This window comes from Flavobacterium sp. FlaQc-52 (genome assembly GCF_044007495.1).
Classification (GTDB): domain Bacteria; phylum Bacteroidota; class Bacteroidia; order Flavobacteriales; family Flavobacteriaceae; genus Flavobacterium; species Flavobacterium cupriresistens.
The window spans coordinates 519,043-576,713 of record NZ_JBIPCV010000001.1 but is presented as its reverse complement, the minus strand read 5'-3'; the positions used below and the strand labels follow the sequence as shown (position 1 = coordinate 576,713).

The following is a 57,671-nucleotide window of genomic DNA, read 5'->3' as shown; positions in this document are numbered from 1 at the left end:
GGTATATCGGTAATATCAAATTCCAAATGACTTACGCTGTACTCCATATCTCCAAAAGCGAAACTACGACTTTCTGCAGCATCTTTGGCTTCAAACATATACGTCAACCAAGAGTCTCCATTGGCGGTCGGTACTTTGGCTGTTGACAAAGAGTACTCAGTAGACTTAAGAACAGTGTCAGATCCGGCAGTCGTAGGATCAAGCCCCAACATTTTTCCGTATAAGGCAGGAACGTATGGAGCCTTCGGTGGCACGTTGTTTGAATTGGCGTACTCGCTACCCGAATAGGCTGAATTTATACTGGCAGTTGTTTGTACAGAAGCAATATAACGATAAGCATTTGCTAATTGTATCAGGATTTGTTGTTTCCATTTGTCCTGCGCATTGCCAATATTTGAAGGCCCTTTTCCTGCGGTTGGTTCAATAATAAAGTCGATAGTACCTTCAATCGCTTCTGCCAGTTTTTGTTTGGCATCCAATATTAATTGTAAATAATCAGGATCTCCGGCAAAGACATCACTTGCAGTCAATAAAAAGGCAGGGACCGAATAAGACGGACTTAGGAATTTATCAACAGCCTGTAAGAACTGTAAGCCCCAGCTGTCCATGTCAATACTTGTGTAATTTTTGGTTACACCGCTATCAGCAGGATACGCTTTACCTTGTTGGTACGTTTGTATTTTAGCTGAGAAGGACTGTAAACTGGTTGCCAACGGAATAGGGGCAAAGTAGTAGACCTGCTCTTTATTGAAACCAAATTTAAGACCATTGGCACCTGTGCTGTCAAAACGCACCATCCAAAGCGGAGCATTTGCAGTGGTATCACTGTTTCCTTTGGTTAAATTGGCTCCGGTTGCGGCTTTAAGCACTATGCCTGCAGTAGGCTGATTGATAAAGGAAGCTTCAAATTGTTCCGCAAAATAAGAAAGTGCCAGCATACTGTTTACACCATTGTCTGATAAAGGTTGTATTACCGTATTGGATAAAGCCACTCCTGCAACAGTAGCAAAATTAGGATCCAAATTAGCAATACGTTTCATCGTTATACTGGTAGAAACCAATGAAATTTCGGGTAACGTTATGATGTTGCTTGTTGTTACTTCGGCATTTATCGTATACGTTGTCACTGCAGCCGGCTGTTGTCCGGCAATGATTGCTTTTAAATAAACAATAATCGGATTGATAAAATTAGTCAATAGATCAGTGGTTGTGATAACATGATCGGTTGAAGTAATTACTCCTTGTGCATTGGCCTGATCTTCTACGGTTGTAGTGTAATGAATAGCCATATCGTTACTACTAAGCTGATAGTAGATATTCATATAAGTGATCATATCGATCTGAGCGTTATTTTGCGCTCCTTCACCTACATAACGAACGGTATTGAAATTAAAATTAAGGTTGATGTTTGGTTTACTGTTTATCGGACTGAAAATGTACGATACCGATACAGATGGCCATTGGCTTATCGCTATAATTGCATCGGCATACAATAACTGCATTGATGCATTTAACGGAGTGGTTCCGTTAGGCGGCACATTCCCAAACATATCCTGCCAGTTCAATACCATTTGTACCGTTGTACCTATGCCCGCATACGGATTCGGATATAACGGATCTGTACCTGCAGGTTGGATGTATTTGTAGTAAGGCACCACCGCATTGTAGTTCCAATCTTCAACATCAACATTGGGTGAAGGGGTTCCGTTTTTGGTATTCGCAATGGCATCATCATCCATCGAATCTACCGGTCCTGCAGGTGTTGGATTGATATAAGCCGGTATGGCCGGAACTGTTAATCCGATCAGATTGAATTGCGTTTCCAGATAGACTTTGTCTTCTGCTATTGTTGGTACCGGTTGTGTCGGAACATAATCCCCTGGGTTTTTACGGGTCACTTCATAACCGACTGTTCCCGGTAATAAAGTGGCGACACGGGTAGTGTATTGTTGTGCAGCTGGCGCGGTATCCGGTGACTGTACATAAACAGAAGTATTGGAAGTATCAATAGAATCCCCTATTACAACACTGTTCACAAACGGACTTAGTATGAGGTCATCGTAAGTTACTACCAATGCCAGATTCGCTACTCCGTTACCTGCAAATAAGGTATCAGGTAATCCTTTATTTTCACTGTTATTGTAATAGAAGTTGAAGCCGCCACTGCGAACAATACTGCATTCCCATAAGAGTTTAATAAAGTCTCCGGCACCGTTTAGCGTATTGTAATCCCTCACAGGAGCCTCGACAAAAGCAGCACTGAAAAAGGCTTCTGCCGGATTGGTTTCTGTTGAAAGGTTGGCTTGTACGATAGCAGTTTTAAAACCACCATTGGCATCCGATATATAACCACCGTTTGAATCTGTTGTCGGATCAGGCTGATACAATATCTGAATCTGCTGTATGGTTTTGCTTCCATCTTTATCACCATGTGTATTGAGGTAAGTCAACAGTTCTTGTAAATAAACTGTTCCTGCATCATCGGCACCTACCAAATTGTACATGTTATTTGATAATGGCGTTACTTGTCCGTCGACTGCTGTAATTTTCTGTAATGAAAAATTAACAACGGTACCCCAAGTGTAATTATTGACTTTTGCCTTGGTAGTTCCTGTACTGGTTGTGGTCAGTGTTTTGACATCAAAAAGCCAGTCTTTTCCATCCGAAAAGATAGTGGTTAAGTTAGACGGTAATTTCCATAAGTAAGGTTTATTGTCTACGCCACTGTAATAATCTCCCGGATATTGCCATAACGCCGGAGCTCCCAATGAGAAAGTTTGCGGTGTATCATTATAATTGATAAGTGCAGCTGGTCCGTACGAAAGAGTAGGCGACAATGTAATCGCTGCCACATCATGTATGTGCTGAATCTCGCTGTCATTAATCGTTATGGTAAGCGTATTATTAGTACCGGATACCATAGTAATCCAGGCCACATTTGGATTTTGCAATAAAAGTGAATATTGATCACCCGCTTTCAACGTAGACGGAATCGCAATCTGCTGACCTGTCAATACATACAAAGGTTGTGTGATTCCTTTTGCTGCATCCGGTGGTTGCGGTAAGCGTAAACCATGAAGCATAAAACGAGACGCCATACCTCCAATTCCCTGTACACTATCAGCTACTGCGGCGGTAACTACATCACTTACTTTACCTTTAAGAGTATCTTGTTTGGTCAGATAATCGGAGGCAGCCTGAAGTGCTTGTTTCGCCAATAACGCTACAAAATCGGTAAAGATAAAGGTAGGGAAGGAAAGGTTATGCTGCTCCTCATAAGTTGGATCGGTTACATTACTGCAATCGGTCGAATCATAATATTCTGCTGTAATACCGGACTGGTAATCTACTCCGGCTGAAGCTAGTAATACTGTTATGTCACTGATATAATTTTGAGTACCGGTCATGTTTTGGGTAGCAAAATTTACAGGAGTACCACCAGTGCCGTTCAGATTTGTGTTCAGAATTAACTCCGGTACTACAGGGAAAACTGCAGCATCCATACTTCCGCTTTGTGTAGCATCAACTGCACGGATATTTAACTGGAAGTACGTACTGAAAAAAGTTTGTATATCATCATGCGCCGCATTTATATAATTGAATGGCGCTACATTATTAGGTCTTGTATTAAAATAGCAAAGCAAGATAGCAATTTGATCTGCTGTGATTTCTTGTGCTTTTAACCAATCCAGACCGGTATTTTCACTTGTATTACCAATTAGAGCATTAATTGCCCAGTATAACACACCTTCTGTCAACGAAGAAAGACTATTGCTGTTAACATCTGTATTGATATAAAGCATAGAAGCATATTGCGGTCCTGAAGCTCCCGTTTCTCCCGATACCGTAAGTTGCGGGAAGAATAGTAAATCCAAAGGGACTTTTGAAGCGGGTTGAATTGGTTGCCATTTCAGAACTATTGGCGTTGTGGTCAGGCTTAACAGTCTTGCATTTCTGCTACCCATGTCTAGTGCCGCTATAGCATTTGATCCTTTTACCGGACAATTAATCCATGGCGCATTATACGAGGTGTCGCTACCAATGATAAACGAGGCACTGATCGTAGCGCTAAAGTGTAAGGATACTTTAATAGAGAATAAACCTAAATTAATTTTAACGGTAAGTTTTACCGAAACACCTGCTTCAAAAGTAATTGGTATTGGTTTGTAACTTTCAATGACCATCGTGATATAGGCATAGGCCATGATATCTAATCTGGCCGATATAATGGCAAAATTAATTTCACCATAGATATGTCCTGTCAGACCAAAAGTTCCCGTGATTTTATAATAGGTTTCGTCATGGGTATCCCGAGAAGTATTAGCACTGAAAAAGCCTAATACACCCTGAAAAATACCAACAGCAGTAAGCGAAAGACCAGCCTTCATTATACCTGAATCAACCGTTTTACCAACTCCTAAAGAAAGTCCTAAACCGAATTCAATAACAGGATTGAAAACCCCGCAAGTAGTAGTCGGTACATTGCTCGATGTAGCTCCGCTCAGATAACCGAAATAGAATCCGCCGAATCCCAGAAAAGGGAATACCTGCACAGAGAAGGAGCGGGAGAAATCGGTGATACTGGCCGGGAAGCCAAAGTCCAGATAAAAATTACCATTGGTGTATACTTTTACTCCAATAATAGGAAGCGTAATCGATACTTCTCCAAATTCGAGATGTCTGAATTGATCTGGCAATTGCAGATCAATCTGATACATTCCGATCGAGTCGTTTATTTTTTTATAAAGAATTTCAAATTGAAGGTTTTTAAAAGCTCCCGCGTCTTTACTTACGCCAACTAACAATCCATACATGTTAGGGTCGTTAAAAACCGCAGCGATACGATAAAATTTAGCCACCGTAAAGTCAGCTCCAATGAGCCAGTTGCTGTTCTGATCAAATATCAACGTACCCGGTTTGGTACTTGCAGCGGGTACCGGTATAGCAGTCGAACTTTCGTCTGATGTGGTGGTGAATGCTGCTCCCAATGCTGTAATAGCCGCGTCTACGGAGTCGAGACTTGGTACATCATACATCGTAACATGCTGCCCCATAGCGAGTAATTTCAAATCAAAAAACTCACTACCCATTCCCGGTACTGCCGGCATTTTGGTAGCATCACTTCCTTTACCGTCTTTTTGTAATGGGGAATCGGGTAAGATTGGAAGACCTAAGAAAGTACCATCAATAAAGATGTAAACACCACTGCCGCCAATAGAATCGTCTTTGGTGATTTTAAGGGCTTTTATATTAATGAAGCCTAAGTCTACTTTTATCGGTATACTGGCTTCAATAGTGCTTTTTGCAGAAGTTTTGTATCGGGTGTATTTAAATTCAAAATCGGAGAGATCGATGCTGTTTAATATACTCCATGGTGAAGACAAACTGAAGCCCGGGCTGAAGGTGCCAACCAAAGTGCTGACAATTTCGCCCAATGAAATTTTATCAAATTTAATATCGATAATATCATTTTCTGTACCGCTTGTATAGGTAATGGTACTGGCAAATTCGGGTATTTTTAAATAGACTTCTGTGTCTGCTGTACCAAATTTATAACCAACTATAAAAGTCAGTCCAAGCATTTGTTTGGCATCTGCTATTCCTGTGATGGTTCCTGACGTTTTGCCATCCGTGTAAGTAATATCAACATTAGCACTCAGTTTCAAATCAAAAGAACTGTATTGTAAATGCCAGGCGACATCTCCTTTTACGTTGTAAGTGGATGATTTCGCTTTATCATTCGGCAAAATATCGGTAAAGTTTACGTTACTGATACTTGGCAGATTATCTTTTACCCAACTAGGAATGGTGTCATAACCCATACCAAAAGCTTGTAAAAAGGTAACAGCAATATCTCCTAATGAAATAACCTGATCGGTTCCGGTACTGGCGCCAAAGGTCCAGCCCTCACCGGTGTAAGCCGCGTAGATACTTAGATCAACTCCGGTATCAGGTGTTGAAGGCCCTATATGAAAGACACCATTTATCAGACCGGTAGCAGTTCCTTGCATACTGCTTATTTCAAAACCTAAGCCAGTCATGGTAAAACTTAAATTAGGGCTTTGCAAGGTAAAGAAGGTCCAATCCGCAAGAATGTTGCAGCTCAATGTATATTCTTTTGTATTTGGATCTATATCCATTACAAAGGCATCAATTTCCGAGTGTAAATCAATTTGCACTATCGGAAGGAACATCGTTAATAAATCCCCCAATTGAATGGTTCCTTCTATTAATCGCGCTCCCATTGTAAAGGGAGGATAGAAAGCAGATGCCGCAATGGTATTTGGATATTGGTTTGTTGCAGGGTCTTTGTCCCCTATATTAAAATAACCGGTTATTTGCACATCGGTATCCCGCAGTGCTGAGTCTCCGGGATAAGAAACAGTGAGACCAATCTCAAGATTGTTTAAAGTTAAGTTACTCAATAACAACCAAGGCTGACTCGTTTGCGCCGTTACTCCTATAGAAGATATGATACTTTCAGTTGCATCATAAACCATACTTATCTGACTGACACCGATGTCTGCAAATGCGTTTAAAGGTGCAGGTAGTGCATTAGAAATAGTAACCCCTCCAATGAGTTGGGAGAAATAGGAAATACTTGGATAAGTTGTTTCAAAATTAGCATTGAGCACCCACTCGTTCAATGTTATAGGTAAATCCATTGAAAGTTTTAGTGGAAGTCCAATGTTAATTTCTCCCCCTATACTTCCTGTCACGGGTGATTGATCGTTGGCAGCATTTACCAGTACAAAAGGTTTACCGATAGAAAACCAACTAACTCCGGCTATGTCCCATGTTCCATCTATTAACAATCCGTTCAATTCAGATACTAAAGTCGTGTTTGGCTGTATAAAGTCCATTTCAATCGGAAAATCTATGATGCCCAGAATGGAGGCCGATCCATTTTTTATAGAGACCGTTTTCCCGTCAGCTGACTTTTCGACGGTGCCATTATTGATTATGAAAGGTTCTTTGGAAGTAAGTTTTAAATAAAAATCAGCAATAGGACCACTAGAAAGCACTCCCGGTACCAAGTTAAGGTGTCCAGATGAATTGGCATTTACCAGTTCTGTATATAGTTCATCAAGTGTCATTAGTCTGATGTTAAGGGTTAATAATGTTGTTGTTCAGGTATATTAAAGCATCTAACAATTTGTCGTATTTTTCATCATGAAAATAAGTCCCTATTTTGGTAAAGTACTTAGTCTGTCTGTTTTTAGGATCAGCTTGTAAAGCGTCGTACGCATATTGACCAAGAACATAAGCCGGACTTAATTGACCGATTCTTGAAGGCCTGTTTTCTAATAGGTCTTGATCCTTATTAAGTTTGATTTTAGTATCTGCCCAAGTCCTCGGATAGACGCTCAGTCTTGAGGATATCATAGTTGCAATGTTTCCATTTAGGTTATTGTTCACGCTATTGCCGGTTGGTATAGCAGGAAACAAAGTTTTTTCATCGTAAGTTGAGGGTACCGTTAAATGCAGGTAGGGTCTACCGAAGTTCATGGCTAATGTTGCTGTATTCTGTCCTTCAAAAACAAAAGGCAAGTTAGCCATGTAATAGGTATAATTAAATATTGGAGCCGGTACAGGACCAATTTGCACAACCAGTATTTGCTGTTCTTCCAGTTGTTCTATTGCGGCAGTTAATTGTTCAGAAATTGTACCACTGTAATATTTTACTCTTGCTGCTAAATTAGAGGATTCACGGTATTTATTGCAAAAAGTTCCCGCGTCAAAAATGGGGCCTTTAGTACCATATTTACCGGTATCGATTAGAGTTTTTAAAAGACCTAAATCAACATCATTGTTTTGCCCTGTTTGCTTTGTAGGTGAGAAACTAACAATTACTGCTTTTCTTTTATCTCCTCCGCTTCCGCTTTGTTGGTAGGATACCCCACAACACATATTAAAAAGAGCAAGTATGGGATCTATTGATGCTGTATTGATTCCGTAAAGAGGGGTTAGTAAAAAATTTTTGTCGGGTCCATATAAATCTAATAAGGCTGTAGTGAGTTTTACAGTAGCTAGCCATGAAGGTAATGCTAGAGGGAATTTTGCCCAGAAAACATCGTCCCTGGTTGGATCTTCAATATAGAAAGCTTGTTTATTAAAGTTTGTAATTTCCTGGTCTAAATTTACTACTGAGTCCGTTTCTTTAATGTAAATGACATTTTGACTGCCCGGTTCGTACCAATTGTAGGGTTGCAGTTCTATAATGTATTTTGCATTTAAATTAGTCAATGTTCGAACTGAATTATCGTATCCTCCGGTTAAAGCCAAATCACTTTCTACAGGATCTTCATTAAAAAATTTAAAATTAACAGTGACATTTCCTGTATTAGTAGAATTAGGTAATGTAATTGACTGGACATTGTCAGGATTAATAGGGAGGAGTACTTTTAGTTTATTAAGGGCATTTCTATTCTCATAAACGACCGTGTACACAGCATTACAACCTAATCGAATGAGATTAAAAAGGATGTTGATCGAGGAGGATTGATGTCCGAAGTTACGACTGTCCGCAATAAAAATTTTTACAGTTTGCAATGTGCTCAGATACTCTTGTACTTGTGCTTTGGCTATAGGAAAACGCTCATCATTTTCGTCACCAATGGACGCTATTAGGTCATTAAGATTTAGTGCCATATTTATTTAACTTTTTACGTAAGATCCGTACCAGCCCAAACTCTCAGGTTTTGCATTGGCAGCTGGATTGCCAAATAGCATAAAACAAATGTTCCCTCCCGGAGGAAAGGATAAACTGAACAATTCCAAAGCAATATTATTTATTTTCATCAGATAGGCAGTCTCTGTAGTACCCGTTGCTTTTTGTAACAGTATAGAACCAATATTTAATTTTAATACGCCTTGTAAACTAAAGGAAGGTGCTTGCGGATTTACACCCGGTAGTTTTACTCCAGCCCATGCACCATTTGCACCCACACACCACGCCATCATGAAGGTAGAGGTAAATCCGGCTGAACTTGCCAGTGAACCCAGTGTACCCATATTCAAGTTAAACACCAAAGCAAACCATTGACCACTTACACTTTGCTGTTGTTGTAAAGAAGGTATAGCTACATTAAGATATCCTTGAGAAGTTGGACTGTTGGTCGCATCTCCATTGGTAATACCGGACAATTGCAAAGGAAAATGAGAATACAAACTGTCTTTTCGTGGTGTACTTTGCCCCACATCAAATGCCATCTGACTAATGTCAAATACAAATGTTTTTGTAGTAGGAGTTTCCAACTGAAAGGTCAGATCTACATACATATTGGAGTAGGATAATCCTCTGAAATTATTTACTGTACTGTCCGGTTCGGATCCAAATGAAAACAAATCAAAACCCGACAGATCGTTAAAATTGATAAATCCCCAAAAAGAAAATTTAGCATTAACCGTAGTACTGGTTTCATCGTTTTGAGGAACTACCGTGACAAAGGCAGATTTTATAATTTCTACCTCTGTAATGATGTTGTTGTTTACCGGATTCAGAAGATTATCAGCTGTATTGGTAAAGGTGTAAGAAGGTACACCATTGCTGTTTTCGTAGGTTCCGGTAAGTATAATGAGATTGGCTCTGTTGGCGGCGTCAATTTTTTCTCCGAACAATTTATTAACGGTTAAAGCCAAATAACTGTTGTAATTGTATATTTTACTATTCGTAAAGACTATTTTTAATTGTAAAACCACAAAGTCATAATCAACAGCACCATTTATAGGCGCTTTTTCTTTGTAAACTATCGGATCTGATCCAAAACCTTCAAATGTCGGATCTTCATAATCGATCAGCGCAAACATCGAACTGGAATGTTTCATGGCTACCACGCCAGCCTCGTTGTTTACGATACTGATATCAATTCCAAAATGATGGGCATAAAATTTATCTAAATCAATACCTGCCAACAACCCCTGTAATTCTTTAGGGAAATCCTGTACACTGATGTCAACGCCAAGTGAAATTACACCTTGCCAATTGGGATCTGTGGCTATTTTGTGAAAATTATAGTAGTCATTATCGTGTTGTACGGTGTATTTATCCATCCCGTTTTGTATGTATTGTTGTAACCACATACTAAGGTTGGGCAGTCCGTTACTGCTTGTATCGTTAAAGGTGTCCGGTGAATTCCATCCCTGAATATTCTGAACTTTGTCGGTTAGTTTTCCATTGCAGAATTTAAAAATGATGACGTTTTTATACTTCCCATTGGTTGGTTCTTTAGGTACATTTAAGATAAAAGGCCATTCCGTAATTTCCATTTCATTACTAAAATTATCCAGCACATAAGTACCGTCACTCAGTTTTTCATTATAAGAAATAACAAGAAACAACTGATTCGATTGTAAAGCGGTTTGGAGTACGGAACTTGGCGGAGTAAACTGTAAATCAAATATTTTTGAAAGCACCCCTTTTGAGGTCAAAAATTGATTACTGGCCAGTTGCAAAGTGTTCCATTTTCCGGTTGCGGGGTCTACATTAACATAAAATCCTTGCGGACTAGTAGAGGATATACCGTCATTAGTTGCTCTGGAATTTAATAATCTGGCTGATGCAGGAGGGATATTTTGCGTACTCATTGCATTGGCAATAATAGCTTTTCTGGTAGGATTAAGAATCTGTTTTTCAAACAATGAAAAATCAACTTTCCCCGATGGCGTTGCCGTTGCGACCCCATAAGGTACCAAAGGAAAAAATATAGTAGCCGCTGCGTCCGACAATACGCCCGATCCCGTGGTAAGATGGCTAAACAAAGGAGAGTGCGAATCTTTATCCGGTGCGAATAAAGGTGATCCCTGAGGTTGTGCATGATATACTACCGGTATATTTTCTGTATTAGCCAATACAACACCGTTCCATGCTGTAATATAACTGTTAGCCAACCATTCCTGAGTGGTATTGCTACCAACCACATTTTGAGTAGTCTGAATAGGGAACTGGGGCGCAAATGCATTTTGGTTGGTCTGGTAGAAAAGCCAGTCCCCGGTACCTGTAATTACATTATTAATATCAATAAACTGTGGCGTAAAACTAACGGTTTCTGTAGAACCCAGTCCACACATTAATTGTACCTGTTTATTAGTGTCTATATTTTTCTGATATGATATGTCGAGCGTAAGTGATAAGCCTCCCTGAGGAACCATATACCAAACCGCATTTGGATCGTCTGGAGTTTGTTCACTAAATACTAACAGCGAACTGTTTGCTGTCGGATAGTTTAGAGAAGTATCGTGATTTATAAAATTAAAATAAGGGATTAAAGTTAAGGGATAACCAAAATTAGTCAGATAATAGGAGGGCAGTATGGTAATTGTTTTTAGTTGGGTATGCGTATTATAGGTTTGTCCTAAAAAAGCAAAATAGGTGTTTACTCCGGTTTTGTTTAATAAGTCGCAAGGATAGATACTGCCTTGCATGGTTACTAAGTCGTTCAAATTCCCATCTAGTAAAAGAGAATAAGTAACTCTCGTCAAGAGGCCATTGTTGGCATTATTATTAAAGCTGTATTGGTTGCTGAGATTAAAATTTCTAAAATCAGAGGAGGAATATAAACCATAGGTAAACCTGATGCGTCCTTGTCCAACTCCTGTTAATGGAATTTCGATAGTGCCCATAATCTCACTTTTAGAAGAGGGGGTATTAGGTAGGAAAGTATAATTATCACCGGATATGGTCATACTGTTATTGGTCGTATCCAAAGTCAGCGCAACACTGTTATTACTTACGAATAGGGTAGCATAATTATTTCCAAAATTATAATTAAGTCCCGTTAGAACAGTATAGTTTCCATTGGTGCCTCCTGTCAAAATCAGTTGAGTTGTATTGCTGGCAGTTAATGCTGTATTAGGATTTTCAAACCAAACAACCGATGCCGACTGATACGTTTGCAACGGACCAAGAAAGGTATATACATTACCTACAAACGTTGTAATGTCAATAGTTGGCGCATTCAAAGAAAATAAAAAATAACCATTGTAAGCGGACAGTTCGTCCAGGCCTATTGTGCCACTTTCGGGTCCTGTCACTCCTTTTGCCAAAAGATAAGCGAACCAATTAGTGTCCTTTGCAGCCAGATACAACGAAGTGTTGCCTGACGAAGTATTTGTGAATTGTAAGGTTGCCATAAATTCTACTTAGTAAGGTTAATGTTAAATTCCAAAAAATGGAAATTCCAAATTCCAAAAAATCTAAATTCTAAAAAACGAAAACTCTAAATTCCAAATTGCAGAATCTTCAATCTAAAGTCTTCAATCTAAAGTCTAAAATCTAAAATCAGAAATCTCTACTCATAAACATACCAGCCTACTAAATCACCTTTAAAAGGAAAGCTGGTGTTGTTAGCTTTAGCGGTGTAGGTCAGATCTGCTTTGAGGGTCGAAATTGACGGTGAAAAATTCAGAAAAATGCTGAGAGTTCCGCTAGTGGTGCTTTCTCCGGATTTTAAATCGAATTGGTAAATAGGATCAGTCGCAGTTAAAGAATGTATGCCTACCAAAACGGTAGCTAAATATAAAGTGCAGACTACAACAGTACCTTTTGAATCGATGGAGTACTCTATGGCCAAGTCACCAAAATAGCGCTCTCCGGAAGTTCCACATTCGACAATAGGCGGCGTTATTTCCTGCAAGGGTACCGTAGTGAGATCCTGAGCAAATGTCGCTATAGGAAATGCCATAAACGCACTTATAAGCAGCACTTTTATTAACGTATTTATAGTACAAGCTCGATTTCTGAATACTGTTTTTGATTTCATAACTCTATTTTGTCCCAGGGAATTACCGTGGTGTTTTTAATTAAGACCAGGCAGCAATTACTTTATCAAAAGAAATTCGATTATTATTCTGCAGATCTGAGACAAATCCGTGACAGGTAACTTGACCTGTATCTAGTGCGAATTGCGCTCTGAAAGTGATTAGCTCTATGTTAATTTTTAGTGATCCCACTACAAATTTTATATCTACGGCTTTTGACTGGACAGGCGAAAGCGTGACAGATCCTAGTGCTCCGACTGGAGGATCAGATGCTTGTAAGGAGGAGCCTGGTACGGAGTTCATTGCGCCTAATGAGGAAGAAAAAGTGGTAACAGATACTTCCATTCCATTTTCAATAGAAACGACAGTGGTTGATTTAATGTTATTCGTTAACATTATCTCTTGGGTATAAGGATAGGTTGCCATAATTTTGAGGAGTGATTTGAGGAAGTTTCCTGGGGTAATGTCAATATAGGAAGTATTGGGGCATACTTATAAATAGTACTTTTAATAGGTTATTTATATGTTAAAATTAGATTTTTATATGCTGTTCTTGGACTTTCTAAATCTTTTATCCCAGGAAATTACCCTGATATTTTAATTAAGACCAAGTAGCAATTTGTTTAGCAAAAGCAGTCTCGTTATTACCGTCTTGATCAGTTGCACGTCCGCTACAAGTAACCTGACCGCTGTCAAGTCCGAATTGTGCTCTAAAGCTAATAAGGTCTATTTGTAGTTTTTGTGCTCCTGCTTTAAACTCAACATTTGTAGCTGTTGGCTGTACAGGCGAAAGAGTGATTTTACCTAAATCTCCTGCTGGTGAAGTAAAAGTAGTAACAGATACTTGCATTCCTGATACAATAGATACTACAGTTGTTGCTTTGATGCTGTTAACTAACAGTGCATCCTGCGAATAAGGATAAGTTGCCATAATGAATTCGTTTGTTTGTTTTTCCTACTCATAAGGCTTTTCGGAATCCGCCTCGTTTTTTTAAGTGGGTTCTGACTCCACTGCTTTAAATTGTTGTACAATATTATGAAAAATCCGACTTTTGGTATCGAGTAGAAATACTTGTTTTTGAAGATATTGCGTAAATTTATGCCGTAATGTCCTATTTGTTATAAATGTTTGATTTTCTGAAAAATTTGTTTTTTTTGAATGTCAAAAGCACAAATACAAGTAGAAATACGGATATCCGCGCAGAGAAATTCCTTTAATTTTGCTTCTCTGAAAACCGAATTAAGTTTCATATAAAACCAAATAGCTATGACGGATTTTAATAAAAAATGGATGAGATACATTCCGGATCATAAAAAATTGAATGATCTTACCATTCCCGGAACTCACGACAGCGGAACATATCCGGCTTATGCTTCTAGTTTTTTAACCAAATGTCAGTCCATGACGATCACAGAGCAATTAAATACCGGAATTCGGATTAGTTAATACCGAAGAATTAAATTTCTTTTCTATTTTAGCGAACTAAAGCTACTGCTGTAAATACCGCTTAGTTTTATGGTATTTAGTGTTTTTTGAAGCAGTTTATCAATTTCGCAGCAGTTTTACGGGGATCCGAAACATAAAAATAGACAGATTTATAATGAAAGTATTTATAATTGACGCCTTCACAGACCAAGCGTTTAAAGGCAATCCTGCAGGAGTTTGTCTGGTAGAAAAGGAAATCAGTACCGCAACAATGCAAGCTATTGCCAGCGAACTCAATTTATCGGAAACCGCATTTCTGAGAAGATCCGAAACTAGCGATACAGACTATTCAATACAATATTTTACCCCAACCGTTGCGATCGATTTTTGCGGACACGCTACACTGGCAGCTGCGAAATTGGTTTTACATCATTTAAACAAACCCTTTGTAAATTTCACCACATTTCACAATCTAAAAGTACATGCCGGCAGCGAAGGTGAAAATATAAAAATGAAATTTCCCTTGTACGATGCCATCGACTATACTCCAAATAAAGAACTATATGAGGCGTTTGGTATTGACAATCCGATTGCAACAAAGTTTGCAAAAGAGTTAGACATGTTAATCATTGAAGTTTCAGACAAAACAACCTTAGAGAGCATTACTCCCGATTTTGCAAAGGCAATCCAATCTTCAGATGTTATAAAAGAAGTCGTGGTAACGGCAAAATCAGAAGATGCTGACTATGACTTCTATTCCAGATGTTTTTGTCCCTGGATCGGTATCAATGAAGATCCGGTTACGGGTGCTTCTCATTCTGTTTTAGCTAAATATTGGAGTCAAATTTTAGGAAAAACAGAAATGCGAGCCTATCAGACTTCAAAAAGAGGAGGCTTTATGCAACTTAAAATCTGTAGTAACACTGAACTTGAAGTGATCAGCAATGCCAAAATAATAGTGGAAGGAAAGCTAAATATAGACTAGAAAAAGGAAAGTTGTAAAGTCTCACGCAGATTTAGCAGATTAAACCAAAAAATCCGCACAATCTGCAGAATCTGCGTGAAAAAACACGTCAGCTTAGTAAAATAGCGCTTTATTCCAATGTCATTTAGGTAAACGATTATCAAAAAAAGTCTCACGCAGATTAAGCAGATTGAAAAAAAATCCGCACAATCTGCAGAATCCGCGTGAAAAGACATGTCAACTTAATAACATTGCGTTTTAGCCCAAAGTCACTAAGTAAAGGATTATCAAAAGAAGTACCACACAGATTTTAGCGTAATGAAATAAAAAAAATCCGTAGAACCCGCTTAATCCGCAGAATCCGCGTGCAAAAACATCCCAACTCAATAACATTCAGTTTTGGTGCAATCTGATTAAGTGAGGAATTATCAAAAAGGTTTCAGGTGTTTGTTGCCGATAACCTAAAGGATTAAAATAGGGTAGCACAAGATTATGAAGCCAAAAGATTATATTTGCGCTCTTTTTAAAAAGAATTAGTTAATATATCGACTAAGTTTTTTATTATCGAAGAAAGTCATGATCAAGTGAACCAAAATGGAAGTGAAAAAAGTGGAAGATGTAAAAGGAAACTGGACTAGTTGTCAGGAATGTCAGGGGCGTGGCAAAAAAAGCCAAAGACTCAGTAAAAAAGTGCGACTTCGCTACCAGTCAGAATTAGATCTTTTTGAAAAATCAAAAGGCGAGGGGACAGCTCCGGTGCGTCCTAAAGCCCATTTGATCCTTTGTTTAAAGTGTAACGGCTCGGGATTAGTTCGCTCTCCTGAGCCTCCAATAGTCGATACCGAAAACTATCCGCATGTTGCAATTATTGGTGGCGGTATCGGTGGAGTAGCTTTGGCAGTAGCTTGTTTGCACCGCGGAATTCCATTCACTCTTTTTGAACGTGACAATAGTTTTGATGAGCGCTCTCAGGGTTACGGGCTCACTTTGCAACAAGCCAGTAAAGCAATCGAAGGATTAGGTATTTTTTCTTTAGAGCAAGGAGTCATTTCCACCAGACATGTGGTGCATACTACAACAGGAAAAGTGATCGGAGAGTGGGGCATACGAAAGTGGCTGCAGACTGAAGAAAATACGTTTACAAAACGAACCAATGTGCATATCGCCAGGCAATCTTTACGTTTAGCCCTGTTAGAGCAACTCGGCGGACCGGATAAGGTACAATGGGGACATCAGCTTTTGGATTTTAAGCAAGCTGATGGCGAAGTAACTCTAAACTTTCAAGTTGAAGGGCAAATCAAAAACGTTAAAGCAGATCTTGTAGTGGGGGCGGATGGTATTCGAAGTTCAGTGCGAAAGATACTTATTGGGGAAGATAATAACCCTTTACGTTACCTGGGCTGCATTGTGATATTGGGTATTTGTCCTTTGGAAGCTCTTGAGAATCTCGATAGTTCTTTATTAGATTCCGCTACTGTATTTCAAACTGCCAATGGCAATGAACGAATTTATATGATGCCTTATGCGTCAGACTCGGTGATGTGGCAACTTAGTTTTCCAATGTCCGAAGAAGAGGCAAAGGAATTAAGCGCTCAGGGACCTCAAGCTCTTAAAGAAGAAGCATGTCGCAGAACACAATGGCACAGTCCAATACCTCAAATTTTAATAGCAACTAAAGCAGCACAAATTTCCGGTTATCCTGTATATGATCGCGAATTACTCGACTCCGAAACATTGGCAAAAGCCGGACAAGTAACATTAATTGGTGACGCAGCTCATCCAATGAGTCCTTTTAAAGGGCAGGGTGCCAACCAAGCTTTATTGGATGCACTTAGTCTGGCGAGAGGGATTACAAGAGGTTGTAGACCTTTGTCACAATGGCGAAAAGTCGGAGTGAGAGAAAGCGTCCTTACAGAGTTCGAAGCCGAAATGTTAGAACGTAGCGCTACCAAAGTAAAAGATTCAGCCGATGCGGCACAGTTCCTGCACTCCGAAATTGTACTTCATGAAGGTGATGAGCCAAGAGGAAGGTGCCTGAAAAAAAGTGATTCTTAAAGCCCGAGTTTAAAAACTATTTTTTAAATTAATTGAAGTGGCTAGTTGTTTTAGGTTTGAAATTAAACTACCTATACCTCGTTTCTGAATTATAATAATCAATAATTAAAATATTTGCAAAAGTATCCTTCTGAATAGCCTCCTGCTTTAGCTGGAGGATTAGTTCAAGATTTAATGGCTTTAGCCGAATTATACCCCAGTTCTTTCGACTATAGCCAATGATACAACCTCTCAATCATTTAGCTCCAGCTAAAGCACAATGTCATTAAGTTAAGGATTGTTAAAAAAAGTCTCACGCAGATTTTAGCGGAATCAAATAGAAAAACCCGCGTAATCCGTTTAATCCGTAGAATCTGCGTGAAAAATTTTCGTAACTTTAATGACATTGTGCTTCAGCAGGAGGAAAATCAATCCTTTCATGCTTTCGCTAAATATGGTCAACTAATTGATAACCAGTAATTTGAATTTATTAAAAGTAAGGTTAGAAGGCATAGGTTATTTTTGTTTTCAAAAAAAAGGGAGTTCCAGGGGTAAAGTGGATTTCTTCAACACTTTCCGGCTCATTTTGCAATCTGGATTCAGTGGCAAATTGAGTTTCATTCCATGCTGAATTAAACAAATTCTCTATTGAAATACCAAACGTTATTTTTTTATGCGTATAACTCACATTGGCATCGGCAATGAAATATCCTTTGGCTACGATCGAATTGTCTTCATTTGCAGGACGGCTGTCTAAGTAACGGTATCGGATGCCACCCGAAAAACCATTCCATTTCTGAAAGCTAATTCCACCCGTTGTAGTAAAATCAGGCGCTAACGGAATATAATTTTCTCCTTTCGGATCATCAATACTCCTTGCATGTGTGTAGTTGGCATCGAAATCAAAAAACAGGTAATCTGCCAATTGATATCGTATGCCCAAATCACCACCAAAACGTTGCGTTTTTCCACTAGGCTCAATAACGCCTGCGTCACCCACATACACAAACTCTTGCTGTAAATATAAATACCAAAGCGCGGAGTTGATAATTAATCGGGGGAAAGGCTTCCAAATAGTACCCAAATCGCCTCCAATTGCAGTTGGTAAGATCTCTTTTCCGCTATTTTGTACCACTACACGAGCATCATTAGAGTGAAAACCCATTCCGGTTTTTAAGTAGAATTGTAAATTGTTGTTTTGAGAATAAATGAAATTTAGTTTAGGAGAAATTTTAGCCTTATTTTCGGTTTGTGTCTTATAGGCAGGAGCTAATTTATCCTGATAATTGAATTTGAAATAATCAATACGAAGTGCCGGATTTACAATCAATTTCCCGAAATGTAATTCCGTATTCAAGTAGGCAAATAAGTTGGATTGATCAATATCTCCCAATTTAATTTGATTTAAAACAGTACTTCTGTTTAACGTATGTGAAAGTTCTGTATCTGTAGTGGCATCAGCACGTACCCCAATGCCAATTTGATATAAAACATCGAAAGTATCGAAATCTTCTTTTTTGTTCAACTCGGCATTTATACCATATATAGAGCGATTTTCTTTTTGTTTTATTTGATCCCCATTTACAGGATCTTCGAGAAAAAAAGTAAAATTAGAATACAATTCAAAGTTATAAGCACTATAGAAAGCATTGGTTTTAATGAATGTATTTTGGTCAATTGGTTTACTAAAAGAGGCATTAAAATTTGTTCTTGAAGTTTTACCACCTTCCGTATCATCAACAGATCCAAATCTGGAAATTAAACCGGCATCGACTAAACGTTGCGGAATTTGCCCCGAGGCATCCCATTTGCTTGCAAAATGAGAAGCCAAAATAGAGAAGGAGCTGTTGTTTTCTAAAATTGCCGAATATTTCCCTAATAAGTTTATACGATTAAAATTTTGAGGAGAATCAAAAGGGCCATCTGTCAGTATATATTCTGTGGCAATATAGGCACTTTGTCTTTTCTGTTTACCAAGAAGATCGAACAAACCTACAGTTCTAAAAGTATTAAATTGTCCTATTTCGAGACCAATAGCGCTATTATCAAGTTTGTCTTTTGTTTTAAAATCGACATACCCTGCAGTATCAAAATCTCCTTTGTTGGCATAATACGTTCCTTTTCCAAAATCAATTTTGTCAACTGTTTCCGGAATTACAAAGTGCAAATCGGCATAACCTTGCCCGTGAGCATGTGAGACCATATTTACAGGCATTCCGTCTACAGAAATGGCAATATCCGTACCGTGATCGATATCAAAACCTCTTAAAAAAAGCTGCTCCGCTTTTCCTCCACCGGCATGTTGCCCAATAAATAAACCGGGAACTTTACGCAATATTTCCTGTGAAGAATTTACAGGAGTGGTCTCTAAATCTATTTTTGATATAACATTCATAGCCGATAGTTTTGGCTGAATTACCACCTCTGATAATTGAAAACTATCTTCTTCCAGCGCAACCAAAATAGCTTCATTAGTCACTGTATAGCTGTTTTTTTTGTACCCCAATGCACTGATTTTTAGAATATTCCCAATAGCGGTTTTTTCTATGCTAAAAACTCCCAATTCGTTGGTATGCGAATGACTTTCGGTGGTAGTGTTAAAGACATAGGCGTTTTCTATCGGGTTTCCAAACAGGTCCGTTATTTTACCATTTATGGTTTGGGCATGAGAATACAAGCCAGTTATGGCGATTAAAGCAAGCAGAAATTTTTTCATTGGGATTTTTTTACAATTGTGCAATTTTACTTTCCATATTAGGCCCTAATTCGTAAGTGCTTTTAAGAAGCTCTTCTTTTATTGGCTTAATTTTTTGAGCAAAATTATTAGCTTTATAGATCGTAGCCAAATGATATTGAACTCTAGGTTCAAAAGATTTTCCAACCACATGATTTTGTGCAATTTCGAGAGCCTTTTTTGCATCACCTGTATTGTAATAAGACCAAGCCAGTAAATCATAAGAATCAGGGGTTGGACGATGATTGACTTCTATTTTTGCAATTTCAAGTGCTTTTAAAGCGGTCTCTTTTTTATCTGCAAATAATAAAACATTGTATTTATTATACATAGCACCATAATCGTGCGTTTGTAACATTGTCAGATAAGCTTTTGTGTTTTTATTTTCTTCGACTGTATTTCCTTCGAATTGTGCGATTTGAGCTTTTAGTAAATAAAAATCAGGAGTGTTATGTTTTTGGGTAATGGAGGCTATTATTCTTTTAGCTTCAGTTGTGTTTTTTTCGTGTGAAAAAGCAATCCATGCAATTCCTTTTAGGGCATAGGAATAATTTGGATCTAACTCTAAGGTCTTCAAGTAGCTGTTGTAGGAATCCTGAATACGTCCCGCATGACCGTAGAAATCACCTAAGTTGGAGTAGGACCAGATTCGTAGTGTTTTATTATCTTCTTTTTCTGCAATTGTTCTGGCCTTTTCCATAAATTGAATGGCAGTAGGTAAATCACCATTATGGTCATTCCATTTGGCAATGCGTATTAGATAATCATAGTCGTTAAGGTCTTTAATGGCATCCAGATTACTTAAGGCTTCTTTATAGTTACCCAATTCCATTTGAACATCAAAAAGTAATTTTTGAGTTTCTTTTTTGCCTTCGCCAATTGCAAAAGCGGTATTAGCCAAGGCTAATGCTTCTTTAAAACGATGCTGTGCAATATAATTTCTTGCCAAAGAGCGCAATGTTCCAACTCTACCATAATGAGTTGCCCGATTGGACGCTTCCAGAAGTGATTCCGTTTTATACAGATTTTCAATTTTTCCCGTGTATTCAAAAAGTACCGCATAATTAGAGGCAATTAAACTTAAATAAGGGCTTTGATTTGGTGCTTCATCAAACTTATTTTGCCAAAAAGTAATTTCTTTATGCGCTAAATCAAGAGATTTATTATCATTTAAATGTAAATATTTTTCATAATCAGTTGCGTTTGTGATTTGATTATCGGATTTGCCGGTACAACTTGTTAGTAGTACTACGCATAACAATGACAGAATTTTACTAAGAGTTTTCATAATTGTTTGATTGTTTGTTGATGAAGATAAAAATAGAGCAGACCGTTGTAAGCTGCTCTATTTTTGATTTTTTTACCAGGCAGCAGCCAAATAAGGAAATGAAGTGCTAAATGCCACATCATTTGCATCTACGTGATCTGATGTTAATTGCGGATTTGAAGCTCCGGTAGATCCACCAAATATCAGTAACAGTTCTACATCAATAACATCATCAGCCAAAGCTCTTCCCGTTAAAACGTTTGTTCCGTCAAAAAAGGTTGTTTTTTTAGTAGTCGAAACATTTAAAACATCTGTAGCCAAAAGTCCGGTAAACGCTGCAGCAGTTTGCCCCAAAGCATTTGTGCTGTAAGCGGGATTAAGCGCTAGTAATCTCGATTGAAAAATAGACTGATACTTACTTCCCATAGCTGATGGAATGGCAGCATTAAAATCATCTTTAGGCTGTCCCGATGCAATAAAAACAGTGTTTATAGCAGGTCTCGCCATTTGATCTTGTTGAACAAAAGTTCCGGAAAAGTCAATACTGGCCGGTTGTTCATTATTGTCATCATTATTATTGTCACAATTTGCAGAAAGTAAGGCTACTGAAATCGCTAACGTTATCATTTTTAGTGTATTTGTTTTCATAATATTATTTTTTAATATTTTTAGTAGTGCTTATTTCTTATTGTTTTTTCTTAGTTTCAGACCAAATATTCAAAGTTCCTGTTCCACCCAATTTTGCTTTTGGTACTTCGACTACAAGTGCCAAAACATTGGTTCCTGCAAAAGTATCTCTTCCCGGATTGTTAAATCCTGTAGCAGTCCCGCCTAAAATAGCTTGAAATTGACCTAAGTCAAAGAAGAACGGATCGTCTCTTGGTCCCGCAAAAAATTTCATTCCATTTATAGAATATGTTATTGGTGTAGCTTTGTAAGCAGAAATAGCAACTTGTCCGGAACTTTGACTTACATCAATACTACTTTTTGTACCAGTTGCAGATGGTTTATAAGGTCCGAAGAAATACATCGTGTTTCCACGTTTTATGGCTTGAATAACCAAATCTTCAACATAGTCTCCGTTGTTGTCAATATTGATTTCGATCATCACATTTTCATTAAAAGCGGCATCTGCTGTTTTATTAGGAGATAACAACCCTTGTGTATTGACAACAAATACCAAATTGTTCGTATCCTGTCCTTGAAAAGTGAACACATCGGTAATATCTGATGCAGCACCAGTTACCGAAGGCGCATCTATATGATCCGCAGCAATTAGGACCAATCCTGAAATTGTTAAGAGCCCAAGCCCAAATCCTAGTATTAATTTTGATTTTTTCATTTTGGTATAATTTAAAAGTTATATAAGTATCTACGCAATTCTTTTTTTTCTGGTTTCAAAAGAGTTAATAAAAACACAAATAAGAAAGTAAGTGTCTTTTAATCAGCGTTTTAATTTTAGTTGAAAAAAGGATTGCCATTTATTTCCAAGGTATAATTAGACCATAGTGTTTACTATAGTCACGTTATAAAATGAAATTGATAAGAATGGTATTTTAGTAAGAAACTTCAAGCACGGTGGCAGTGGCAGAGGTAGTAATTTTGGAAATAGAGGGTAAAAGCTAAATTTCGTGCTTGAATTTTGTTTTTGACAATAGCACTATCGCTTTGTTATTCTGCACAATTTCCATAGACTGATTTTAATACAGGTTCTATTTTTTACAATTTCAGCTTCTTTAGTTGCTTCAAAAAATAAAAATTCCTGTTTAGGTATGAACTATTTCAAAAATATAATCAGCTATAACAATGTATTAATGGGGCTTAATTCCAAATTAAGATTTTAAGAATATACATTGTTTGAAAAAGTCAAGAGGATTAGTAATGCCAGCATTAAGGGTAAAATTGCGTTTTTCATAATTTTTTGTTTTAAGCGATGGATCCAAAAAAATTATACTCATTAAAGTTTGCAATTGGCTGAAATAGTACAGTTCTAAGTTAGATAAAGTTTAGTCTTAAAAATCACGTAGTTTTGCCTGTTTTTAGTTTATTATTTCGGATCCTGTTTTTTCCAAATGAATATGCTAATTGTTGCAGTTACTAAATTCTATCTTTTATTATCTAGTAGAAGTAGCTTTGTCAATATATCGACACACTAACGCGTGCAGTCAGCTCCATCGACGGCAGAAACAGTTTTATGTAATTTCAGCTTCAGAAGTTTTAAATAAGAGATTTAAAAAGGAGGGAGTCGTTTTTTTTTTCAAATAGAATAGAAAACGATAAGCTATTTTGCCGATACACTATTTATGAGCATCAAAAACTATGGTAGTACTCAAAGTGTATAATTTTGCATTGGCATTAGAATCACGACTTTTTCGAAACCGCCATGATGACTGATAGAAACTGGTTGAATTGGATTGCCTTTATCAGTGATTAGGTGGGGTATACCAAAGGCATCTTTCTTAATTTCTTTGTTTTTAATTTCAACAATATTGGCGAAATCACTTTGACGGGTAACAGCAATGCTATGGATATTATCCTCTGTTATAGTAGTTTTAGTGTAATAAATAGAATCCATACAAGATACCTGGCCCAAAATGAAATGATCATTTCGAGCTGTTATTTTACAAACTAACTTTTGGGGGATATATGCCCGTATTTTGGTTTGTCGGTTGTAGATTTTATAAGCAGCCTCTTTCATGCTCCAAAGCAGCCACACCATGATTTCCGGTGTTGCAGCAGTGGAGATAAGCTGTTGTTCTTCAGAAGTGAAAATTTTATCAAAATAGCCCTTCCGTTGCCAGTTGCTTTCAATGCGTGATTGTGGAAGGTTTACCACATCATTACCGATCACTTTGCGGCAAGTTTAGTAGCTATAATCTCGACTGTCGCTTTTACATTAAGCATGCGCTCCATATCGGTATTGTCAATAATTAAACCAAAATTTTCTTCAATATCCAGTATGATATCTACGAGATTGGCCGAATTAATATTGAGATCCGTGATAAAATCAGTGTTCTCATTAAGGGTCTCATAAGCGTCCGCATTGGTGGTGTACGGCTTTACAATTACTTTCAGCTGGGCAATAATTTCTTCTTTTGTCATGTTAGTTTTTAAATTTTTTAAATAATACACAGGTGTTGACATCGCCAAAGCCAAAGCTTGCTTTTGCAATTATGTCGATATCTTTATAAATAGTTTTTAAAGGTATTTTTGCGGGGTCAATTAAAGCTGTAATTTCGGTATGCAGGTCATCACAATTAGTATTTCCAAATATAAACCCCTCATGGAGTTGTAGCACAGCAGCCACGCTTTCAACACTGCCGGCTGCAGCAAGACAATGACCGGTCAGACTTTTTAAAGAGTTTATATAAGGAAAATCACTCCCCTTTAAACCTAATGCTTTGGTCCAGTTTTCTATTTCCAGACTGTCTTTTGTGGTAGCGGTTAGATGTCCGTTTATTGCGTCTATCTCATTGGACTTAATTCCGGCATTTTTAAGTGCGGTACTGATACAGTGTTGTACTGCAGTGCTGTTTGGGGCTGTCATGCTGCCGGTGCCGCGCTGTCCGCCCGAGTTTACATTACCACCCAATAGTTCTGCATAAATAGGAGCTCCACGTTCCAGGGCACTCTCTAAATCTTCTACTAGCAATGCGCCCGCTCCGCTACCGGGAACAAATCCTGCTGCTGTATTACTCATAGGGCGTGATCCTTGTTCAGGATTATCATTGTATTTAGAGCTGCAGACGCGCAACGCATCAAAGCCACCCCAGATGTAGGGGCCACTGTCGCTGGTACTGCCGACCAACATTCTTTTTGCATGTCCTGCTTTTATTCGGTCATAGGCCATAAGCAGGGCTTCGGTGCCTGTTGCACATGCGGATGAATTGGTGGTAACCTGATTTCCTAATCCAAGTTTACCTCCGAGATAAGCACTAATTCCGCTATTCATCGTTTGAGCCACTACGGTACTTCCCAATTTTCTAACTTGTAGCTCGTCTATTTTATAAATGCTTTCCCGAAATTTATCAATGCCCGAAGTGCCCGCTCCAAAAATGGTTCCACTGTCCCAATCGGGTTCTTCATTAGTTTCTATTGGTAATCCGCTATTTTTCCATGCTTCGATGCCTGCTATAACACCGTATAAGATACCTGTACTACCAAAACCTCGTAGTTCAAGCTCTGTAAAGTACATGGCTTTTAGCTCTTCAGTTAGCGGTGGTGTGCCGGCAATTTGACAAGAAAACTGCAATTCCTGCAATTGCGGATCATGTTGTATGCCTGAAATCCCATTTTTTAAGGCATGGGTAAAGGCAGGTATTCCCACCCCGTTTGGAGCGGCTACTCCCAGACCGGTTATTACGATTCGTTTACTCATAATTTAGTAGTTATCATACCTGCTATTGTACCTTTACAAACTTCTTGTCCGGCTTCATTTTTCATCGATACATCACATTTTAGTTTTCCAAATCTGAAAAATATTTTTTTCGAAATTACAGTCACTTTCTCGTTAGGATATACCGGTTTTATAAATTGTATATCTGCTGATGTAAAAGCAATTAACGTATCTTTAGTAAATTCTTTATTTAAGTCTTTGTCCAGCAGATAAATACCCAGACAGACCATGCCAATCTGTGCCATGGTCTCGGTTAAAATCACACCGGGGGTCACCGGATTATTCTTAAAATGACCTTTATAAAAATCGAGATCTTCCTTAAAGGTATAAGTACCGCTAATCCCGTTTTCATCGGCAAAAATCAATTCATCGACAAATAAGAAAGGTGAGCAGTAAGGCAGTTGTGCTTTTATATAGTCTAAGTCCATCATTTTTTTAATTAATTACCATTGCAATAAAACTCTTTGTGCCGAAAATCCCGGGCCAAAACTCAACATTAACCCTTTTTCACCGGGCTTTGGATTGTTATTCATAATATGTTCCAGAACATATAAAACAGTAGCACTGGACATATTTCCGTATTCTCTAAGAACCTCTTTAGTTGCTTCTACATTTTTTCCTAATCCTGCAAAAAGCGTTTCGACTGTTTGTATTATTTTTTTGCCTCCTGGGTGAAATATCATATGATCGATAGCTGCAATCCCTAAATTATTTTTTTGAAGAAAAGGATGAATAATGTCTTCAAAATGTTCGGAAATGGTGTCTGGCACTTCAATATCCAATATCATTTGCAGTCCGCTGTTCGTGAGTTTAAACCCCATCATATGTTCGGCATCATAAAAATGATACATTTGTTCGTCGATTATTTCGGGACCTGGATCTGTTTCATAAGACGATAATAAGCAACAGGCCGCTCCATCACCAAAGATGGCAGCGCTCACTATGTTTGGCATTGAAAAATCAGTATGCTGAAAGGTTGCCGTTGGCGATTCTACAGCGATTACTGCCGCGCGTTTCCCGGGGTTTGACTTAAGAAAGTTCTTGGCATATATAATGCCCGATACTCCTGCAGCACAGCCCATTTCGGTTACGGGCAGTCGGACAATATCCTGCCTTAGATTCATTTTATTAATAAGATAAGCGTCCAACGAAGGAATCATGATTCCTGTGCAGCTTACGGTAATAATATAGTCCAATGACTTTGATTCCCATCCGGCTTTAGCAAGCGCTTTTTCCAGTACTTGTTCGCCCAGAATAATAACTTCACGGCTGTAAATATCATTTTTCTCTTCAAAAGAGGTCGCGGTAAAAACTTCAAACGGATCCATTATAGAATAGCGTTTATCTACCGCAGCACCTTCAAATATTTTTTTTACTTTTTTTATAAAACGCTCTTCCTGCCCCTCGAGCCAATTGTCCAGAAACGGAAGGATATCGGCAGTGGTACGTGAATATTTCGGCAGTTGCTTTGCAACAGTACTTATTTTTACACTCATAGTTTAGCAATTATCCATTGGTAGCGAAAGGCCCATTTCCAGTTGATGTCAGAGTTTCTTAAATTTAATTTTTTTGAAAAGCTTTCCAGTTCTTTTTTCTTAAATCCTTTTAAAATTGAGGTCAAGCCATCTTCACGTGATATGGTACTCAGGCGAAAGACACCCGAGACGATTTCAAACAAACGATAGGCGAGTTTACTGCGGTGCAAATCATTTACGACAACTCCTACTGTGGCATTTTCAGTAAAGGTTTTTATAATATGCAAGATTTCTTCGTTTGTAAAATGATGCAGTGTAAGGGTACATAAAACAATATCATACTTTAACTGCTTAAATTCTTCACTGAAAATATTGATGCAAGCGTATTCGATATTTGGATAAGATTGGGATAACTTTTTTGCATAGTTTATTGTACCTGTATTTGCATCGATCCCCGTTAGCTTAAAATTGAGCTTATTTTTTATGCCGTAATCAGCCAGTACGCGCAACATATCACCATTGCCACAGCCAATATCTGCTATTGTTATGGTTGTAGTGGGATCTGTTTTTTTTAATAACAACTTCACACTATTGAGAGTCAACTTATTACCTCCTAAAAAGTGATTGATGTGGGCAATTGTATCGAGTGCCTTGTCAATTTCTTCGCCTTCAAGCGAAAAATCATCCATAATCTCCGTTTCCTGTGTTCTGTATTTTATATCTAAACCCATTTAATCAATTGCTATAGTTTTACCATGTGTTTGTTTGATTACGTACTGAAGTAAAGCCGGAAATGCGGTCGTTACGGCAAACAACAGTGTGGTGATTCTTTTATTTTGCAATAGTTGTGCTAAGATTCTGCCTGCGGACATTCTCTTTTCAAAATGTTTTTTCCACTCTTTGGCATATGTTTTTTCCAGCATTTCGCGTGATGCCATTTTACCCGAATAATAGTCCAATACCAATTCTGATGCAATTTTCGCACTATGTACGGCTATTGCCATACCGTTACCACAAAGCGGATGAATTAAACCCGCCGTATCACCGATCATGAGTATGTGGTTTTCTACAAGCTGTTTTTTATCAAATGATACCTGACTTATCGTGATTGGTTTTTCAAAAAGTAAGTTGGTATTTTCAAAAATTGATTTTAGATTCTTATTCTTATAGAGCACATTATGCTGGTAATCGCTTATGTTTTTATATTTCTTGAATGTTGCGTAATCTGCCAGATAACAAATGTTTATGATATTATTTTCGACTTTGGAAACACCGCAATAGCCTCCTTCAAAATTATGCAAGGCCACGAAATTATCCGAAAAATTACCCGAATAATGCGCTTTAACAGCCAACCAAGGCGACTTTTTATTGATGAAACTCCTTGCTAAAACCTGATCTATATTGGAACGTTTACCAAAAGCGCCCAGTACTATTTTTGATGTTATGCTTTGATTTGTTCCTTTAACCGTAAAAAGATCATTGTTATAGGAAACTTCGTTAACTGTGTCTTTCAAAATAGTACAGCCATTGCTAACTGCTTTCTGATACAAAAAATAATCAAATGTGTATCTGCTGATACCAAATCCGCCTAGCGGTAGTTTGGCAGTTACTGCTTTTCCGCCACCGGTAGTGAATTCAAATTGAGTAATAGTAGCGTGGTCTAGTTCTAAAACATCAGCATCGAGCCATTTTAGATAAGGAAGGATTTCGTTCGAAATATACTCTCCACATACTTTATGATGCGGATAATCGGATTTCTCCATTAGAGTTACCTTCAATCCTTTTTTAGACAGATGCAGTGCACTTGTCAAACCAGCAAGACCGCCACCAATTATTATAACATCTTGATTAGTATTCATATACAGCAATTTAGTTATAAAATATGAAATGACAATCGTTTCTCACAAAATAAAAAAAAGCCCTCCCGATACCAATTCGAGAGGGCTTCTTCCAGAAACATTTTCTATATTATTAGTGACTTTTACTATTTTCAAAGCCAAGAATTGTAATGGCATAAGGCGTTGCCGAAACTTTTATTTTCTTTACTATGGCCATTGTAGCCAGATCTAATTGCCATAATTCTCCTGTAGTGGGAGAGGTGATGTAAGCAAAACGCTCTGTTAACTGCATTTGAGGTTTTGAAGGAGCATCACTAGCCGTTTGACCGATTGGTTTTCCTTCTTTTTCAACTTGTAGGCTGGTTAGGTTGAATAGTTTAAACTCACCGGTATTCAACAGTATCCCTAATTTGGTAGCATTGTAGCTCACTTTACATTGTATAATATTTGTACTTTGTAAAATAGGTTTGATGGTCTCGTTTACCACATCGATAGCGTAAGCACCTTTTGCAGCAGTATATCCAATAAATTTACCTTTGGCTTTTGTTTCTAAAATGGTTCCAAACCAAGCTGCTCCAAAATCTTCAGGAAGTGTGATTAGTTTTTGTTTTCCTGAACTTTCCACCACAAGCACACCGCTTGCAGAACCGAAAACGGCGTAAGTTCCGTCAGTAGCATTTCCGTGAATTCCTTTTGTTGCAATAGTAGCCTCAAAAAGAGTTTTACCGGTAGCATCTATAATTTTTACTTTTTCAGGTAATGTTCCGGTAACCGAATTGTCTTTTTGCGTAATAGCATAAGTTCCGTTAGTAAAACTAGCCATAGCACCGTGATGGGCCAATAAACCTGCATTTATTAGCTTAAATTTAGCTCCAGCCGTATTGATCTCCGATTCTTTACCAACTGATAAAGTACCATCACCATCATTGAATGTTAATAGCTCCCCAATTTTACTTTTAAAATGAGTAGGCGTAACTGATTGCCCGACTAATGCACCAAATTTCGGAATTCCATCTACATCTACGTGATCACCATGACTTTCGAATCCGCTGTCAAAAGTTTCAACCGTATTGTTTGCTCTGTGAATTATTCCTGCATAGCGGCCGGATTCTGTTGTATAGAGGGCAGATTTTGCAAATTTTGCATCAAAAGAACTTGTCGTAGCCTCTAACGGATTAACCAGTGTCAGGGCTGTAGTTTTTTCATCAGAAAGGAATATTCTTAGATACTTATGCTCTGTCAGCTTTTCTATTGGAGTTTCAGTAGTATTGTCATCATCGTTACTACAAGAGAATGTAAGGGTTGATAACGCAAATAAAAAAATCAGTTTGTAATAATTGTTTTTCATTGTAATGGTATTTAGATTAATATTTAGAATTTATGGATTAGTATGCAATTGTAATAGGCATTGATTTGTAAACACTCATATTGTAAGTCGTGTTTTTGTAAAGCACCACCCAGTTGTACTGCCCGGACTGCCAGGCTTTGTCTGCCGTTGTAGGATCACCGTTGGCATCTTTATCGGCACCAACTACAATGCTTTCGCCGCCCCAAACCTCATTTATCTTTTGCAGGGTTGAAATTTTTGAAGCTGCCGGAAGGCCCGTGTGTGTGACTTTTGAAATTACAATAACCTTTTTCAGATCCAGATTATCGATACTTTCAGGATAGTAATTGAGGCTCTTCTTGATTAAAACAGAATATAAAATTCCATCACCCATAATCTGACTTACCTGAGCATGTGCGGTCAATTTATCGTTCTTTTTGAAGATTAATTCAGCTTCGACCCAGGTTCCCATGTAATAGATTAAATCCTCATTTCGGGATAACATATCGCGACCAATTAAGGGATCGGCGGGCATATTTGCGGGATCTGTTAGCGTAACCTCTTCTTTGATTTCTAACTTAGTTCCGTTTTCATCCAGTACAATAAAGAAGAAATCATATTTACCTTCCGGAGCTTCGGCAGGGATGGTAAAGTGTTTGTGCACGTTGGTGTTTTTTGCTCCTTTGTAGACGCTCCAGGACAATTCTAACTTCCAGTCCTTGGTATAGGTTTCTCCTTTTTTGGGAAGTATTTTTAGTTGCACATCGCTAATTTTATCTCCCGCAATCACATCTGCATTGAAATGGAAATCACGGCCGATTAAGGCTCGTTTGTTATTGGCCGTTCCAATTTCAACATTTTTGACTGTTGGTTCTGAGACCTTAGCGGTGTCCTTGTTGTCATCGTTGTCACAAGCGGTAAAGGCTGCGGTGATAAGGAATAAGAGTGAGATGATTTTCTGCTTTTTCATAGGTAAATAGCGTATTAATTTGGTTTATAGGTATTATGTATTAAAAATGGAATTTTGACCGAAAGGATAATATTTCGACTGGCTTCAGGAAGTTCAATCAACCTGTAAAAACTGGTGTGATTGAGGTATTTTGTATTAAACAAATTTTGAACTTGCAGACTAATCAACAGATCCTGCTGGCCTGTTTTTACTTTTGTCCCCACACCGAGGTTAAAGACGTTACTACTTGGCGTTTTTCTCTCAGGAGGAACAATTTGATTTTGTTCGGCAGTGTATCGGTAGTCTAGGGAGAAATAAGTATTTTTCAACCCTTTAATTTCCGGACTATAGGTGATATTAAATAAAACTGATGGAGGAGGAGAGAAAGGCAATGTATACCCTTTTTTGCTCCCTGATAATTGTTCCGAATAGAGATACTCTGCCAGAATCTCACCGCTTATATTTTTGGAGAATTGATAGCGTGTTTGCAATTCGACCCCGTAGCGCATGACTTTACTCTGCTCGTATTCGAAAACCTGATTGCCGGCTCCGTAATAAATATCGTGCTGTGAAGTAGGATTGAGGTAAATATAATTGGTGAAATAATTAAAAAACGGACTCAGCTGTACCGACCACTTATTTTGCTGCCATTCCATTCCAAGATCTACTTGATAAGAACGTTCTGGCGATAAATTCGGGTCTCCTTTTTCAAACCTGAAATAATGGTAATTCACACCATTTGAAGCCAGTTCTTTTGCGATAGGCATTCTAAAACTTGTTCCAAGATTTGCTTTAAACGAAAATGGGCCAGGGGTGTAATTAATTCCTGCTGACCAATTGAGACTGTTGAATGTTCGGGCCAGTTCTTCGGAGCGCTTTAAATAGGCCGAAGTGGTTTGTCCATTTTCGGTAATTTCGCTTTTAAACCAGTCGAAATAAGGCTTCATGTCGATTTTGCCGTAATCCATTCGAATAGCTCCATGCAACAGCCATAAATCGTTGATTTTAAATTTGTCATAAATAAATATTCCCGCATTCCATTGTTGAAATGCCGGTATTAAAAAGCTCCAACCCGCGATGGCATTTTGCTGTTGCTCGCCATTTATTCCGACAGTAAATTGATGTTGACCTAACGAAAATTCGTCTTTAACCGCAACAGAGAAAACTTCTTTATCGTATTCTCTCTCCAAATCTTGAGATCCGGGTCTGTTCTCAGGATATATCGGTGGCATATAACCATGATTTACATAATGACTCCATTCCCGACGGAAATTCTTCTGAAAACCCAATTGTGTTTCCAATTGATGCGTTCCGATCAAAAAGGAAGTGGTATTGCTAATTTTAGTATGCGTAACTTCCTGATATGGCATCAGTATGTCTCTGCTTGATTTGTCATGAAGTTCGGTATCTACATTTCGTGGTTCAAGCCCGTGGGCATTGGCAAAAAAACCGCTTTTGGTGTGAATAGAACTTAGGTAGAAAACCGATTTAAATGTATCGGTCAGGTATCCAACACTTCCATGTAAATCCAATTCTCGTCCTGCCGTATTACGCAGTTGATTTTTGTTTAACGGAACAGCATAATTGTAAACATGCACCGTATCTGCAGGAACGCGGTAATCTCCGTAATCCATAAAAGTAATTCTGGAATCGAAAAACCATTTTTCCTTTCTTCCAAATAAATTGAAGGAACCTCCATACAGACTGTTATTGCTCTTGCCTGTAAAATCCATACTTCCACCCAAAACATGTTGCGATGGAAAAGGAACCGGTTTGATATTAATAGCACCACCAATGGCATCTGATCCATACATGATAGAAGAGGGGCCTTTTATAATTTCAACGCGATTTACGGCATATTGGTCAATTTCTAAACCATGATCGGCTCCCCATTGTTGTCCCTCATGTTTAATACCGTTTTCTACGACTATAACCTGATTAAAACTTAACCCTCGAATTAAAGGTTTCGAACTTCCCGAGCCAATAGAAATGGCTTTTACCCCCGGGAGTCTTTGTAGCGACTGCATCAGGCTTCCACCAAGATTGCGTTGAATAAAACCACTACTTACGATTTCAACGTTTAAAGATTCTTCTTTTTTTCGTTGCCCCTCGTAAGTATTGGTAACTCTGACTTCGTTTAATTCTTTTACTTCCGGAATTAAGGTAATATTAGGAATAGTATTTGAATTTTTATTTAAAGAAAGTTCCATTTCGTAGCGCACATAATCAGCATAAGTGATGGTTATTTTTTTGGATTTTTTATGAATTTGTGTAAAGGAATAATACCCCTGTTTGTCTGTCATGGCAGTAATACCTGAAGGAAGTACGGTTACGATAGCACCCTCCAACGGTTTATGACCATTGGAGAATACGCTACCTGATATACGAACAGATTGCCCTGTAACTGTTGAAACTATAGCAAAACAAAACAGCCACAGGCAAAAAGTTCGCAATCGATTTGATTTATTTTGGTTCATCAAAATCAACTTATAATATTTTAATACTTAGTCCTTTAATGGTTTGCCATCCCTCTTTATCAGTCAAACGAATCATAAAGTGATAATCACCCGGATCGATATCCGCCGGGATAAAGATTTGTTTTGTTGCCTCGTGGCTTTTTTGTCCTTCAGGAATAGGCGTGATGTTGATGTACAACATTGGATTTACCGGTTTTTTGATCGGATCAACCACACAGGTATTGACCTCTGTACTATGTGAATGATGATCAAAATTGTGGTGAATGTCCAGACTATAAGAGCCGAGATTAGCATTGTCCGAAAATTTTGCTTTGAAAGTAAATAGCTGTCCACGTTTTACTTCACTGCATTGTTTCGGAAATGCAGTGGAAGCCGAAATATCAACTACCGGATATTCCGTGTCAATTTCGTTTTTGTCACTGCTACAAGACGTTAAAGCGGAAGCACCGATTAAAAGGGCGACTAAGATTCTGTTTTTCTTCATTTTGTCTGATTTGATTTTAAGTTTATTCATAGGTTTTTATTTGGTATACGAATTGGAAAAGGGGTTCCCGAAAATCATTAAAATAGCACAGCCATTTCCTAAAGAACTATGACAGTCTTTTGCAAATTGGCATAGCATAATCAAGAAAGATTACACTATAAAAAGCATGTTTTTTTGAGAGAAGAAGTAAATCATTGGCAGGGAATCATCCCGAATATCAATCAGTTGCAATTGATTTAAGTTGTTCTGGCCGGACTTCGAAAAGGAGATATACAGAATTTCTGAATTAGGTTTTGACGCTAATTGTTTTTAAATAATAATGAAACACTCAATAACCCAAAAAGTAGGGGAATGGGGTTTCTTATCAGCGGTATTTATTTAGTATTCAATAAATTATAAATACGTTGGCTTGACTCAAGTCCATAAGACAATGAATTCTGGCCAATATCTAAGAAATGGTAAAAGAAAAAGGTTTCTTAAAATGACTTAAACTTCAATAAATAATAATGGTAGTGCTACTGATTGTATTTAAAACAGAAAATTGCAGTGATCCTTTCGAAATAGAAATGATTACTTTTTTAGATTGTCGGAGGTGCACGAAGCGCAAATAAAGCCCCTTTAAAGTAATTGGAGTACGTTTTGAAATAAAAGTAAACATAAGGCGTATTGCTTATACTTTTATAGAATTCAAAATGGACATAGGAAAAATTAGCAACCGGACTAAACTTGAAATGACATATTTGACATTCTTCGCTGGTGTAGTTGTGTGCCTTAAAATCACTTTTGTTGGTAGTGTATTGTTGAACCTTTTTTTCTGCACTGAGATTGTGACTGTGAATATGTTCGTAAGAATGGACAACCGGAAATAGTATTGCAAACAATACTATCAATGGCATTAGAAGATTAATAAATTTTAATTTCTTTTTCATTCTGTGAATCCGGTTTTACTACTACAAGATTACTGCAAATATAAAATACTTATTTATAAATGCAACATTGTTTCATTAAAGTTTTTGTAAGATGTTATAGTTTGGCGCCGTAAACTCCTTTAAAATGCTAGTTATTAATGTAATATAGGACTTTAAAATTGTTATTTGTAGGACTAGTAATACTTACTGATTGTCTTTAAGTCTGTTGCTTTTTTGAAAGTCTTTTAATTGCAGCTGATCAGGGATTTGTTAGGACAGAAAGCGTGTCAAATTTTATTTTTTTTTGATTTTTTTGTATCTTAGCGTAGTGTATTATACTGTTAAATAGAGAGTTGAATTCTATTGATGTAATATGCTTTATAAAATTCTTACAATTAATAACTGTCGCGCTATGTCATTGGATAAAACTAAATTGAGTCTTTACAGTTTTTTAAAACGACACAAAAATTTAGTAAACAATGCCGCGCTAAATATTAAACCCAATTATTTTGATAAAGATTTGTACTCAGGTCACAGTTACCGTGGATATGATGATGCCGACAGAGACTTTATTTGCACTAAAATAAAGGATCTGGATCTTATTTTTAACGGTAACAATCACAGAATTCAATTAGATGGTATTGATTTTAATACTGAAAAAAAAGCCGTCATTGAACTAATGGCAGTGAAGAAATGTATTGAAAAAGTTCTAATTGAATTGAATGCAATAGAACTAAAAAACAGAGATCGTGATTACTCCGAGTACCCGTTGAAAATTTGTTATACTACATTTAAGGAAATCGACGATGATTTACAGGTAATTCTCTCGTCTGAAGAAATGTCAAGCTTTCTCTACGATATTGATCTTAGGACGCTGGAATATGAGAATCTAAAATTAGAGTTTGGTATTTTGTGGCAGACCAAATTGTTTAGATATTCGTTGCATTTTCTGGCATTTGTACCATTTTTAACGAGCTGTCTTTATGTGGTGTTTAATGCAGATGATGCCGATTTCCCTTTTAATGAAAGACTCGTAATAATTGTTTCAGGCTGTCTGATGACAATTTTGCTGCATGTTTTTTTAAACACCAAAAACTCATTCAAAGAATCTTTTAAATTTATTGCGCCAAAATCAAGAAAAAATCTTCGGGAAAAGAATTGGTTGCTATTTCTGGATGAGGACCATTAAATGAGGTAGTTTTTAAGTAGAAAAGGAATCATAGGCTTTCTTTAAGTTTGACTGTATTTAGTTTGATTAGTTTTGATGAAGGTTAATTGCCCAAAACATATCCGACAAGAGCTGATATCCCCATGACAAAAGTACTCCAGATACTGAGCCGGAGCGCTGCTATAAATATGTTCGATCCGCTTGCTTTTGCGGCCAGTACGCCGGATAATATCAAAAAAAGGATAGAGCAGGTGTATTGACAGAGTACCATTTCTTTTATAGGTGCCAGAATAACCACGAGTAGCGGTAAAAGTCCACCAACCATAAAAGACATCGCCGCTGCAAAAGCCGACATGAGTGGGTTGACTTGTTTAATTTCATCTGTTTCTAACTCATCTCTGGTTTCAGTATCATAGGTAGTTGGAGACGACAGCTCTGCGACAACCTCTTTTGCCAGTTCTGTATTTATTCCTTTCTGGATAAAAATACGCGTCAATTTATTAAGTTTTTCTTCCGGCATCTTGTTGATTTCTTCATTCTCTTTTTTGAGATCAGCAGTTTCGATATCAGATTGAGAACTTACAAATACGTATTCTCCTGCCGCCATCGAAAGCGCTCCGGCTGTTAAACCTGCTACGGATGCGAGTAAAACCGGTTCGCGGGTTATACTGGCAGCAGCAACACCAATTGCTAAACTGGTTATAGACAATATTCCGTCTTTAGCACTAAGTACGGCTGCTCTGAACCAGCAGCTCCGGTTAATGTCGAGTTTTTCCATTTCCATGATTTTGATTATATACGGGGTTTAATTTGTACGGGATTGTAAATTGGGTGGGTTATGGTTTCATAATTTATCTTTTAGCTGTTTCCCTATTTGGATATCAGGTAGTTAAAAACTGTAATTGATTTAATTTTTTTATGTAGCGCACTCTTTCAGCGAATCTTAAAGGTTCACGAATGGCTGTCGTTTTTATTTTTGAACGTGTTGATTTCTTTATAAATGCTTTTGAAAAGGATCATTAAGTAGCCTTTGAAAGTGCTACTCGAATTATAGCTTAAAAAATCTGCGGATAAGTAAGAATTAGGTACGGAAGACCTCGGAATTAAAGCTTAAAAAACTCTAATCGCACTAGTTAAAAAGGCTGTATATTATTTTTCGCTGGTCCTAATTTCTAAAGCTATTATTGTGAAACTCTTAAAATTTGCAGTTCTTCTGGTTTTGATTAAGGTTATTAGGTGAAAGTGACTTGGTTATGGGTAAGCTTGCTATTTTACAGGTCTAAAATATGGATTTTCACATTGAAATTAACACGTTTATTTTAATTGTAAATCTTTTGTCTTTGAATGACAAAAATAGTCGTTGAAAGGAGTGTTTTCTTCGAAAAAAATAGGAAAAAGAAGCTCTTTTTTGCCCACATAATATATAGGTAAAATAGTTTGTTTTTTTTCAAAAATGATTTAGATAATAAGTAGAAATAATTGCAGCAGTAGTTCATTAAGTAGACTTTCACTTAATGAATCACAATTGAGACCCCACAGCACAAACAATTTATTTTGTCATTAGTGACGTTGATAGCAGCAATGACAGGGGGTGTCGACCGATTTAACGTACTGTATTTCGCAGATTTAGAATGAATCTAATTAACCGCATTGTACGAAAAACCAGTAAAACTACTTGGTCGTTTTTTAAAATTATGCTTTACTATTGTAGGAATAAATTTCTAAAAAAGCGGCATTACATTGTGATATAAAATTTTAAAGTCAACTACATACAGTGCTCCTTTTTTTAGAAGTTAAATGGTTTAGTTTTTATTGAGGTAATATACGGTACTTATTTGTTTAATAACTATTTAAAACAAATGTTATTCGTTTTATTTAAACAAGTAAATCAGTAGGTTATTCAATTAAATCTAACACGGAAAGAAATAAAAAAAGAATCAGAATCAATCTATTATAAGCATCAGGTCTTGAAACAACAATTTGCTGGATTACTATGACAACAGTTTGATTTTAAGACAAAACAACTAAGCCCCTTAACTACGCAAATTATTAACTTTAAAACCAATATTATGTTAAAACGTAACGATCTCGGAGACGAGATGCAAGAATCTCAAAAAATCGCAAGTTTCAGTGCGCAGGAAAATGAACTGGGAGCAGATCCAGGAGCCAATAATAACATATTAGAGAAGTTGATGAAGGGATATACAAAACTCGAAATCGACGACCCACTTAGACCTTTTTACGAACACAACCTTCAAAAAATTGTAGATGAAGTAGACTACGGAGTTTTGGCAGCTTTACAGGGCACTTGGGTGAGCTACAATAATAAAGCTACTAATCCAACAGTAGACAGATTAATAGGAAGTGGAGTACATACCACGATTATGCCTTCGCCGGGTACAAATTCCGGAACTATTCCAGGAAAATATAGTTTTGATTGCCAACAGTATATCGAAAAACTAACATTCGATTTGGTTCCGGGAGGAGTTCGTAACCGTGGTGGTGCCAATGAACAATTTTGCGGAGCTGTAAAATACGAGCAAAGTGTCAAAAGTGTCAGTACTGAAAAAGAAAGCGCTGCTTTAAAATATACTCCAATTCACGAAGAAAACGGTATGTATTTATGGCTTAGTGACGTGTTTAATTATGCTGCCACCGAGAAAACCATTAAAGAAGACCGTGGTTTGCTTCCTGTAGCAGAAACGAATCCAAATAAAGATCTATATCCTGATGGTTATCCGGACGAAACCTTATTTTTAGTTTTAAACGATAAGGGAGTAAAAGAATACGTAACATTAGCAAACTTAAACGGAAGACATTATTATGCAATCTTGGCAGCTAAAGAACTTAAACCCGGAGCCGGTCAAACTGGTCCGTATTTTATACCTGATTATTCTATTTCTAGAAGTGGGGTAATTCCACACGGTAGTACGATAACTTTATTAGGAGATCTTGCTCAAGGGGATAATGGCTTTTTAATTAAAGGTGCACCACAATTTCCGGAAGGGAATGCTGCCTGGAAGTACGATCATCTGGCTATTTCAAGAACAATGGGAGGAGCCGGCGCAAGCGAATCAGACCCAATAAATCTTGATGCACCGCCACCACCATGGGTTTTTGAAACACTGAATCACGATACTGATCCCGAAGAAAACAAAATATATACGCAACGTATACTTGCTAATCCGTTATATCCTTATTCAGTAAGACCGGATTTGCGACTTCGTGATACGAATAAAGGACAAGAGATTACAAACCATGTCCTGATTCAAATGTCTTCGAAAAATAAAACAGGTGCACAAGGAGGAATTATAAATGTTCCTTTTGTGGATCGTTTTGTATCGACAGTCGAAATGAAAATGAATCTGTGGATTGAAACCGTTAAAGAAGACGGAAAAGAGTTTCTACAATTGCAATACGAACAAATTATATTCTTCGAATTTGCTTTTGGAGACAGCGGAGGCACAACAAGCTGGCCACACATACAAGTTAATACACTGCGTAAGATCGAAGATATTCCTGAAGATCAAAGACAGATAATTATAGATCAATTCTACAATACCGGCAAAAAAGATGCTGCTGCGGCCGCTGCCGGATGTCCGTATCATAAAGAATAAAAAACTTTAAAATAAAACGCTACAGTGTCTTGTCATCAAGACGCTGTGGGGCTTTATTGCCTTTAAAAATCACACTTTCTTCCGCTTTTCAAGCATTTTTTTTAGAAATTCTAAAAAGTATGGCTGTTCAAAAAAAAGTAACCTATCAAATGAATTGATTTGATACCATCTTATAGTACAAGAGATTAAATAGAAATTTAACTAAACAACGTATTATGAATTACAATCAGAAAAGAGACCATTTTATTGCCCCAATATTAGAATGGGCCCAAAAGAATAAACCAAAATCGACTACTGCAAAAGGTATGTATTCAGCTGCTGCTGCTATGAGTGGTTGTGATCATCTGAAAAACGCAAAACCTTTTGAGGTACCTTCTCAGTTTACCGGAAAAGATTATATCACCATGTTGCTTCAGATCGATGCTGAAATTGAACAAGGACTTATGTTGCAATACTTGTATGCGGCTTATAGCATGGGTGGAAAACAAATTCCCGAAAAGTATCAGGAAAAAGTGCATACGTGGCAAAACATAATTTTAGGTATTGCTAAAGAAGAAATGGGGCATTTTATCTCCGTACAAAATGTATTAAAAGTGATTGGAGCCCCCCTAAATTTTGGAAGAGAAAGTTATCCTTGGGACAGCCCGTTTTATCCTTTTCCCTTTACTTTAGAAAAATTTTCCCTTAGTTCACTGGCCAAATATGTCTACGCCGAAGCTCCTTGCGAATGGCTGGAAAGTGATGATCCGTTGGCAGCCGAAATTGTAGCTTCTGTAGACGCAACTGTCAAAGATCCACATACTGTAGGTGCTTTATTTATAGTGTTACTGCAATTAATTAAAGATCCTAAAGTAATATCCGATGAGACTTTTCAACCCGGAACCTACAGCTGTCAGGCGAAGTTTGATGAGTGGGGTCGTGGCTATACCGGAGGAGACCGAGGAACCGACGGAAAAGGAATCTACACCAAAAGTCCGGATGTTTTAGTAGCGCCCCTATTATCTCGTGATGATGCTTATAATGCGTTGGCAGAAATAGCAGAACAAGGAGAAGGTATGGATACAAAAGAGGAAACAACACCATCCCATTTCGAACGATTCTTACACATTTACAAAGAATACAAAACAATTTTAGAAGAAACCAATAACACTTTCGAGCCTTCCCGAAATGTGGCAACCAATCCTTATGTGGGTTCAAAAGTACACACAACGGAGTCCGGTACTTCACCTAAAAAAGTGGATAACAATGCTATTACAGATCCAGAAGCCATTCTTTGGTCCGATTTGAGTGATCTTCGGTATCGTTTATTGCTTAACTACTTAAATCATAGTTTTTTACTGGATAATGGTTATAACAATTCAGGAAGCTTTTCGCCTCGTGGTATGATCATCAATTCGGCATTTGGAGAAATGTACAATTTAAGAAGTTTGGCAACTATTTTGGTTCAGACCCCAATCGCTAAAGATGGCGATGTAATGGGAGGGCCACCTTTTACACTCCCTTATACTTTTGATTTGCCTTTTGGAGAGCACAACCGCTGGAGAATGCACAGAGATCTTCTCGAGGCTTCTCAGAATATTATCGTAAAGCTAAAACACTTTCAAAATCAACCTCATATTCAATATTTGAATGGATTACAGGAAGCCGATCAAAAGCTACTACAAGTCATTGTAGACTTAACAGAAGAAGTTTCAAATTAATTCAATCCATTTAATAATTTAAAATACTACGATATGAAAATTATAGAATTAAGAATTCTTCCACCGATTGCAATTGGCAGATTAGGAGAATCAGAGGAACCAATGGCGGCATATGATCTTCAATTATCAAAAGAAAAGCCACTAGATTACAGAGAAATTACTCCCGAAACGACTTTGACCGTAGATCCCGTTTCAGGAGAGCTAAAATCATATAATCCAACGCATATAAAATTTAAAGACGTTAAAACTCTGGCGGACAGAAATGGAAAAATACATCCCGTTTCTCCCTTTTTGGAAGTGTTTGCCATAACAGATCAAAAGCCGGATGAATTAGTACCGCTCACAGAAGCCTTGCTTTCTGAAGCCGGATTGAGTTTGACAGACATTAGCTGGGATGTAGACGTGGCCAACATTAAAATTTTCAGAAGAACGGGGGATGTAAATGATAAAATGTTCGCAAAAATCAACAACATTACCACACACGAGGCCAAACCATTGTTAGCGGAATGTGCCAATTTTCTGGCCAGCAAAAGACTGCCGTTAGGTTCTATTCAATATATAAAACCAACTCCAGAGTTTCCCGAAATAAGATTGCGCTATACACCGGCAGCAGGAAAAGTGTACGGTTCCGATAGATATAGAAAAACAGGTAACGGACCTAAAGACATAGAAAAAGATCCGACTTTCACAAGTGACGACCAAATACTGTATGATATCAGCGAAGGAAAAGGCAAATGGCGTGGTTACCAAGAAGGCAGTATAACTAATGTACTCTACACTAATCCGGCGCAAATTTTTGCAGGTTATTCGTATACCGATAAGGAAGGGGAAAGCTGGCAGGTAAGCTGGGGTTATATTGATGATGAATGTGATGGTTTTGTAACCGTTAAACTAAAAGTTTCAAGCGAAAAGACCCTAACTGCCAAAGCACATATTAGTGCCGGACCTCCTTCTTTTGCTCCTGATACTCTGCCGATTCGTGTGGTGTCAGATGAGCTCGAACAAATTATATTGAGTACAGATATAGAAGGAGAAGTAACGATAGAAGAAGCCGAAGAGATTATTCGCCGGGCTTTTGAAACCATTCGTTTGATGAATACCGCTATCATGAATGGCAATAGTTACGAAGGAAAACAAAATGTTGCCAGTACCATGGTACGCCAGAACACCAATGATTTTGGTCGTTTCTTCGAACCTATTATGGCAACCTCTCTGGTGGACAATCTTGCTTTACAACTTTTACATGAAAGAGTGTTCAACGGATTAAGTTCCGGTGCATCACCCTGGTTTGGTGATTTATTGCGAAAACCGACAGAAATTGGCGATTTGTCCAGTAAAGCACTTCGAAAAATGCCCGCTTTAATGCGTGGTGCCGATGGTAGGTCACTTACTTTTACCTACCGACAAATCAATATGATTATTAAGGCAGCAAGTACTTCGATGTTCAAGGATATCAATCCGGATACATTGCCCGTAAGTTATGGTTCAGCATTTAAAGCCAACAATTTAACAGCGCAATTGCACTACAGAGGAACAGGAAACCCTATTGCTGTTTTGCCAAGAACGGCCATTTCGAATTGTTTTCCGGGATTGGAATTTGATTTCAGAAATCTTTGGAGAAGAGCCTTTAATGGAATTGTCCTTATCGAAAACAATAACTACGTACTAGAGGCCACCGAGGAAAAATTCAAAAATTTAGTAAAACACCGATTGGTAGCCATAGAAGGCCAACCTACCATGGTGCAGACTTTTGGTCCTTTATTCCCCGATGGAGACAATGTACCTTTAAAAACAGATGCCAATCCAAATGGAGTTTCGTTTATGGAATGGTCGAACTCGATGGTTCATGTTTTACAAAAGCAAGGACAAGAAGTGGTATGTCATTTCACAGCAGAAGAGTCAACACAGGAAGTAGTTGTAGATTTAAAGGAATTAAATAATCCCGAAAAATATATTGCAGTTACCTTAGTTGTTAATACGATATTTGATGGCAATAGTGCCGCATTTTCAGATACCATTATCAAACCCGGAGAATTGACACAAGGACTTTGTGCGCCGTGGCAAAATGATTATCGTGAATGTTCCTGCTATTATTGGGCTGCCAGCAGACCTGATTTCGTAAATATTGTTCCGGATGAAAATGGTTTAAGTACCGGAGATTTATGGATGTCTAAAAAACGAACCGGATCTTATATTCCGGATGATTGGGTAAATTCAAGATTGATTTCGTATCAGGATCTTTTTGAAAACTGGCAAGGAGAACTCAATTTTATCATAGCCGGAAAAGATGCTATACAAAGTGAGCCCGTAAAACCTAAATCAACCAAAAAGTAATGACAGGGGCAACAGAAAGATCCGTCAATGTAGGAATGAATGGGCCCATTGCAACCAAATTGGCACAGCTGATTGTTCCGCAATCGAGACCACGATCTGCTACGGCACATTTGGTAAAAGGAGGACAATCGACTCAGATTTTTATTCCAAACGGAAGCCGGCTTTATACTATTTCTGAGGAAGTAGAGCAAAAAATAGCTTTTTTGATGGACGAAAAGAACGAAAAAGGCTTGCAAAACGAACTGATTCGCTTAGGGCTCGACGCTCCGGAATATATCACGGATGAGCCCTTGCAAAGTCCGAGATTACATGCTTTGTCATTGGCAATAGCGCAGAAATGCAATATGGGATGTACGTATTGTTATGCCGATCAGGGTGATTTTGGAGGGCCTACAAAGAATATGTCCTTGGAAACGGCTTTTAAAGCCATCGATCTGTTACTAAAAGAATGTCCCGAAGGAGGGAAAGCACAGCTAACCTTTCTGGGAGGAGAGCCTCTAATTAACAGACAGGCGATTAGAGAAGCGACTGTTTATGCCGAAACAATGGCAAAGAAAAAAGACATACAACTCAGCTATTCGATTACCACAAATGGAACATTGGTCACAGAAAGTGATGCTGTTTTTTTTGAAGAATACGGTTTTTCGGTGACTATTAGTTTGGATGGAATAGGAGAGGATCATGATCGTAATCGCCCAATGAAGGGCGGTAAGGGAAGTTATAACACCATCTTGAAAAACATTCAACCCTTATTGAGGCTGCAGAAAAAAATGCAGGTATCAGCAAGGGTGACCGTAACACCCGAAAACACAAACCTTCCGGCTGTTTTGGATGAGTTTGTTCAGATGGGTTTTCATGGCGTAGGTTTTTCTCCCTTGTTAAGATCCAGTAATGGTCAGAACGAAATGAACAAAGAACAGCTGGCGGTCATGTTAGAAGGGATGATTGCCTGTGGACTTAATTTCGAGAAAAATGTATTAGCAGGAAAACGCTATCCTTTTCTGAATATGGTAAACGCCTTGAAAGAAATTTCAAAAGGAACACACAGACCTTATCCTTGCGGTGCAGGGGCAGGTTATATGGGTGTGTCTGCAGACGAAGATTTATTTGCCTGCCATCGTTTTGTGAATGAAGAGGTCGGTAAAATGGGCGATTTAAATCAGGGCATACAACCCGAGTTACAAAACAATTGGTTGGCCTCCCGACATGTAAATACACAGGATCCCTGTTCACAATGTTGGGCCCGTTATCTCTGTGGCGGTGGATGTCATCACGAAGTAATTGAAAAAGGAAGACCGGCTTGTGATTATATCAGATCGTGGTTATTTTACACCATACAAGCCAATGAAAGACTATCGAGATTAAAACCTAATTGGAATAATTAATTCAAGTTGCCATTTAAGTAACTTTTGTTGAATTAATTAAACCGATTTGACGAAAGTATAAAAGGATTAATTTGCCTCTTGCTTTAGTTCAATGTCATTAAGTTAGGAGTTTTTTTCGCGCAGATTCGGCAGATTTTGCGGATTTTTTTAATTTGATTCTGCTAAAATCTGCGTGACACTTTTTTGACAATCCTTAATTTAATGACATTGTGCTTCAGGAGGAGGCTATTCAAAATGATACTTTGCAAATATTTTAATTTTAACCAGAAATTTATAGTGTTATAATTCGGAAATGAGGTCTAGGCCTTATAATTTCAAACATAAAACAACTAACAACTTAAATTAATTAATAGAAAAATGAAACGGTTACCTGAAACTTTCGACGTATTTATTCTTGGCGCAGGTCCTGCCGGATTGTGTGCAGCGATCCGTTTATTAGAGATGGGATATACCGTTGGTATGCTCGAACAAGAAGAATTTCCAAGACCACAAATAGGGGAGTCGCTTTCTCCGGGGATTCGGAATATTTTCGAATATCTGAATGCAAAACACCTACTGGAAAACCCAGCGTATTTAGAAAATTGTGCTGCCAAGGTTATTTGGGAAAACAAAGAACAGGTTTACAATCGTCCCGCTCAAAGTAAGGGTGGAATAATTGTAGATCGAAGTAAACTGGATCTGGATTTACTTGAATTCACGGTTTCCAAGGGATTACATATCATACAACCCGGAAAATTAAAACAAGCCCTAAATTCTGAAAACAGTTGGCTATTAGAAATAACAGCAAGTTTGGATGAAATTAAAATTAGTTCCAAAATAGTACTGGATGCAAGGGGACGCAAAGGAACACTTTTAAAAGAAAGAATGCCAATCGCGCCTTCAGCGGTCGCCGTTTGGACCCACATTGAAACGAACTCAGTCTACAACGAGGCGCTTATTGAAGCTGTTGAAGAGGGTTGGTTATGGGGATCGCCCGTTTGTGGAGATCTTTATCGTATTATGACTTTTACGGATCCGATTGCCCTAAAAAAGAATAGTGAATCCCATCTTTTGGAGGTCATGCGCAAAACAAAATTATTCTCTCCATTTGCAAACGAAATCAGAGGTGAGGCCATAGAAACCTGTTCCGTTACTTCGTTTGTGAATCAAAATCCTTGGAACAACGGATTTATAAAAATCGGTGAAGCTGCTTTTACCTTAGACCCTTTGTCTTCAACCGGGGTAGAAAAGGCCATGCGTTTTTCTTTGCAAGTTGCCATTGCGATAAACACCTACCTAAAAGATCCGGATTCGCCACACCCAAAGGATTTTTATGAAGAAAAATTAATAGAATCAGTAGTAAGTCATGCGTATTGGACAGCTGATTACTACCGCAATGCATGGACTAGCCACGAAAAAACGGAGTTCTGGACAAAAAGAACTAATTTTCAACTCGATGTTTCAAAAAATGAAACGGATTTTACACTCAAATTGGAAAAAGAATTTAATACAAATGGTATACTTTTTGAAAAAAAACAAGAACCCATTCCGGTAGATTTTATTCTGTACCGTTTTTGGAATGAGGAAATTGTAGTTTCTCCTCATGCGACGTTTAAAACGGTTTATGCCATTAGCAAAGACAGTATAGTATTAAAAGAAGCTTTACTGCATCCAAACTTGGAGCGACCTTCCGTTTATCTGGATCAAATCGAATTATTTCCTTTTTTAAAGAACATAAACGGCAAAGTAGTTTCCAGTATAGCAGCGCATTTGAATACCACTATTGGAATAGAAAAGTCAAAAAAAATACTCGTTTTTCTTTTATCCAATCACTTGCTTGTGGTCGATAAAAAAGAGCAAGAGTTTAATCATTATTTGTAAACCGGATCGCATTCAGGTCCAGGGTGTCGGCCTTCTGTGTTGCAATTTCGTAGGTTATCTCTATTTCATTTTCCGATACAAATTCGATTTTCTTGTCGCACCCTGTAGCACAGGATTCTGTAATAATCGGAAAGTATAATTTTTTAGTTTTATCGTATCCTATAATGTTATGACGGAAGTAAGTAACGATTTTAAAACGATCGTTTTCAATGACCTGATCTTTGTCGTAATTGCCATTAAACTGAAATAGATTTTCGGAGTAGTACGTACTTTTTACAGAATTCGGAAATGAAGATTCAGTATTGGCATTGTTGTCTAATTGCCATTTTTGTTCAAAGTTTTTATAATAATTGATGTCTTTTTCTTCTTCGGTCGGATTGTAAACCCACTTACTTTTATTCGCAAACTGATACAATTCTTTTTTGATTGTAGCGTTGGCTTCTAAATTTTCATTTTTTAAAAACGCACCATCAATACCCTCATCAGATCTTAAAGTAGCCTCTCCGACATATTTTAAGGTATAGGATTTCAGATTAGTTACATTTAGCATAATAAAATTTAAAATTATCTCGCGATCTCCATTGCCTTGTGAAGACTCCATTACAGCAAACAGAAAATAGTCCTCGTTTTGAATCTTTTTTCGCAAGAAGTGGTGCTCGTCAATATTGACATAATAAAATTCATCTGAAAGCAAAGTCTCTTTTTGAATGAATTGTAAACTTTTACCATTTTTTCTGTATCTCGAAACGGCAAGTGCATTTTTATCCCCAACCAGGAAAAAAGGATTATCAGAACTGATTTCGCTGGCAGAGATTCTAACAACTTCCGTACTGTCTTGATTGCTTAAGGTAAATAAAGTAGCGGTCTTATCGGAAGTTTCCTTTTCGATACCTTCTTTTTGAATAGTATCAGTTGTTTTTACTTTTTCTGTCTTTTGGTCTTTCTTGCAGGAAGAAAAAGTAAAAAAAGAGAGTAGAAGTATTAGGATCGTATTTTTTTTCATTGCTTTAAATTAGGGGCTATTCCAAGTTTTGAATCGACAGGTTTTTTTAATTGTAACCGATGAATTTTGTGCTTCTATCGGTTTAGATATACCAAATATAGAAAAACAGCTGTAATAAAAATCTCTTCTAATTCCACTAAGTATCTTGATGGTTACTTCGAACACCTTTTAGATTCTTAAAAAATAGTACAAATAGAGTTTATTTGTTAAATTATTGCGAAATAACCCGTTTCCGTCTAAACGGTTTTCCTCGTTTATTACCTCTGTCTAAAACCAATTTTTCATCATTTTATCCTGAATTTACTGAGAATAAGTTAGTATCAAGTTAAGTCCAAAGAAAAAAACGGTTATCCCAAAATTTAGGCTTAAATCACGAGATTTTAGTAAAATTAATCTTTATAGTAAATTAAATTTTTTTATAAAATAATTTTTTATTTATTTTACTACATCGATTTCGTAATGCGATAATCGCAAATAACTACTTAAACAAACAACAAAAATTATGACTAATTTACAAAAGACGGTATTCACTTTTGGCAGTAAAAAAGCCCAGGGTGATGCGTCAATGAAAGACTTGCTGGGTGGAAAGGGGGCCAACCTATGCGAAATGAATCTTATCGGAATGCCAGTTCCTCCCGGTTTTACCATTACCACAGAAATGTGCAAATTATACAACAGTGAAGGTAAAGTAGCCGTTTTGGAGAAGATCAAAGAAGAAGTCCATGCCGCAATGCTACAGATTGAGGATCAAATGGGCAGTAAATTTGGAGACAATCTAAATCCTTGTTTGGTTTCGGTACGTTCCGGTTCCCGTGCTTCTATGCCCGGTATGATGGACACGATTCTAAATTTGGGTCTAAATGACAAAGTGGTTGAAGGATTGATCGAAAAAACCGGAAATCCACGTTTTGTATGGGATTCTTATCGAAGATTCATTCAAATGTACAGCGAGGTAGTCATGGGGATGAAACCAAAAAGCAAGGAAGACGAAGACCCTTTCGAAGAAATTATTGATCAATTAAAACACGAAAAAGGGATAAAATTAGATAGCGAATTTACGGCAGAGCATTTCAAAGAGATGGTTTCTTTATTTAAAAACGCCGTAAAACAATTTACTGCTACCGATTTCCCGACAGATCCTTGGGAACAACTTTGGGGAGCGGTTATAGCCGTATTTGACAGTTGGACCAATGAACGTGCGGTATATTACCGTCGATTGAATCATATTCCGGACGATTGGGGTACAGCCGTGAACATACAAGCCATGGTATTTGGTAATATGGGAGAAAGTTCAGCTACAGGAGTTGCTTTTACACGTGACTCGAGTACAGGCGAGAATCTTTTTAATGGAGAATATCTTATAAATGCACAAGGAGAAGATGTTGTGGCCGGTATTCGTACGCCTCAGCAAATTACGCTTGAAGGTTCCAGAAGATGGGCAAGTGTTGCAGCTATTACGGAAGAAGTTCGTGCTGAAAAATTTCCATCGCTTGAAGAAACTATGCCGAGTATTTTTCAGGAATTAATCGATATACAAAAAAAATTAGAACTTCATTATAAAGACATGCAGGATATCGAGTTTACGATTCAGGAAGGTAAACTTTGGATGCTGCAAACGAGAAATGCAAAACGCACCGGTGCAGCAATGGTACGTATTGCTATTGACATGCACAAGGAGGGTCTCTTAGACGAAGAAGCAGCAGTATTAAGAGTGGACCCTAACAAACTTGATGAACTTTTACATCCTGTTTTTGATCCAAAAAGTTTAAATCAAGCCGCATTGGTAGCACAAGGATTGCCGGCATCACCAGGTGCAGCAACCGGACAAATTGTGTTTTTTGCAGATGATGCAGAACTAGGGGCAGAGGAGAATCGTGCTGTTATTTTGGTGCGAATTGAAACCTCACCTGAAGACCTGAAAGGAATGGTGGCTGCTCAGGGCATACTGACGGCACGTGGCGGTATGACTTCACACGCAGCCGTTGTGGCGCGAGGTATGGGGAAATGTTGCGTTTCAGGAGCAGAGCGTCTTCAGATTGATTATAAAAACAGAACGGTGTCAATTGGGGATCTGCTACTAAAAGAAGGAGACTGGATTTCATTAAATGGTTCAACCGGTAAAATATACAAAGGTAAAATCGAAACTACTGCTGCAGTACTAAGCGATGATTTTGATACCTTGATGGAAATGGCGGACAAATACGCTACCATGAAGGTCAGAACCAATGCCGATACCCCAAAAGACGCAGAAGTTGCGCGTCGTTTTGGAGCACAAGGAATCGGATTGTGCAGAACCGAGCATATGTTTTTTGAAGAGGACAAAATCATGGCCATGCGAGAAATGATTCTTGCAGAAGATGAAGCCGGTCGCCGCAAAGCACTGGCAAAATTGTTGCCGATGCAACGCAAGGATTTAGAAGGTATTTTTGAAGCCATGAACGGACTTCCGGTAACGATTCGATTATTGGATCCGCCTTTGCATGAATTTGTACCTCACGAATTGGAGAATCAAAAAGAAATGGCAGAAGAAATGCGTATTTCTGTTAAATCGGTTCAAGATAAAATTGCCTCGATGCACGAGTTCAATCCAATGTTAGGACACCGTGGATGCCGTTTAGGAAATACCTATCCGGAAATCTCCGAAATGCAGACAAGGGCCATTTTAGAAGCTGCAATAAATCTGAAAAAAGCAGGAATTAAAGCACTTCCTGAAATTATGATTCCCCTAACCGGAACACTTGCCGAAATGCAAATGCAAAAGCAAATTGTTACGGAAACTGCAGAGAAAGTTTTCCTTGAAAAAGGAGATTCTATTGCGTATTCTGTGGGAACCATGATCGAAGTGCCACGCGCCGCACTTGTTGCGGACAGAATTGCAGAATCAGCAGAGTTTTTCTCTTTTGGAACTAATGACCTAACACAGATGACTTTTGGATATTCACGCGATGATGCGGGGAAATTCCTTCCGTTTTATTTGGAAAACGGCATTCTGAAAAACGATCCTTTTCAGGTTTTAGATCAAAATGGAGTGGGGCAGCTTATCAAAATCGCAGCAGAAAAAGGTTTGGCAACACGTCCTGACCTAAAAATTGGAATTTGTGGCGAACATGGAGGCGAACCGTCTTCAATTGAGTTTTGTCATTTGGTAGGAATGAATTATGTGAGTTGTTCTCCATTCCGAGTGCCAATTGCTCGTCTGGCGGCTGCTCAGGCTGCCATCAAAGAAAAAAAAAATTCTAATAAGGAAGTTAATAGTATAAAAAAGACAGAAGAAGATTTGGTTCTTCTTTAGTTAGTTTTTAGTTTGTTTTTTTTTAAAACAGTTGCAGGTATAAACTTGCAGCTGTTTTTTTTTGATGTAAAGTGAGTGGAAATCTCACAGAGTCGCGAAGTCGCAAAGTTTTAATGAAAAATCGAAGGAAACTTTCAAATACTGTGTCATTTCAAGAAACCCACTGTGAGAAAAAGGAAAACACAAGCAAAAGCCAAAAAATAAAAAGAAAAACTTAGCGACTTCGCGTCTTTGCGAGACTATAAAAGCGAGAAACGAGGAAATAAGACTTAAAAAGTATAAGATCTGTTACTTCCAACACAAGCAAAAAGCCAAAAAATAAAAAGAAAAACTTAGCGACTTCGCGTCTTTGCGAGACTATAAAAGCGAGAAGCGAGGAAATAAGACTTAAAAAGCATTGTTGAAAAAGTATAAGATCTGCTACTTCCAACACAAGCAAAAAGCCAAAAAATAAAAAGAAAAACTTAGCGACTTCGCGTCTTTGCGAGACTATAAAAGTGAGAAGCGAAGAAATAAGACTTAAAAGTTTTGTTGAAAAAGTATAAGATCAGCTACTTCCAACACAAGAAAAAAGCCTAAAAATAAAAAGAAAAACTTAGCGACTTAGCGTCTTTGCGGCATTATCAAATCCATATTAAGACCATTATGACCTCTTTTTTAGCCCTAAACAGGCTCGCAAAGAGTACTAATTTCTAATTCAATACGATCTGATTAGAAAAATTCCTACACATTTCACAAAGTAAGTACAAGTATTAACTATCTTATTGTTAGTGATTTGAAATATTCAGAATGAACCAATTAACATTTTTTTACAAAAAAAAACAACTAAAATTTTTGGTTTTACATTTTTAATATACTTTTGTTCTATCAAATTAGTAGAATTTAAAATGAATCAAAAGACAATAGAAAAGATAGTCATCAAAGAGACTTTATTTTTAAATAGGCGGGGGGCATTTGGCTCTTTCATCTTTTAAATGTTATGATAATTTAAAAAGTGATAGTCTATACTTCTTCCAGAATTTCAAATAAGATTGGCTTTTAATTTTAGAGCCGAAATGCTATACAGATCAATTCAAATATAATAGTAATCCAAAATAGTTAAAAATGAAGAAACGAATGCGTTGCATGTAAAAAAAAACCATTTCTGCGGGAACAGAAATGGCGAAGCTTAAAGAAATTGTACATCTCTATAAGGATAGCGCGAGTGGATTAAATCCATTTCGGCCTGCCTTATTTATTAAACCAAAACAAAGTAATGAAAAAAATAATTAATAGCTCTATATGGTTATGCATTTTGCTAATTTCCATTGGAAGTATAGCGCAGGAGACAAAACCGTTAATCCAGTCCAAACTTGATGGAAAAGTCATTGATGCTGTTACAAAAGAGCCTGTTATCGGTGCTTCCGTAAATATTAAAGGCACCACACACGGGGTTGCAACAGATTTAGACGGAAATTTTTATTTCCAAACCGGCCAGAAATTTCCTTATACACTAATTGTAAGTTATTTGGGTTACAAAAAAGCAGAAATTGTGGTTACTGAAAACCCGATAACCATTTCACTTACGGAAGAACAGAATGTGTTGTCGGAAGTTGTAGTTACGGCATTGGGAATTTCAAAAGAAAAAAGATCATTAGGATATACTACCCAGTCTCTTAAAAATAAGGATTTAGCCAATACAAAAGAGTCGAATTTCCTGAATAGCCTTACGGGTAAATTGGCCGGAGTACGAATCACCAATTCGCAGGGAGATATGGGATCATCCCGTATCGTTATTCGTGGCGAAACCTCTATAGCCGGAAACAATCAGCCTTTATTTGTGGTAGACGGAATCCCGGTAGACAACTCACAGTTGAACTCCGGTGGAGCAACCCGCGATTTTAAAAATGCGATTGCCGATTTGAATCCACAGGACATTGAAACCTTAACAGTATTGAAAGGACCTAACGCCGCTGCCCTTTACGGATCACGTGCGGCACATGGTGTAGTGCTTATTACTACGAAATCCGGAAAAGGTCAAAAGGGATTGGGTATTAATTTTAGTACCGGTATAACAATTTCAAAAGTAGCAACTTTACCCGATTTTCAGAATTCATTTGGACAAGGATCAAACGGAAAATTCAGTTATGTAGACGGTAAAGGAGGCGGAATAAACGATGGAGTTGATGAAAGTTGGGGACCAAAATTAGACGGGCGTCTTATTCCGCAATTTTATTCCAATGGCGCAGCAGTACCTTTTGTCGCACATCCTGATAATGTGAAAGATTTCTTTAATACCGGGGTTACTTACGATAATAGTATTTCGATAGCCAGATCAGATGAAAAATCAGATTTTCGTTTAGGAATCAACAATCAAAAACAAATCGGGACCGTGCCTAACAGTGAAGTCAACAAAACAAACTTTACCATAAACACCAATTACCAAATATCTAAAAGTATAAAAATAGGGGTAACGGCCAATTATATTGTAACCACAGCACCAACATTACCAGGTGGACCATCGGGGAACCGTGCTGCCGGTGTGATGCTACAGTTTCTTTGGTTCGGTCGTCAGGTCGATATCAATGAGCTTAATAAAGATTGGAACACCAACTGGAACAATAGCTATTACAGCAATCCGTATTGGAATGCCAATTATAATACAACTAGCCAACAACGCAATCGTTTAATAGGGGATATTCATTTGGAAGCAAAGATTGCGAGCGGACTTGATTTTAAATTCCGTACAGGAGTAGATTATTATAATGATCGCAGAAAATACACCATTAAATATGGCACAAACGGAACGCCATTCGGTTCGTATGCTGAAGATGCTTATACAGTAGAAGAAAGAAATACAGAAGCGATCTTGCAATATAACAACAAATTGAGTGAGGATTTTACTTTGGATGCTCTTGCCGGATTCAATGTACGTAATCATAGTGATGCTAATAACTATCAAAAAGCACCACGTTTGGCTGTACCAGATTTGTATACCTTGACAAATTCGCGTGATCCGTTGACATCATCAAACACGTTTTCGAAATTAAGAGTCTATAGCGGATATGCTTCGGCACAACTGGGCTATAAAAATTACGCTTATTTAAACCTGACGGGGCGAAATGACATATCGTCGACATTGCCAAGTAGTAACCGTTCTTATTTCTATCCTTCGGTAAGTGGTAGTTTAGTGGTATCCGAAGCCCTGAATTTGAAAAGCAATACGCTTGACTTCTTAAAGTTGCGTGCAGGTTGGTCAGAAGTAGGGAATGATGCTGATCCTTATCAATTGGTTACTGTTTACAATTTTCAAAGTGCATTCGATGGAAATCCGATTCAAACTTCCTCGCAAAAGAAGCTTAATGCGGACTTGAAACCCGAAACAACCCGCTCCACCGAATTGGGGATAGAATCTTCTTTCTGGAAAAACAGACTGCATCTGGATGTTGCTTATTACAACACCAATAGTTTTGATCAGATTCTGGAGATCAAAACAACGGCTGCCAGTGGATATAATTCACAATTAATCAATGCCGGTAAAATAAACAACCGTGGTTTAGAAATTCAATTAGATGGAACTCCCATTCAAAGTGAAAATTTCAAATGGAATATTGGTTTAAATTATTCAACCAATAAAAGTAAAGTAGAAGTTTTGGATTATGAAGGAAAGATTAAAAACTACACTATAGGTTCTTCAGGAGGTGTTGATGTATTGGCATCGGTTGGACAAGCTTATGGAGCACTTTATGGTACAGCTTACCAACGTGACGCAAACGGAAATATAGTAGTAGGCGCTAACGGATTGCCAAAAGCAGATCCACAAAAGAGAGTATTAGGAAATTATACCCCGGACTATCTGGCCGGAATTACAAACACATTGACCTACAAAAACCTCGAATTGTCCTTTCTTGTTGATGCCAGTGTAGGTGGAGAGATTTTTTCAGGAACGAACAGAACAGGAAATTATACAGGTGTACTGGCGCAAACCCTTGCAGGTCGTGATGCTGCCAACGGTGGATTGAATTACTATTATTCAGGGAATACAAAAACCTTATTAACAGGTGGAACTGCTCCAAACGGGGTACCGGTATATGATGATGGAGTTATTTTTAATGGTGTTTATGCCAATGGAACTCGCAATACTCAGGTAATTAGTGCGCAGGAATATTACAAAGCCTCTTACAATATCAGCGAAGCCTATGTTTACAGTTCGACTTTTGTAAAATTAAGAGAAGTAAAACTCGGTTACAATTTTGATAAGAAGCTGGCTAAAAAACTTGGATTAGCAGGAGCAAGTGTTACTGCTACAGGTCGTAATCTGTTTTTTATTTACAAAGATGCACCAAATATCGATCCTGAATCGGCTTTTAACACTGGGAATGCACAAGGACTTGAAAGTTTATCGTTGCCAACCACCAGAAGTTTTAGCCTTAATGTTAATCTTAAATTTTAAAAATACCGAATCATGTTAAAAAAACTATCCTATATACTTCTATCTGCATTGGCATTAACCTCCTGCAGTGATACTTTGGATGATATTAATAAAAATCCAAATGCGACAGAGACACCATTGGCACCCTTCCTTTTAACAGGAACATTAAAACAAGGTGCCGACTTATACTGGGGCTCAGACAACAACTTTAACTCGTCTTTGTTATTTGTACAACATTGGGCTAAAGTTCAGTATACCGAACCCGACCGATATGATGTGTCGAACAATTCTTTTACTTATTTGTGGAATGCCGGTTACTCAACTTTAATTACAGATTTGAATACGATTCTGAATTTTCCGGATCAGCAGGCCAATTCAAATTATAAAGGAATTGCACTGACCTTACGTTCCTGGACTTTTTTATTATTGACCGACGCTTACGGAAGCATTCCTTATAAAGAAGCGGGCCTAAAAGTAACACCGGCATACAATACTCAAAAAGAAGTTTATACTGGATTGCTTGAAGATTTAAAACGTGCTCAGTCCTTATTAGCTATAACAAACGGAACAGTAACGGGTGATTTGGCTTATAAAGGTAATATCGCAAAATGGAAAAAACTGGTGAATTCGCTTCGTCTGCGTATCGCCTTGAGAATATCAGACAGAGAACCTGCTTTGGCTAAACAAGCCGCAATTGAAGCAACAACTGATGCTGCGGGACTAATTAGCAGCAATAGTGAGATCTTTCAGTTTGTTTACACCAGTTCGCCACAACAAAATCCGGCATCGGCATGGTTTGAAACACGTGATGATTTTCGTATCTCAAAGACCGTAGTAGATAAGTTAAAGGAATTGTCCGATCCACGTTTGCCTGTGTATGCTCAGTTACCATCAGACGCGAGTGTAGGTAAGTACGTTGGAGGCGCTAACGGCTTATCAAACAGCGATGCCAACAGTCAGGGTTTTGCTAAAACATCAAAACCGGGTTCGTATTTCTTAACCTCGGCATCACCGGCTGTACTGGTTTCTTATTCTGAAGTCCTGTTTAATCTTTCTGAAGCGGCTGCACGTGGTTACATTGCCGGAGACGCAGAACAGCTTTATAAAAGTGCTATTACGGCATCATTCAACCAATTTGGGATTACCAATGCAACTGTTATTTCAGATTATCTGGATCAGCCGACCGTAAAATACGATGCCGCCAATTACGCCAAATCAATAGGCACACAAAAATGGATTGCCTTTTTTGGACAAGGTCTGGATGCCTTTGCAGAGTGGAGGAGACTCGACTATCCGGCACTGACAGCGGGTCCGGCTACTGTTTTAGACGGACAACTGCCTTCTCGTTTCTTTTATCCGGGTACAGAACAATCGCTAAACGGAACCAGTTATCAGGCGGCAGTTGCTGCTCAAGGAAAGGATTTGCTTACAACAAAACTGTGGTTTGACACCAAATAAATTAGAACAAAAAAAAGCTCAGAGTGTAACTGAATCTTAATTATAATTGTTTAGATTTGAAAATGAATAAAATATTTCAACATAAGTTATTATTTTCAGAATAGTACTGTTAAAAATATTATATTTGTATTTAACAAATAATTATTTTAAGATGCAAGAAGGTACAGTAAAATTCTTCAATGAAGAAAAAGGTTTTGGATTTATTACACCAAAGAATGGTGGAAATGAGGTCTTTGTTCATGTTTCAGGTCTAACAGAAAACATTCGTGAAAACGATGAAGTTCGTTTCGAGATTGCTGAAGGTAAAAAAGGCCCAAACGCGGTAAATGTAGTTGTACTTTAAAGTCTTACTGAGCGTATAAAAAAAGCATCTGTTACCGGCAGATGCTTTTTTTATGCTTATAA

The 57,671-nt window shown here is 37.8% G+C and carries 37 protein-coding genes (1 of these 37 running past the window's edge); 13 read left to right on the top strand and 24 right to left on the bottom strand.

Annotation, left to right across the window (positions count from 1 at the left end; all coding sequences use genetic code 11):
• From ACHRV5_RS02520 to ACHRV5_RS02495, 6 genes are all read right to left on the bottom strand, one after another.
• A protein-coding gene (locus tag ACHRV5_RS02520; RefSeq protein ID WP_395425626.1) for a hypothetical protein crosses the window boundary here: on the bottom strand, window positions 1-7,097 show its 5' portion. It extends 1,447 nt beyond the left edge of the window; only the first 7,097 of its 8,544 coding nucleotides appear in the window; its start codon is at window positions 7,095-7,097; its stop codon lies off the left edge, out of view.
• Window positions 7,098-7,107: 10 nt separating this feature from the next.
• Window positions 7,108-8,652: a hypothetical protein gene (locus tag ACHRV5_RS02515; RefSeq protein WP_395425625.1), complete on the bottom strand. Its 1,545-nt coding sequence runs from the start codon at window positions 8,650-8,652 to the stop codon at window positions 7,108-7,110.
• Between the two features lie 6 nt (window positions 8,653-8,658).
• Window positions 8,659-12,132 (bottom strand): hypothetical protein, encoded by a 3,474-nt coding sequence (locus ACHRV5_RS02510; RefSeq protein ID WP_395425624.1) that lies wholly within the window; start codon window positions 12,130-12,132, stop codon window positions 8,659-8,661.
• 158 nt (window positions 12,133-12,290) lie between these two features.
• On the bottom strand, window positions 12,291-12,761 hold the full coding sequence (locus ACHRV5_RS02505) for a hypothetical protein (RefSeq protein ID WP_395425623.1): 471 nt from the start codon (window positions 12,759-12,761) through the stop codon (window positions 12,291-12,293).
• Window positions 12,762-12,801: 40 nt separating this feature from the next.
• The gene (locus tag ACHRV5_RS02500) at window positions 12,802-13,185 is read right to left on the bottom strand and encodes a hypothetical protein (RefSeq protein WP_395425622.1); all 384 of its coding nucleotides are present in this window, start codon (window positions 13,183-13,185) and stop codon (window positions 12,802-12,804) included.
• A 175-nt stretch (window positions 13,186-13,360) separates the two neighbouring features.
• Window positions 13,361-13,690 (bottom strand): hypothetical protein, encoded by a 330-nt coding sequence (locus ACHRV5_RS02495; RefSeq protein ID WP_047777496.1) that lies wholly within the window; start codon window positions 13,688-13,690, stop codon window positions 13,361-13,363.
• Between the two features lie 336 nt (window positions 13,691-14,026).
• On the opposite strand from ACHRV5_RS02495, the gene ACHRV5_RS02490 reads away from it, so the two are divergent.
• From ACHRV5_RS02490 to ACHRV5_RS02480, 3 genes are all read left to right on the top strand, one after another.
• On the top strand, window positions 14,027-14,206 hold the full coding sequence (locus tag ACHRV5_RS02490; protein ID WP_395425621.1) for a hypothetical protein: 180 nt from the start codon (window positions 14,027-14,029) through the stop codon (window positions 14,204-14,206).
• 154 nt (window positions 14,207-14,360) lie between these two features.
• The gene (locus ACHRV5_RS02485) at window positions 14,361-15,170 is read left to right on the top strand and encodes a PhzF family phenazine biosynthesis protein (protein ID WP_395425620.1); all 810 of its coding nucleotides are present in this window, start codon (window positions 14,361-14,363) and stop codon (window positions 15,168-15,170) included.
• A 573-nt stretch (window positions 15,171-15,743) separates the two neighbouring features.
• On the top strand, window positions 15,744-17,204 hold the full coding sequence (locus tag ACHRV5_RS02480) for an FAD-dependent oxidoreductase (protein WP_395425619.1): 1,461 nt from the start codon (window positions 15,744-15,746) through the stop codon (window positions 17,202-17,204).
• Between the two features lie 481 nt (window positions 17,205-17,685).
• Here the strand turns inward: ACHRV5_RS02480 and ACHRV5_RS02475 are convergent, their stop codons facing one another.
• The 16 genes from ACHRV5_RS02475 to ACHRV5_RS02400 form a co-directional block, all read right to left on the bottom strand.
• Complete coding sequence (locus ACHRV5_RS02475) at window positions 17,686-19,899, bottom strand: TonB-dependent receptor (RefSeq protein ID WP_395425618.1); 2,214 nt, start codon at window positions 19,897-19,899, stop codon at window positions 17,686-17,688.
• Window positions 19,900-19,909: 10 nt separating this feature from the next.
• The gene (locus ACHRV5_RS02470; RefSeq protein ID WP_395425617.1) at window positions 19,910-21,205 is read right to left on the bottom strand and encodes a hypothetical protein; all 1,296 of its coding nucleotides are present in this window, start codon (window positions 21,203-21,205) and stop codon (window positions 19,910-19,912) included.
• 72 nt (window positions 21,206-21,277) lie between these two features.
• The gene (locus ACHRV5_RS02465; protein ID WP_395425616.1) at window positions 21,278-21,832 is read right to left on the bottom strand and encodes a DUF4331 family protein; all 555 of its coding nucleotides are present in this window, start codon (window positions 21,830-21,832) and stop codon (window positions 21,278-21,280) included.
• A 37-nt stretch (window positions 21,833-21,869) separates the two neighbouring features.
• Window positions 21,870-22,526, bottom strand: a complete 657-nt coding sequence (locus ACHRV5_RS02460) for a DUF4331 family protein (RefSeq protein WP_395425615.1) — start codon at window positions 22,524-22,526, stop codon at window positions 21,870-21,872.
• Between the two features lie 987 nt (window positions 22,527-23,513).
• Window positions 23,514-24,035, bottom strand: a complete 522-nt coding sequence (locus ACHRV5_RS02455) for a 4'-phosphopantetheinyl transferase superfamily protein (protein ID WP_395425614.1) — start codon at window positions 24,033-24,035, stop codon at window positions 23,514-23,516.
• Window positions 24,032-24,286: an acyl carrier protein gene (locus tag ACHRV5_RS02450; protein WP_047777601.1), complete on the bottom strand. Its 255-nt coding sequence runs from the start codon at window positions 24,284-24,286 to the stop codon at window positions 24,032-24,034. Before ACHRV5_RS02450 ends, ACHRV5_RS02455 begins: the two co-directional genes overlap by 4 nt.
• Before the next feature lies 1 nt (window position 24,287).
• Window positions 24,288-25,562, bottom strand: a complete 1,275-nt coding sequence (locus ACHRV5_RS02445) for a beta-ketoacyl-[acyl-carrier-protein] synthase family protein (RefSeq protein WP_395425613.1) — start codon at window positions 25,560-25,562, stop codon at window positions 24,288-24,290.
• Window positions 25,559-26,008: a 3-hydroxyacyl-ACP dehydratase FabZ family protein gene (locus ACHRV5_RS02440; protein WP_395425835.1), complete on the bottom strand. Its 450-nt coding sequence runs from the start codon at window positions 26,006-26,008 to the stop codon at window positions 25,559-25,561. The genes ACHRV5_RS02445 and ACHRV5_RS02440 overlap by 4 nt, the downstream gene beginning before the upstream one ends.
• Before the next feature lie 15 nt (window positions 26,009-26,023).
• Entirely contained in the window at window positions 26,024-27,076 is a 1,053-nt protein-coding gene (locus tag ACHRV5_RS02435; RefSeq protein WP_395425612.1) for a type III polyketide synthase, read from the bottom strand.
• On the bottom strand, window positions 27,073-27,786 hold the full coding sequence (locus ACHRV5_RS02430) for a methyltransferase domain-containing protein (protein ID WP_395425611.1): 714 nt from the start codon (window positions 27,784-27,786) through the stop codon (window positions 27,073-27,075). Before ACHRV5_RS02430 ends, ACHRV5_RS02435 begins: the two co-directional genes overlap by 4 nt.
• Complete coding sequence (locus tag ACHRV5_RS02425; RefSeq protein ID WP_395425610.1) at window positions 27,787-28,914, bottom strand: NAD(P)/FAD-dependent oxidoreductase; 1,128 nt, start codon at window positions 28,912-28,914, stop codon at window positions 27,787-27,789.
• A gap of 112 nt (window positions 28,915-29,026) precedes the next feature.
• Window positions 29,027-30,241 (bottom strand): hypothetical protein, encoded by a 1,215-nt coding sequence (locus ACHRV5_RS02420; RefSeq protein WP_395425609.1) that lies wholly within the window; start codon window positions 30,239-30,241, stop codon window positions 29,027-29,029.
• A gap of 37 nt (window positions 30,242-30,278) precedes the next feature.
• Window positions 30,279-31,190 (bottom strand): DUF4625 domain-containing protein, encoded by a 912-nt coding sequence (locus ACHRV5_RS02415; RefSeq protein ID WP_395425608.1) that lies wholly within the window; start codon window positions 31,188-31,190, stop codon window positions 30,279-30,281.
• 14 nt (window positions 31,191-31,204) lie between these two features.
• Complete coding sequence (locus ACHRV5_RS02410; RefSeq protein WP_395425607.1) at window positions 31,205-33,646, bottom strand: TonB-dependent receptor; 2,442 nt, start codon at window positions 33,644-33,646, stop codon at window positions 31,205-31,207.
• Window positions 33,647-33,656: 10 nt separating this feature from the next.
• Window positions 33,657-34,160 carry a DUF4625 domain-containing protein gene (locus ACHRV5_RS02405; protein WP_395425606.1) on the bottom strand — a complete coding sequence of 168 codons (504 nt, stop codon included), beginning with the start codon at window positions 34,158-34,160 and terminating at the stop codon, window positions 33,657-33,659.
• A 548-nt stretch (window positions 34,161-34,708) separates the two neighbouring features.
• On the bottom strand, window positions 34,709-35,059 hold the full coding sequence (locus tag ACHRV5_RS02400; RefSeq protein ID WP_395425605.1) for a hypothetical protein: 351 nt from the start codon (window positions 35,057-35,059) through the stop codon (window positions 34,709-34,711).
• A 391-nt stretch (window positions 35,060-35,450) separates the two neighbouring features.
• On the opposite strand from ACHRV5_RS02400, the gene ACHRV5_RS02395 reads away from it, so the two are divergent.
• On the top strand, window positions 35,451-36,227 hold the full coding sequence (locus ACHRV5_RS02395) for a hypothetical protein (protein WP_395425604.1): 777 nt from the start codon (window positions 35,451-35,453) through the stop codon (window positions 36,225-36,227).
• Between the two features lie 82 nt (window positions 36,228-36,309).
• Here ACHRV5_RS02395 and ACHRV5_RS02390 read toward each other — a convergent pair whose 3' ends face one another.
• Complete coding sequence (locus ACHRV5_RS02390; RefSeq protein ID WP_395425603.1) at window positions 36,310-36,984, bottom strand: VIT family protein; 675 nt, start codon at window positions 36,982-36,984, stop codon at window positions 36,310-36,312.
• Between the two features lie 1,291 nt (window positions 36,985-38,275).
• Here ACHRV5_RS02390 and ACHRV5_RS02385 point away from each other — a divergent pair.
• From ACHRV5_RS02385 to ACHRV5_RS02365, 5 genes are all read left to right on the top strand, one after another.
• Window positions 38,276-39,823 carry a peroxidase, FMP-type gene (locus ACHRV5_RS02385; protein WP_395425602.1) on the top strand — a complete coding sequence of 516 codons (1,548 nt, stop codon included), beginning with the start codon at window positions 38,276-38,278 and terminating at the stop codon, window positions 39,821-39,823.
• A 215-nt stretch (window positions 39,824-40,038) separates the two neighbouring features.
• Complete coding sequence (locus tag ACHRV5_RS02380; protein WP_395425601.1) at window positions 40,039-41,523, top strand: ferritin-like protein; 1,485 nt, start codon at window positions 40,039-40,041, stop codon at window positions 41,521-41,523.
• A 33-nt stretch (window positions 41,524-41,556) separates the two neighbouring features.
• Entirely contained in the window at window positions 41,557-43,857 is a 2,301-nt protein-coding gene (locus ACHRV5_RS02375; RefSeq protein WP_395425600.1) for a hypothetical protein, read from the top strand.
• Window positions 43,857-45,242, top strand: coding sequence for a radical SAM protein (locus ACHRV5_RS02370; RefSeq protein ID WP_395425599.1), 1,386 nt, complete (start codon window positions 43,857-43,859; stop codon window positions 45,240-45,242). Before ACHRV5_RS02375 ends, ACHRV5_RS02370 begins: the two co-directional genes overlap by 1 nt.
• 357 nt (window positions 45,243-45,599) lie before the next feature.
• Window positions 45,600-47,102 carry an NAD(P)/FAD-dependent oxidoreductase gene (locus tag ACHRV5_RS02365; protein ID WP_395425598.1) on the top strand — a complete coding sequence of 501 codons (1,503 nt, stop codon included), beginning with the start codon at window positions 45,600-45,602 and terminating at the stop codon, window positions 47,100-47,102.
• Here ACHRV5_RS02365 and ACHRV5_RS02360 read toward each other — a convergent pair.
• Window positions 47,086-48,105, bottom strand: a complete 1,020-nt coding sequence (locus tag ACHRV5_RS02360) for a hypothetical protein (protein ID WP_395425597.1) — start codon at window positions 48,103-48,105, stop codon at window positions 47,086-47,088. The genes ACHRV5_RS02365 and ACHRV5_RS02360 overlap by 17 nt on opposite strands.
• A 502-nt stretch (window positions 48,106-48,607) precedes the next feature.
• On the opposite strand from ACHRV5_RS02360, the gene ppdK reads away from it, so the two are divergent.
• From ppdK to ACHRV5_RS02340, 4 genes are all read left to right on the top strand, one after another.
• Window positions 48,608-51,397, top strand: a complete 2,790-nt coding sequence (gene ppdK / locus ACHRV5_RS02355) for a pyruvate, phosphate dikinase (protein WP_395425596.1) — start codon at window positions 48,608-48,610, stop codon at window positions 51,395-51,397.
• A gap of 1,255 nt (window positions 51,398-52,652) precedes the next feature.
• Window positions 52,653-55,829: a SusC/RagA family TonB-linked outer membrane protein gene (locus ACHRV5_RS02350; protein WP_395425595.1), complete on the top strand. Its 3,177-nt coding sequence runs from the start codon at window positions 52,653-52,655 to the stop codon at window positions 55,827-55,829.
• Window positions 55,830-55,841: 12 nt separating this feature from the next.
• Window positions 55,842-57,266, top strand: a complete 1,425-nt coding sequence (locus ACHRV5_RS02345) for a SusD/RagB family nutrient-binding outer membrane lipoprotein (protein ID WP_395425594.1) — start codon at window positions 55,842-55,844, stop codon at window positions 57,264-57,266.
• A gap of 151 nt (window positions 57,267-57,417) precedes the next feature.
• Window positions 57,418-57,609 carry a cold-shock protein gene (locus tag ACHRV5_RS02340; RefSeq protein ID WP_047777553.1) on the top strand — a complete coding sequence of 64 codons (192 nt, stop codon included), beginning with the start codon at window positions 57,418-57,420 and terminating at the stop codon, window positions 57,607-57,609.
• Window positions 57,610-57,671 lie beyond the last annotated feature (62 nt).

What these genes read in the sequence shown, in the direction of transcription:
- ACHRV5_RS02515 (WP_395425625.1), bottom strand. Translation starts at nt 8,652, where the DNA reads ATGGCACTAAATCTTAATGACCTAATAGCGTCCATTGGTGACGAAAAT.
- ACHRV5_RS02510 (WP_395425624.1), bottom strand. Translation starts at nt 12,132, where the DNA reads ATGGCAACCTTACAATTCACAAATACTTCGTCAGGCAACACTTCGTTG.
- ACHRV5_RS02505 (WP_395425623.1), bottom strand. Translation starts at nt 12,761, where the DNA reads ATGAAATCAAAAACAGTATTCAGAAATCGAGCTTGTACTATAAATACG.
- ACHRV5_RS02500 (WP_395425622.1), bottom strand. Translation starts at nt 13,185, where the DNA reads ATGGCAACCTATCCTTATACCCAAGAGATAATGTTAACGAATAACATT.
- ACHRV5_RS02495 (WP_047777496.1), bottom strand. Translation starts at nt 13,690, where the DNA reads ATGGCAACTTATCCTTATTCGCAGGATGCACTGTTAGTTAACAGCATC.
- ACHRV5_RS02490 (WP_395425621.1), top strand. Translation starts at nt 14,027, where the DNA reads ATGACGGATTTTAATAAAAAATGGATGAGATACATTCCGGATCATAAA.
- ACHRV5_RS02485 (WP_395425620.1), top strand. Translation starts at nt 14,361, where the DNA reads ATGAAAGTATTTATAATTGACGCCTTCACAGACCAAGCGTTTAAAGGC.
- ACHRV5_RS02480 (WP_395425619.1), top strand. Translation starts at nt 15,744, where the DNA reads ATGGAAGTGAAAAAAGTGGAAGATGTAAAAGGAAACTGGACTAGTTGT.
- ACHRV5_RS02475 (WP_395425618.1), bottom strand. Translation starts at nt 19,899, where the DNA reads ATGAAAAAATTTCTGCTTGCTTTAATCGCCATAACTGGCTTGTATTCT.
- ACHRV5_RS02470 (WP_395425617.1), bottom strand. Translation starts at nt 21,205, where the DNA reads ATGAAAACTCTTAGTAAAATTCTGTCATTGTTATGCGTAGTACTACTA.
- ACHRV5_RS02465 (WP_395425616.1), bottom strand. Translation starts at nt 21,832, where the DNA reads ATGAAAACAAATACACTAAAAATGATAACGTTAGCGATTTCAGTAGCC.
- ACHRV5_RS02460 (WP_395425615.1), bottom strand. Translation starts at nt 22,526, where the DNA reads ATGAAAAAATCAAAATTAATACTAGGATTTGGGCTTGGGCTCTTAACA.
- ACHRV5_RS02450 (WP_047777601.1), bottom strand. Translation starts at nt 24,286, where the DNA reads ATGACAAAAGAAGAAATTATTGCCCAGCTGAAAGTAATTGTAAAGCCG.
- ACHRV5_RS02445 (WP_395425613.1), bottom strand. Translation starts at nt 25,562, where the DNA reads ATGAGTAAACGAATCGTAATAACCGGTCTGGGAGTAGCCGCTCCAAAC.
- ACHRV5_RS02440 (WP_395425835.1), bottom strand. Translation starts at nt 26,008, where the DNA reads ATGGACTTAGACTATATAAAAGCACAACTGCCTTACTGCTCACCTTTC.
- ACHRV5_RS02435 (WP_395425612.1), bottom strand. Translation starts at nt 27,076, where the DNA reads ATGAGTGTAAAAATAAGTACTGTTGCAAAGCAACTGCCGAAATATTCA.
- ACHRV5_RS02430 (WP_395425611.1), bottom strand. Translation starts at nt 27,786, where the DNA reads ATGGGTTTAGATATAAAATACAGAACACAGGAAACGGAGATTATGGAT.
- ACHRV5_RS02425 (WP_395425610.1), bottom strand. Translation starts at nt 28,914, where the DNA reads ATGAATACTAATCAAGATGTTATAATAATTGGTGGCGGTCTTGCTGGT.
- ACHRV5_RS02420 (WP_395425609.1), bottom strand. Translation starts at nt 30,241, where the DNA reads ATGAAAAACAATTATTACAAACTGATTTTTTTATTTGCGTTATCAACC.
- ACHRV5_RS02415 (WP_395425608.1), bottom strand. Translation starts at nt 31,190, where the DNA reads ATGAAAAAGCAGAAAATCATCTCACTCTTATTCCTTATCACCGCAGCC.
- ACHRV5_RS02410 (WP_395425607.1), bottom strand. Translation starts at nt 33,646, where the DNA reads ATGAACCAAAATAAATCAAATCGATTGCGAACTTTTTGCCTGTGGCTG.
- ACHRV5_RS02405 (WP_395425606.1), bottom strand. Translation starts at nt 34,160, where the DNA reads ATGAATAAACTTAAAATCAAATCAGACAAAATGAAGAAAAACAGAATC.
- ACHRV5_RS02400 (WP_395425605.1), bottom strand. Translation starts at nt 35,059, where the DNA reads ATGAAAAAGAAATTAAAATTTATTAATCTTCTAATGCCATTGATAGTA.
- ACHRV5_RS02395 (WP_395425604.1), top strand. Translation starts at nt 35,451, where the DNA reads ATGTCATTGGATAAAACTAAATTGAGTCTTTACAGTTTTTTAAAACGA.
- ACHRV5_RS02390 (WP_395425603.1), bottom strand. Translation starts at nt 36,984, where the DNA reads ATGGAAAAACTCGACATTAACCGGAGCTGCTGGTTCAGAGCAGCCGTA.
- ACHRV5_RS02385 (WP_395425602.1), top strand. Translation starts at nt 38,276, where the DNA reads ATGTTAAAACGTAACGATCTCGGAGACGAGATGCAAGAATCTCAAAAA.
- ACHRV5_RS02380 (WP_395425601.1), top strand. Translation starts at nt 40,039, where the DNA reads ATGAATTACAATCAGAAAAGAGACCATTTTATTGCCCCAATATTAGAA.
- ACHRV5_RS02375 (WP_395425600.1), top strand. Translation starts at nt 41,557, where the DNA reads ATGAAAATTATAGAATTAAGAATTCTTCCACCGATTGCAATTGGCAGA.
- ACHRV5_RS02370 (WP_395425599.1), top strand. Translation starts at nt 43,857, where the DNA reads ATGACAGGGGCAACAGAAAGATCCGTCAATGTAGGAATGAATGGGCCC.
- ACHRV5_RS02365 (WP_395425598.1), top strand. Translation starts at nt 45,600, where the DNA reads ATGAAACGGTTACCTGAAACTTTCGACGTATTTATTCTTGGCGCAGGT.
- ACHRV5_RS02360 (WP_395425597.1), bottom strand. Translation starts at nt 48,105, where the DNA reads ATGAAAAAAAATACGATCCTAATACTTCTACTCTCTTTTTTTACTTTT.
- ppdK (WP_395425596.1), top strand. Translation starts at nt 48,608, where the DNA reads ATGACTAATTTACAAAAGACGGTATTCACTTTTGGCAGTAAAAAAGCC.
- ACHRV5_RS02350 (WP_395425595.1), top strand. Translation starts at nt 52,653, where the DNA reads ATGAAAAAAATAATTAATAGCTCTATATGGTTATGCATTTTGCTAATT.
- ACHRV5_RS02345 (WP_395425594.1), top strand. Translation starts at nt 55,842, where the DNA reads ATGTTAAAAAAACTATCCTATATACTTCTATCTGCATTGGCATTAACC.
- ACHRV5_RS02340 (WP_047777553.1), top strand. Translation starts at nt 57,418, where the DNA reads ATGCAAGAAGGTACAGTAAAATTCTTCAATGAAGAAAAAGGTTTTGGA.